The sequence below is a fragment of the Syntrophotalea acetylenica genome, assembly GCF_001888165.1.
Classification (GTDB): Bacteria; Desulfobacterota; Desulfuromonadia; order Desulfuromonadales; family Syntrophotaleaceae; genus Syntrophotalea; species Syntrophotalea acetylenica.
The window spans coordinates 3095407-3152413 of sequence record NZ_CP015455.1 but is presented as its reverse complement, the minus strand read 5'-3'; the positions used below and the strand labels follow the sequence as shown (position 1 = coordinate 3152413).

Here is a 57007-nt window from a genome sequence, read left to right as displayed (position 1 = left end):
GATTTCAGCAGGGCGCAGCAGTGTTCCGCGCGGAACGATACATTCTCCCATCTTGACATCTTCGCCACGGGGTCGGACGTGGGCGCCGGGTTTCACCTTTTCATGAACCAGGATATCCGCCCCATCCAGGGTGGTTTCCTCGACGGGAATGATAGCATCGGCTCCCTGGGGCAACGGCGCGCCGGTCATGATTTTGATGGCGGTGCCGGCTGTGACGATTTTTTCCGAAGCGCCTCCTGCGGCGACAAAGTCGATGACCTGAAGGCGGCCGGCTTGCTGGCAGTCCTGACTGCGCACGGCATAACCGTCCATGGCCGAATTGGTCCATCGCGGCATATCCCAGGTCGCGGTGAGGTCTTCGGACAGAACGCGGCCGACAGCATCGGTGATCAAGACCCTCTCCCGGCCAAGGAGGGGAACGCTGTCAAGAATAAGTTTCCTGGCTTCATAAAAGCTCGGCATGATGAATTGGTCTCCTTCGCGAGTGATATTTTGTCGTCCGTCCGGCATGGCTGCGTGAACTGGAATTTCCCGCGAGGACGGCACCGGGCACCCACCCGCACAAATTGCCGCCCATGGTTTGTCGTCATCGAAGACGGCAGGCATGGGCGGGATGTATTATGTACAAACAAGAATATGACGAATAAAACGACGTCTTTGCGAAAAAAGCGCCCACGGCGATGCGGTTCAAGAAAACTCTGCTAAACTGGCAATCGTCGTGCTTGAAAGAGCCCGGAAGCTGGAGTTCTTTGAAAACAGAAGATTCGGTGGACAATCGTTTCGGTCAGCAGGGCGCGGTGGGACAGGTTTCGCCTGTCACCGAAACGCCACAGATCTCCCGTGCGAGGCGCAGGGATTTTCTTCGCGCAAAACCTTGCCCGGGCGCCATCGGCCCCGTCGGTAATGCAGCCTGAATAACAGTGTTCGAGTTCGACACTTTTCCCGGGGCGGACAGCGCTGCGATAACAGTCATGTCCGTCCGCGAAAAGCAGGCCGTCCTTCACCAGGCCCCTGAACGGCCTCCCAAGTTAGAATAATGTCGGGAATTTTTCAACCACAAACAAAAGCGGCAACAGTTTGCCCGGGTTGGCGGAGGGGCGGCGATGGGGGCGGCGATGGGGGCGGCGATGCGGTTCGATTTCTCCCAGGTGTTCCAAAACGATACGGAACGCAACGCGATTGATACAATGGATAACTTATGGAACATGGGCGATTCACGCTGGCTTCACCGTATTCCGGTTTGGTTTCAGGCTGGTTTCGGTAAAAAGCGAACCGTGTTTTGTTTTCTTTGAAGAGAGTTTTGCCCAAGGCGACAGGGGTTGCCCAGTTCACCCAGTGGCGAGGCGATGAAAAGTTCCACCGTTTTGTTTTTGAATGAAACATCAAAAGAGTTGCTGGCACCCTAATTGCTATTGTCAATAAGCCGCGACCCGGAAATTCAAAAACGGTGTTTTGACAAAAAGTAAACATATGCTTTATTTGAGTCGAGGAATCGCTACATCGTGCGGAAGGAGGTGACTCACCAGAGACGCGGTATTGTGATTTGAGCTGTCTTTGAATTTGTGTCGGCATTACGTAGTAAGATTTTCAAGCGGATGTTCCACTTAGTGTGTGAGAGCTTGGTGCTTTCACAAAAACTCATCTTATGAGGAGGATTCATCATGCCCGTTGTAAATCTCGCAGAAACTACTTTCGGCTTCTTCATTCCTAGCGTTACCCTGATGGGCCCTGGTTGTGCCAAGGAAGTCGGCCCCAAGGCGAAAGAGCTGGGCGCTAAAAAAGCGTTGATCATCACCGACGCCGGTCTCCATAAAATGGGCGTGTCCGAAAAAATCGCCGGTTATCTGAAAGAAGCTGGCGTCGATGTAGCTATTTTCCCTGGTGCCGAACCCAACCCGACCGACCAAAACGTCGCCGCTGGCTTGAAGGCATTCAAGGACAACGGTTGTGACTTCCTCGTTTCTCTGGGTGGCGGTTCTTCCCATGACTGCGCCAAAGGCGTCGGCCTGGTTGCCGCTGGCGGCGGCAACATCCGCGATTACGAGGGCGTAAACAAGAGCTCCGTGCCTCTGACTCCCCTGATCTCCATCAACACCACCGCGGGTACCGCTTCTGAAATGACCCGCTTCTGCATCATCACCAATACCGATACCCATGTCAAAATGGCTATCGTTGACTGGCGTGTAACCCCGATCGTGGCGATCGACGATCCCATCCTGATGCTGGGCAAGCCCCCCGCACTGACCGCCGCTACCGGTATGGACGCCCTGACCCACGCCGTGGAAGCCTATGTCTCCACCATCGCCACCCCGATCACCGACGCCGTTGCTGAAAAAGCCATCCGTCTGATCGCCCAGTGGCTGCGTCCCGCCGTTGCACTCGGCTCCAACATCGCTGCTCGCGACGCCATGTGCTATGCACAATACATGGCCGGCATGGCCTTCAACAACGCTTCTCTGGGTCACGTACATGCCATGGCTCACCAGCTGGGCGGCTTCTACAATCTGCCCCACGGCGTCTGCAACGCCATCCTGCTGCCGGCCGTCTGCGACTTCAACCTGATCGCCTGCCCGGATCGCTACGCTGACATCGCCCGTTTCATGGGCGTGCCGACCGAAGGCCTGAGCATTACCGAAGCAGCCGCTGCCGGTATCGAAGCCATCCGCGAACTGTCCGCTTCCATCGGCATCCCGTCCGGCTTGGCCGAACTGAATGTTAAAGAAGCAGACCTCAAGACCATGGCCGAAAACGCCATGAAAGACGCTTGCGGACTTACCAACCCCCGTAAAGCTACCCTGGATCAAATCATCGGCATCTACAAAGCTGCCATGTAATCATCCGGTTTTACCACTATCGCGCCCGCGTTTTCGCGGGCGCGATCTCAAAATTTTTTGTGTTCAATATTGCGGAGCAATGGAAAAGTTTTCTGTTGCTCCTTTTTTGCGTTGAAACATCCTGCGGGATATAATCACAGTATATGTTCCACGGAGAAATCCTTCGGCGTGTCAGTTTTCGCCATTTGAAATGTGGTTGCCAGTGTCTGGCATGAGGGGGGGCGTGTGTCGGAGAGACACCTTGCGTTCCCGCGAATCAAACCCACAAATGGAAGGAAGCCGAAATGAACAAGGTTATTCGTGTCGACATGTCGCAGTTGACGGTCAGTGTTGAGCCGGTCCCGACACGATGGGCGGGTCTTGGAGGCCGTGGCCTGACCTCGACCATCGTTGCCGAGGAAGTCCCTCCCGGGTGTCATCCTCTCGGGCCCAACAATAAACTGGTGTTTGCGCCGGGGCTGTTGTCCGGGACTCCGGCAGCCCAGTCCGGCCGGCTTTCGGCGGGCGCCAAAAGCCCCCTTACCGGTACCATCAAGGAAAGTAATGCCGGTGGAACAGCGGCACAGCAGTTGGCTCGCCTCGGGATCAAGGCCCTTATTGTCGAAGGCTTGCCAGCCGGGGACACATGGTATCGCCTGCATGTGACGCAGCAGGGCGTCTCCATTGAATCCGCCGCCGAACTGACGGGCAAGCAGAATTTTGCCGTTATCGATAAGATGATCGATACTTACGGCCCCAAGATAGGGGTGATGTCCATCGGTGTGCCCGGGGAGTTGCGTATGTGTGCCGCCAATATTTCCGTGAAGGATCCCGATCAGAAAATCCGCAGCCATGGCCGCGGGGGGCTGGGCGCGGTGATGGGGGCCAAAAGGATCAAATGCATTACGATCGATGATGCCGGGGCCGGCAAGGTGCCCATCGCGAATCCCGACAAGTTCCGCGAGGCGGCCAAGATTTTCGCCAAGTCACTGCTCGATCATCCGGTCAGTGGCGAGGGGTTGCCCACTTACGGCACCAATATCCTCATCAATATTCTCAACGAAGCCGGTGGCTTGCCCACCAAAAATTTTCGCTACGGACAATGCGCTCACCACGAAAAGATCTGCGGTGAAACCATGCACGACACCATTGTTGCCCGGGGTGGCAAGCATAAGCATGGTTGTCATGCAGGCTGCATTATTCAATGCTCTCAGGTTTATGTGGACAAGGCGGGAGGGTACATCACCTCCGGGTTTGAATATGAAACGATCTGGGGACTTGGCGCCAATGCCATGATCGAGGATCTTGACGATATCGCGATCTGCGATCATCTTATGGACGATATCGGCATTGATTCCATCGAAGGAGCCGTGCTGCTGTCCGCTGCCATGGAGGCGGGCATCATTGCCTGGGGGGATGGCAAGGAGTGCCAGCGTGTGTTGCGGGAAGAGATAGGCAAGGGGACACCCTTGGGGCGGATTCTTGGCAACGGGACCGCATCGGTGGGCAAGGTCTATGGTCTGGTGCGGGTACCCGTGGTAAAAAATCAGGGTATTCCGGCCTACGATCCGCGAGCCGTCAAAGGTATCGGCGTAACCTATGCCACCTCCACCATGGGGGCCGATCATACCGCAGGCTATACCATCGCCACCAACATCCTCAAGGTTGGCGGCTATGTCGATCCGCTGAAGAAGGACGGACAGGTCGATCTGTCCCGCAACCTGCAGATTGCAACCGCTGCCGTGGACAGTACCGGCATGTGCGTGTTTATTGCTTTCCCGGCTCTGGATATCCCCGAGTCTTTTACCGCGCTCATCGATCTCATCAATGCCGCCTATGATCTGAGCCTGACGGCCGATGACGTCACCGAGTTGGGAAAAAACATTCTCAAGCTGGAACACGACTTCAACATTGCCGCCGGGTTTGGTCCCGCCGATGACCGCCTGCCGGAATTTTTTTCCTATGAAGCGATTCCTCCGCACAACGCTGTTTGGGATTTTTCCGATGAGGAGCTCGACGCATTCTGGGATTTCTGATAATCCCGGATTTCTGACCAAAAGGGCATCCCGAGGGTGCCCTTTTTTCAGGTTACAAGACTTTCAAAAGCCATGAACAGAGTTTTCGGGCGGGTCACGGCGAACAGCCTAAGACGACGGTTTTGCTTGCATAATCCTTGATGGAAAGGTAGATTCTTCGCGTAGGTTTGGCGCGGAGGCCATGATCGGGATGGATGGCGTGCCACCATTTGTTCCGGGAGACAGGGGGAAAATTACAATGAAGGTAACGGTAAAGCTGTTTGCGGGTTTTCGAGTAAACCGTTTCAAGGTTGCCGAACGGGACGTCCCTGAAGGTTGCACTGTAGCGGATGTGCTCGCCGAACTGGCGATCGAACTCCCTGAATTGGGCGTAGCACTGATCAACGGACGGCATGTTTTGCCGGAGCAGGTTTTGCAGGACGGGGAAACCGTTTCCCTGTTTCCCAAAGTTGGCGGAGGGTGACATGGCAGAACTGCTGAGCTGGCTGAAAGAAAGAGCCAAGGACGACCTGCTGCTTTGGGCAGATCAGCTGTCAGCCGCCAATCGGTTTAAAATAAGTGTCCGCGAGGTCGAGGGCGTCGCTCTTGAAAACGGCTTGTTGCCAGCTCGCTATCAGCGTAACCGCAATATGTTTTGCCTTGACGATCAGCTGAAGTTTTATAGAAGCAAGGTAACGGTTATCGGTTGCGGAGGGCTTGGCGGCTACATTATCGAAGAGCTTGCGCGCCTTGGGGTCGGCACCATCGTTGCGGTGGATCCCGATGTTTTCGAAGAACACAACATGAATCGCCAGCTGTTGGCCACTCCGGATTTTCTGGGAATCAAAAAGGTCGCGGCTGCGGCGCGTCGGGTCGACAGGGTCAACCCCGCCGTGGAGCTTCTTCCCGTGGGTCTGGCTTTTAGCCGGGACAATGGCAAGCAGATACTGGAAGGCAGCCAGGTTGCGGTCGATGCGCTCGATAGCATTGCGGTGCGTCTGGAGTTGGCGGAGGTCTGCCAGGACCTGGGCATTCCCCTGGTGCACGGTGCGATAGCGGGCTGGTACGGATATCTGATGACCCAGTTTCCCGGCGAGCGGACCTTGCAGAAATTCTTTTCCCATAATTCGCAGGAAGGGGGGCTGGAAAAGCAACTTGGAAACCCCTCCTTTACGCCCGCCGTTGTTGCCAGCCTTGAGGTAGCCGAAGCCTGCAAGATCTTGCTGAATCGGGGGACTCTTGCCCGCCGCCGCTGCCTGTCCATCGATCTCTACGATATGGAATTTGTCGAGATTGAATGCTGATGGCATCTCGAAAATTCCATTCCGTGGACCTGTCCCGTATTTCCAGGACCCCGCAATGCTTCGTGGCTGTATTATTTCCATAAAGGTGGCAGGGTAATTTGTTCCGAATCGAAGCCGGCCATGAGCCGGCTTTTTTTGCCCCTTTCCCATCTGAAAACTCCGGTTGAACATTAGTTGATTTCGAGACTATCGCTTTGGATGTACACGATTGGGGTGCGTCCTGTGCGGTCTCTCCTGCCGTAGTTTGGGGCTGCAATGCTCCATTGATTTTCCCCGCAAACGTTCATGGTTTCATGCTCTTCCCAGAGTTCCCTTGGCGGCGCATTTGTTTGAAACGATGTTTGTATGCCTTTTGAAGAAAATTGTTAAGTAATTATATGGGTTTTAGGTCCTTGATTGTTGATTTTTTTACAAATCGCCATTGAATAGGTGTTTTTCCGTTATTAAAAAAATTCCGCAACCTGTAGACCAGACAAAAAATCAACAAAATACTGTTTTAAAATTGAAGTATTTTGTTTCAATGAAATCGATCATAAGTGCTACTGAAAAAGTTTTCTGGTGATAATTTCTAAAAAATTCTTTCAAAACAACCAACTTTTTATTAGTTATAAAAGTATCGTATACCTTATAAATTCTTTTTGTATTTGCATTTGAAAAAACCGATAACTTATCAAGTTATAGTCGTTATTTTCTGGTTGCAGCATTTTCGTATACAAAAAATATTTTTTAATACCTTTTGGGATATTTTGAACGTAACGTATACGGAAACAATAGTTTAAAAAAATGGTTTGATTTGTATTTTTCATTGTAGTAAGTAATTCGGGCAGTTTTGGTTGTGTGGGTTATTTCCATCAACGCTCAATCTAGGAGGATTAATCATGCCAATTGTCAACCTCGCAGAAACCACCTACGGCTTTTTCATCCCCAGCGTTACCCTGATGGGTCCTGGTTGCGCCAAAGAAGTTGGTCCCAAGGCCAAGGAACTCGGCGCTAAAAAGCCCTTCTCGTTACCGACGCCGGTTTGATGAAAATGGGTGTTGCCGATACCATCGCCGGCTATGTTAAAGCCGCTGGTGTTGACGTCGTCATCTACCCCGGTGCCGAGCCCAACCCGACCGACAAGAACGTGCATGACGGCGTTAAGGTTTTCACCGACAACGGCTGTGACTTTATCGTCTCTCTGGGTGGCGGTTCTTCCCATGACTGCGCCAAAGGCATCGGCCTGGTTACCGCTGGCGGCGGCAACATCCGCGATTACGAGGGCGTGAACAAGAGCACCGTGCCCATGACTCCCCTCATCGCCATCAACACCACCGCGGGTACCGCTTCCGAAATGACCCGCTTCTGCATCATCACCAACTTGGATACCCATGTCAAAATGGCTATCGTTGACTGGCGTGTAACGCCGTTGATCGCTGTTGACGATCCCGTTCTGATGCTGGGCAAGCCCCCCGCACTGACCGCCGCCACCGGCATGGACGCTCTGACCCACGCTATCGAAGCTTATGTTTCCACCATCGCTACTCCGATCACCGACGCCTGCGCTGAAAAAGCCATCCGTCTGATCGCCCAGTGGCTGCGTCCCGCCGTTGCCATGGGCGCCAACATCGAAGCCCGCGACGCTATGTGCTACGCTCAGTACCTGGCCGGCATGGCGTTCAACAACGCCTCCCTCGGCTACGTACACGCCATGGCTCATCAGCTGGGCGGCTTCTACAACCTGCCCCACGGTGTCTGCAACGCTATCCTGCTGCCGTCCGTTTGCGATTTCAACCTGATCGCCTGCCCGGACCGCTTTGCTGACATCGCCGACTTCATGGGCGTCAACACCGAGGGCCTGAGCGTGATCGAAGCTGCCGCCGCCGGTATCGAAGCCATCCGCGAACTGTCCGCTTCCATCGGCATTCCTGCCGGTCTGACCGAGCTGAATGTTAAAGAAGCAGACCTCAAGACCATGGCTGAAAATGCTCAGAAGGACGCCTGCATGCTGACCAATCCCCGCAAAGCTACTCTGGATCAGGTCATCGCTATCTACAAGGCAGCCATGTAATCATCGCCCGTATCGACTTGCCGAATGGTCACTGGGTGACATCCGGACGGTCAACGAGCAAGGTACGATCAGGAGCGGCCGGGAGCAATCCCGGCCGCTCTTTTTAGTTTGCCTCCGCAAAGCCTGATCCGATTGACTCCCGGCGAAAGCCTGTGGTTAAATGCTCCCCTATGAACGGTTGCCGCCGATCCATTACCGCCTATCTGGCCCTGGGGTCCAACCTCGGGAATCGCCTCGCCTGTCTGCGCGGGGCGAGACGGGCGTTGCATCGGCCACCGCTGATTCGGGTCGTGGCCGCATCCCCCATCTATGAGACCGCGCCGGTCGGCGGTCCGGCAGGCCAATCCCCCTACCTTAACGCCGTTCTCCGAGTGGAAACCCTGCTTTCAGCGGCCGAACTGCTGGCTGAGGCCCTTGCCGTCGAGAAACTTTTCGGCCGACGTCGCACGGAACTCTGGGGGCCTCGCACTCTCGACGTCGATCTGTTGCTTTTCGGCGACGAAATCCACCGTCAGGCGGATCTGACGATTCCCCATCCCCGTTTGCATCAACGCGCCTTTGTGCTTGTTCCTCTCAGGGATCTGTCACCCGGCCTCCTCCACCCGCTGCTGGGGCAGACCGTGGAGGAAATGATGGCCAGATTATCTTCTCCTGCGGGCATTCGCTGTCTGCGCGATCAATGGTGAGCCGACTATGCTTCGTTTGCTGTGGCTGTTTTTTCTTTTTCTGCTATGTTATTACCTTGTTACGGCGGTATCCGGACTGTTTAAAAGCAGTACCCACCGACCCCCGCCCGCGAAAAGCCCGGAGGGAGAGGTCATGGTGCGCGATCCGCATTGCGGCACCTTTGTGCCTCGAAGCCTGGCTCTTAAAAAGGTGATCAAAGGACAAACCTACTATTTCTGCTCGCAACGGTGTCTGGAAAGTTTCGATCCTGCCGATGCTTCCGACACGTCTCAGGGATAAAAAATTACCCTTTTCCCGAATCCATCCTTGTCACCGCTAATCGCGGAAGGAGGTCCACATGAAATTTTTTATCGATACCGCCGATATCGAACAGATTAAAGCCGCCCACGACATGGGGTTGGTCGATGGCGTCACCACCAACCCTTCGTTGGTCGCCAAAACCGGCCGCAAATTTACCGATGTACTGAAGGACATAGTCGCCCTTATCGACGGCCCGATTTCCGCGGAAGTGGTTGCGACCGACGCGGAAGGCATGGTCGCCGAGGCCCGGGAATTGATCCAGTATCATCCAACCAATATCGTCATCAAGATTCCCATGACCGGAGAAGGACTCAAAGCCACCCGCGCGCTGGCCGCCGAGGGCATCCGTGTCAATATGACCCTGGTCTTCTCTCCACTGCAGGCGTTGCTGGCGGCCAAGGCCGGAGCTGCCTATGTCTCCCCCTTTGTCGGCCGCTTGGACGATGTCGGGCATGACGGCATGAGCGGGGTTGGGGAAATTCTGACCATTTTCAAAAACTACGGTTTTGAGACCGAAGTGATTGTTGCATCGGTGCGCAGTCCGCTGCATGTGCTCAGGGCCGGACTGATGGGTGCTCACATCTGCACCATCCCCTACGGGGTCATCATGCAACTCACCAAACACCCCTTGACGGATGTCGGGATTGAAAAATTCCTGGCGGACTGGAATAAATCCCAACAGTGAGGGGGCGGGTTCGTCGACCGCTTCTTCAGAGGCACCGGTTATCGTCATGAAAATGCATGAGTATCAGGCCAAGGAGCTTCTCCAGGGCTACGGCATCCCGGTGCCCCGCGCCCGTCTGGTCGATTCCGCCGATGCGGCGGCATTGGCTGCAAAAGCGCTGGGCGGGGCCTGTGTGGTCAAGGCGCAGATTTATGCCGGTGGGCGGGGCAAGGCCGGCGGGGTGGTTCGGGTGGATAGCGCCGATGCGGCGCGCGTTCTGGCTGGCCGTCTGCTGGACAGCCATCTGGTGACGTCGCAGACCGGAGAGGCGGGGTTGCCGGTCAACAGCCTGCTGGTGGAAGAGCTTGTTGCCGTGCGCCGCGAAATGTATCTCTCTGTGACCCTTGATCGCGGTGCCGGGCGTTATTGTCTTATCGCTTCCGCTGAAGGTGGCGTCGATATCGAACAACTCGCGCGCCAGTCTCCGCGGCTTGTCCGGCGCGTGGTTGTTGACCCGCTGATCGGGCTGCGCGCCTTTCATGCCCGGGATATTGCCCGGTTTCTTGGTCTGGAGGGCCGGGTGGCGGAAACCGCTACCAGCATGATCCTGTCGCTGTATCAATGTTTTCAGGACAAGGACGCTTCTTTGATAGAGATCAATCCGCTGGTGGTGACTGAAGATGAGCGCCTGCTGGCGATGGATGCCAAATTTACGGTTGACGACAGTGCCCTGTTCCGGCAGCCGGCTCTTTCCGCGCTGCGTGATGACCGGCAATTCGAGCCGCTGGAGGTGCGGGCTGCGGCTTCGGATATTGCCTACATCAAAATGGATGGCCGTATCGGATGCCTGGTAAACGGCGCGGGACTGGCCATGGCGACTCTCGATATGCTTGCCGAGTGCGGCGGGCAACCGGCCAATTTCCTCGATGTCGGGGGAGGGGCCGACCAGGGCAAGGTTGTGGAGGCCTTTCGCATATTGCTCGAAGATCCGATGGTGGCGGGTATCCTGGTCAATATTTTCGGTGGCATCATGCGTTGCGATCTGATTGCCGAAAGTCTGGTCGCCGCCGCGCAAGAGAAGGATTGTCGCCTGCCCATCGTGGTTCGCATGGCCGGGGCGCGACGGGAAGAGGGGCGTAAATTGCTCGAAGGTTCCGCATTAAACATCGTCTGGCAGGATTGTCTGGAATCGGCAGCCAGAACCATCGTCGGACGTATTGCCGCGTCTGCCTGAAGGATCGACAGCATGGCCATTCTTATCGACCGCAATGCACGTATTCTGGTCCAGGGGCTGACCGGCAGCGCCGGACGCCACCATGGTTTGTCATGTCGTGATTACGGCAGCCGGATCGTGGCTGGCGTCACGCCTGGCAAGGGAGGTTCGCAGGTGGAAGGCATTCCCGTCTTCGATACGGTTCTGGAGGCGGTGGAGCATACCGCGGCCGATGTATCGATGGTTTTTGTGCCGCCTCCGGCAGCGGCGGAGGCAATTCTGGAAGCCGCGGATGCCGGCATCCGGCTGGGGGTCTGCATAACTGAAGGGGTACCGGTTCAGGATATGGTGCTGGTCAACAGGGCACTGGCCGGTCGCCCCATGCGCCTGCTCGGTCCAAACTGCCCGGGTCTCATTACCCCCGGCCAGTGCAAGGTAGGTATTTTGCCCGCCGACATTCATCGTCCCGGGCATATCGGCGTGGTGTCTCGTAGCGGGACTCTGACCTATGAAGCGGTTCTGCAATTGAGCGAGGCGGGATTGGGTCAGTCGACCTGTGTCGGGATTGGCGGCGATCCGATTATCGGGACGTCCTTTATCGATGTTCTGGCGCTGTTCAACGATGATCCTGAAACCGCCGGCGTATTTCTCATCGGCGAAATCGGAGGGTCCGCGGAAGAAGAGGCCGCGCATTGGATCCGTTGCCACATGCAAAAGCCGGTGGCGGCTTATATTGCCGGAGTCACGGCGCCACCTGGAAAACGCATGGGTCACGCCGGTGCCATTGTTCATGGCGGATCGGGCCTGGCCCGGGACAAAATCGCGGCATTGCGTGGGGCCGGCGTGGTGGTCGCCGAGAGTCCGGCCCGCATGGCCGATGCCATGCGGCAGGCGCTGGAACCCAATGGGGGCCATCCGCGACAAGCCCCATGATGGTTGACTTTGCGTATTGCCTGCACGTATCATGAAAAGTCAACAGTGGCTCTTTTTGGCCTGGGTCCTGCCCAGGTTTATTTCATAACAGGTTGATTAAATGGCAATTTTACCTATCCGACATTATCCCGATCCGGTCTTGAAGCAAACATCGGCGCCAATCCAGAGCATCACCGAGGAAATTCGAACCCTGGTGGCGGATATGGCCGATACCATGTATGCCGCCCCCGGTGTCGGTCTTGCGGCGCCCCAGGTGGGTATCAACAAAAATCTGATCATTATCGATTGCTCTCCACAGGAAGAAAAGGATCTCATTGTCGCGATAAACCCTGAGATCATTGCGCGCGACGGCGAGAGCTTTGAAGAGGAAGGCTGTCTGTCGGTGCCCGGTTACTACGCCCGCATCGAGCGTAGTGCCAGGGTCAAGGTCCGTTATCTTGATCTCGCGGGGCAGGAGGTGGTCCGGGAAGCCTCCGGGTTGCTTGCGATCGCCTTTCAGCATGAAATCGATCACTTGCACGGCCTGCTGTTTGTGGATCACCTTTCGTCCCTGAAAAAGGGCATGTTTCGCAAAAAATACGAAAAACTCCGCCGGCAACAGGAGCACGAATTGTGATGATCGCGCCAGCGGCTATCCGTACTGTTTTCATGGGGACACCGGAGTTTGCTTTGCCGACTCTGCAGGGTCTGCTCTCCGCCGGGGTTGATCTTTGCGCCGTGTTTACCCAACCCGACCGGCCCCGGGGGCGGGGCAAACTGCTTGCTCCGCCGCCTGTCAAGGAGATGGCCGTGGCCCACGGCCTGCCGATATTCCAGCCGCAAAAGCTGCGCGATCCGGCGGTGGTCGAGACCCTTCGGTCGCTGCGCCCCGACCTGATCGTGGTGGTGGCCTATGGTCAGATCCTCCCCGCGAGCATTCTTGACATTCCGCGCTACGGCTGCATCAACGTGCATGCCTCTCTGCTGCCGCGATATCGGGGCGCCGCGCCCATCAACAAGGCGATTGTCGATGGAGAGCAGGTCACCGGCGTCACCACCATGCTTATGGATGTGGGTCTGGATACCGGCGATATGCTGGTGAAGCGTGCCACGGAAATCGGCATCGAAGAAACGGCCGGACAGTTGCATGATCGACTGGCGCTGCTGGGCCGGGAAGCCATGGCTGAGACGCTGCGGCGATTGTGCGAAGGTACCCTGCGGCCGGAGCCGCAGGATGATGCACAGAGCAGTTACGCGCCCATGATGAAAAAAGAGGATGGACGCATTGACTGGCGACATCCAGCCCGGGACATTCACAATCTGGTGCGGGGATTGAGCCCCTGGCCGGGAGCGTTTACCTCCTGGAACGGCCAGATGCTGAAGCTTGGGCGCACCCTGGCGGAAGAAGGGCCTGACGCCGAGCCGGGTACCGTGGTCGCGGCGGATGGTTGCGGGGTCTGCATAGCTTGCGGGCAGGGCGTGTTGCGGGTGCGCGAACTGCAATTAGCCGGCAAAAAAAAGTTGCCGGCAGGTGATTTTCTGCGGGGGGCCAGCCTGTCGGTCGGTACCCGCCTGGAGACCGGACATGGCTTGCCCGAAGGAAGCTGACAAGGCTTGCGGTCATGCCTGCTCGGCGGCATGCGGAAAAACCGGAGCCCCGGAAAGCGCACTGTCCCAGCAACGACCGTTTCTGATTCTTCTGGCGCTGGTCGGAGGCTTGTTCGCCTGCGGCGGATTCCTGGTCTGGTGGTTGCCAAGTATCGGGTTGTCCGCCATCCATCCCCGACTGCCTTACTGGTTTGGCCTGGCCGTCCTGACGCTGGTTGCCGTGATTGTCGGGGGATTGCTTCTTCTGGCCCTGAGCATGGTGACCGGCCGTGACCTGTTTGTTTTTCCGCAATTGCGCGGCATCGTGATTCGTTACCTGATGCCGGCGGTTATCGCTATCGGTGCGGTCATGCGGCTCGATCGCGATGCTTTGCAGCGTTGCTTCATCCACCTGAACAACCAGCTGGTGTGTTCCCGCAATCCCCGTGTGCCGGCCGACAGGGTCATGATCCTGTTGCCCCATTGCCTGCAACTTTTCGATTGCTCCATCAAGGTCACCGGCGATGTGGATAAATGCGCGCGTTGTGGCCGTTGCGACATTGGCGATCTGGCTACTCTTGCGAAGGAGCGTGGCGTAGGGCTGGCCGTGGCGACCGGCGGAACCCTGGCGCGCAAGCTGCTTATGGAAAAACGTCCCCGGCTTGTCATTGCGGTGGCCTGTGAACGCGATCTCGCTTCCGGGATTCGTGATGCCTATCCTCTGCCGGTCATCGGCGTTTTCAATACCCGCCCCGAAGGACCCTGCTTCAACACTCGCATCGATATCGAGGCTGTCCGGCAGGCGCTGGATGCGCATGTCGTCAGTGCGTAGAGATATCCGCGATGCAAGTGCTTCAGCGAATCAGGAACGCGCCTGCCTGCTTTGGTCAGGCCTTCCGGCCCTTTCGGGGGTGGTCGCGACAGGATGCAACCCAAAGAACGCCACAAAAGAGAGGTGAACCATGAATATTTTGAGGACGGTACTGCTGATGACCGTGCTCACCCTGTTGCTGGTGTGGGCAGGCGGCATGATGGGCGGCCGTGGCGGCGCATTGATCGCGCTGGTACTGGCGGCGGTCATGAACCTTGGTTCCTACTGGTTTTCCGACAAGATTGTCATTGCCATGTATCGCGGGCGCGAGGTGAACAGCGGCCCCTTGTACCATGTGGTGCAGGAGCTCTGCGTGCGCAATGGCCTGCCCATGCCGAAGGTGTACATTTTGCCCCAGGCGACGCCCAATGCGTTTGCCACCGGACGCAATCCGCAACACGCCGCCGTGGCGGCGACCGAAGGGATTCTGCAGATCCTCTCCCGGGAAGAACTGATGGGGGTCATGGCCCATGAAATGAGCCACGTGCGCCATCGGGATATTCTGATCGGATCCATTGCCGCCACCATTGCCGGGGCTATTTCCTACCTGGCCCACATGGCCCAGTGGGCTGCCCTGTTTGGGGGCTTCGGCGGGCGGGATGACGATAACGGCAATCCGCTGGGCCTGTTGCTGCTGATTATTTTTGCGCCACTGGCCGCCATGCTGGTGCAGATGGCCATTTCCCGTTCCCGTGAATACGCCGCTGATCGGGGTGGTGCGGCTTTGTGCGGTACGCCCCATTATCTTGCCAGCGCCCTGCTAAAACTGGAGATGGCCAACAGTCGCGCGCCCATGCCCAGGGTCAATGAGGCCACGGCGCATATGTTTATCGTCAATCCGCTGCGGGGTGACGGTCTGAAGTCTTTGTTCTCGACCCATCCGCCGGTGGAAGAGCGTATCCGGCGTCTTGAGAACATGGTCATGCCCTGATAAGGGCATTCTGGCGGAATTTTTATTCGGGGGCATGGCACAACATGCCCCCGCCTTGCGTCCATGTCCGGAAAGGAATACTCCTGGTGGTTCGGAAAGATCCGCGTGACATTGCCTTTGACGTGCTCGAGAGAGTACAGCATGGGGCCTTTGCCGATCTGGCGCTGGACGGTGCGCTGGAAAAGCTGCCCGACATGGACCCCCGGGACCGGGCTCTTGCAACGGAACTTGTCTACGGCGTGCTTCGCTATCAGGGGCGCCTCGATTTTGTCCTGCAGCAGGTTTGCCAAAAACCCCTGGCCAAGGTCGAAGCCGCGATACTGATTTTGCTGCGACTGGGGTGTTATCAGCTCCTTTTGCTGGAGCGGATCCCGCACCATGCGGCGGTTTTTGAAACCGTGGAAATGGCCCGACGCCTGAAACTGCACAGGGCTACCGGATTTATCAATGGCATGTTGCGGTCCGTGGTGCGTCAGGCCGGCATGTTGCCCTGGCCTGACCGACAGGCACAACCGCTGGCCTACCTGGAGTGCGTGCTTGGCCTGCCCCGTTGGCTGGCTGCTTGCTGGCTGGACAGTTACGGTGTCGAAGAGGCCTGTGCGCTGGCCGAAGCCATGCTGCAGCCCGCTCCCTGCTGCGTGCGCGCCAATACTCTGAAAATAACCCGCGATGATCTGCTCAAGGCGCTGGCGGAGGACTCATGCGAGGTGCGCCCGACCTGTTTTGCTCCGGAAGGGGTGCGTATTCTGCACGGTAACATCCGGCATCTGCCGGGGCACCGTGAAGGATTGTTCCAGTTGCAGGATGAGGCCAGCATGCTGATCAGCCACCTGCTGGATCCCCGGCCGGGGCAGCGCATTCTCGATGCCTGCGCGGCGCCGGGCGGCAAGACCACGCACATCGCCGCTTTGACGGGCAACCGCGCCACCATCGTGGCCCTCGATCTGCACGCCCGGCGGATAGAGCTGCTCATGCGCGGCGCCAGGCGTCTCGGCTGCCTGGGGATTGAAGGCCGAAGCTGGGATTTGACCCGCCCCGCCCCGTTCCTCGAACCGGAAAGTTTCGACCGGGTGCTGGTCGACGCACCCTGTAGCGGCCTCGGCGTTTTGCGCCGCAACCCCGAGATTCGCTGGCGTCGCACCGCTTCCGATATCAGAGAACTGGCTGGCCAACAAGCCGTTATCCTGGAGAATACGGCATCGCTGTTGCGGCCGGGAGGCCGACTGATTTACTCCCTCTGCACGTTCACTCCGGAGGAAACGGAAGGGGTGGTGCGGACGTTTCTTGCAAAACATCCTGATTTTGTGCGCTGCGATCTGCGCGCCACGACCCCCGCCGAATGGCATGAACTCTTCGATGACGCGGGCAGCCTGCGCACCATGCCTCATCGGCATGACGGCATGGATGCCTTCTATGCGACAGCTTTCGAAAAACGCGCCTGATCCGGCGGCGCCCTTTGTTTCCAAAACACGGAGTACATCATGATCAAAATCGCTCCTTCCATTCTGTCCGCGGATTTTTCCCGTCTGGGAGAGGAAATTGGCGCCATTGAATCCGGCGGCGCCGACTATGTGCATGTCGATGTCATGGACGGACATTTCGTCCCCAACATCACCATCGGGCCTTTGGTGGTCGAAGCGGCACGCCGGGTTACCGATTTGCCCCTGGATGTGCACCTGATGATTGAAAATCCCGACAGTTACATTCCCGCCTTTGCAAAGGCCGGCGCCGATATCATCACCGTGCATTACGAGGCCTCCACGCATCTGCACCGCACCGTGCAGCTGATTCACAGCCTCGGCAAAAAGGCCGGCGTCTCCATCAATCCCGCCACGCCGGTCAGCTGTCTTGATATTATCCTGGAGGAACTGGAACTGGTGCTGATCATGTCCGTCAATCCCGGTTTTGGCGGCCAGCAGTTCATTCCCGTATGCCTTTCAAAAATCGAGGCTTTGCGCAAGGAGATCGATCGCCGTGGCCTGCCGGTCGAGCTGGAGGTGGACGGCGGCGTCAAGCTGGACAACATCGCCCGCATCGCCGCGGCCGGTGCGGATGTGATGGTGGCGGGCAGTGCCGTGTACGGTACCGAAGACTACGCGGCCACTATTGCCGCTTTAAAGGCTGCCTGCGGGGTTGGACGGTGAAGCTGGAGCCGGAACAGGTCCGGCAAGACCTGTCACGGCATACCTGCCGCCGCGTCGATCGGGGCGTGCTGAAACCGGCGGCCGTGCTGCTCCTGTTTTATCCAAGGCAAGGCATCGATACCATTCTGTTTACCCGTCGTACCGAGCATCTGCCGCATCATGCCGGAGAAATTGCTTTTCCGGGCGGCCGCGCCCAGCCCGAGGATGCAGATCTGTGCGCCACGGCGTTGCGTGAGACGGAAGAAGAAATGGGCGTGCGCCAGGAAGATGTGACGATCCTTGGGCGTCTGGATGACTTTATTTCGGTGTACGGTTTTCATGTGGTGCCCTATGTCGGGAGCATCGCTGCCGGCTACCCTTTTACCGTCAACCATCAGGAGATTGCCGAAGTGATTGAAGTTCCTGTTGACAGGTTGTGCGATCCGCGCATTTATCACACCGAAAGCTGGGAACATCTCGGACGTCTTTACCCTGTCTGTTTCTTCAATGTGGATGGCAATCGGATCTGGGGATTGACCGGGGCGATTCTGCGTCAGTTTCTGCAGCGCACCGGGCTGTTGCCACAGGACCATCCTTGCGGAGCCCGGCCATGAAACGCGCCGCTTGCGGTTTTCTGGAGCGTCTGGAGCAGGGTGTCATTGTTGGCGATGGCGCCATGGGAACCCTGCTCTATCAGCGGGGGATTCCCCTGTCCTTTTGTTTCGAATGCCTCAATCTGCGGCAGCCGGATGTGGTGCGCCGTATTCACCGGGATTATCTGGCGGCCGGGGCCGAATTGGTGGAGACCAATACCTTCGCGGCCAACCGGCTGCGATTGGCTGCCGCCGGTCTGGAGGAGCAGACGCGACAAATCAATGCCCTTGGTGCACGACTGGCGCGGCAGGAGGCTGGTCGCCGGTTTCTGGTTGCCGGCGCCGTAGGGCCGTTGGGCAGGGCGCCGGGCGAGACCGCGGAGTTGTCACGGGAGCAGCGGGCCGCCCTGTTCCGCGAGCAGATGGAAGGGCTGGCGGAAGGTGGCGTGGATCTTCTGCTGCTGGAAACCTTTGCCAGCCTCGAAGAACTGGAACTGGCAGTTGCCGAAGCTGGCGGCACGGGTCTGCCGGTGGTGGCCCAGATGGCGTTTTTTGAGGGGGGCAAAACCCGCGAAGGGGTGACGGCCGCCGAAGTCGCCAGACGTCTGGTCGGAGCGGGTGCATCGGTGGTCGGGGCCAATTGCGGGTCGGGGCCCCGCGATGTGCTGGCGGTGCTGCGCACCATGGCGACACAGGTAAACATTCCTCTTTCCGGTTTTGCCAACAGCGGCTTTCCCGAATATGTCGACGGCCGTTACATCTATCTGGCAACCCCCGGGTATTTTGCGGCGCGAGGCCGCGAAATGGTGGAAGCCGGCGCCTGTCTGGTTGGTGGCTGCTGCGGCACGACCCCCGAGCACATACGCGCTCTGGCCGCCGCCGTGGCCGGGTTCAAACCCTCAATACGCAGGATAAAGCCGCAGGTTGCAGCAGTCGCTCCCGCAACCGTTGCAAGGGACACTCCACGGCAGGGTTTTCTGTCCGATTGGGGCAAACGCCCTCTGATCACGGTCGAGCTCGATCCCCCGCGCGGCATGGATTGCCGAAAAATTCTGGAAGGAGCCCGGCGCCTGGCGGTAGCCGGCGCCGATGCCATCAGTCTGGCGGAAAACCCTTTGGCGCGTATCCGCATGGGAAACATTGCCCTGGCCAAACGGATTCAGGATGAAATCGGCATTGAAACCATCATCCATGTGACCGGCCGGGATCGCAATCTGATCGGTCTGCACTCGGAACTCATGGGTGCGCATCTGCTTGGGCTGCGCAATGTGCTGGCGGTCACCGGAGACCCTGTGGCCGTCGGTGGAGAATCCGGCGCCAGCAATGTCTTTGACCTGAACAGTATCGGTTTGCTGGAGCTTGTGAGGGCGCTTAACAACGGGCACACTTTGGTGGGCGGGGAATTGGGGGAGCCGACCCGATTCAAAGCCGGTGCCGCTTTCAACCCCAATGTGTCGGACATGGACGCCCAGTTGCGCCGATTGGGGAAGAAAATCGCCGCCGGGGCCTGTTTTGTTCAGACGCAGCCGATCTATTCGATCCCGGTGCTTGATGCCATGCTCGATGGGATGGCGGATGTCGACATACCCGTGCTGGTAGGGATTTTGCCCCTGGTGAGTGAGCGCAATGCGGAGTTTTTGCACAACGAGGTGCCTGGCATCCGGCTGCCGGAAGAGGTTCGCCGGCGCATGCATGGCGCCAGCGGAGAAGAGGGTGTGCGCCGGGGCCTGGCCATTTCCCGGGAACTTGTCGAGGCGGGTCGCGGCCGGGTGGACGGGTTTTATCTCATGCCGCCGTTTGGCAAGGTCGACATGGCTCTGAGCCTGATCGAGGCTATCCGGGTCTGATATCAGTCTTCGAGCATCCGGTCCAGGGTTCCGCTTTGCTCAAGGGCATGAAGGCTGTCGCAGCCGCCTACCCAGGCATCTTCGATGAAGATTTCCGGAACCGTCGCATGTCCCGAGCGTTTTCGCATTTCCTGCTCCAGGAGAGGGTCGTCGGTGACATCGTATTCGATGAAGGTGATCCCTTTGCGGCGCAGCAGCTCTTTGGCTCGCTGGCAGTGGGGGCAATAGTTTTTTGTGTAGACTTCGATTTTTTTCATGGCGGCAAATTTGATCACTTGATATCCGGGTTGTCATATGCCATGCCCGCACACAGGAGAGAGCATGAAAACAGTATACCTTCTTCTGCTGTTTTTTGGGATAGCCGCTTGTGCCCCCGTCCTGCAACCACGGCCAGCCGACAGTTTCGGTGAAAACTATCAGGAATTTGCCAAGCGTCTGGTCTGGCAGGATTATGATAGTGCGGCGGGTTTCATGGCGCAGGACTACCGGCATGATTTTCAGGAAAAATTTCCTCAGCGCGGGGATATACGCATCCTGGAAATACGCCCCGAAGAGGTGCTGTTTGAAGACCCTGAGCAGCAGCGAGCCGTTTGCCTGTTGCGTATTGACTATTACCGTCTGCCATCCAACACCCTGAAAAACCTGAAAATCCGGCTGGAGTGGGAATTCCGGGAGAAGGGCTGGAAAATTGTCAGCCCCTTCCCTGACCTTCCCTGACCCGGTTCCGTTTTTACTTGTCGAGCACGGCTTGATATGGCTTGCCTTGCAGGGGGGTAAAACCGTGACGGGCAAAGATCGCAGCAGCTTCGCCTCCTTTCAGGAAGGTCATGAATACCTGCAGTGCGGCGCTGCGGGGACTGCCGAGCATTCCGGCCATGGCAAACACGATAGGCTGATGACTGGACTCGGGGGCCAGAGCTGCCACCGTGGCGTTGTTGGCCAATGGCGCATCCGAGGCAAATACCAGACCGGCATCCACATTTCCCGAGTCGACATAAGCGAGCACCTGACGGACGCTTTTACCATAGATCATCCGCGGTTCCAGGTTTTTCCAAAGTTGCTGGTGTTCGAGGGCCTGCCGGGCGTAACTGCCGGCCGGCACCATCTCCGGGAGACCGATGCTGATGCTGTGCGCATGCCTGGAAAGATCAGCGAAGCCTTTAATGACGTGTCGTTTTTCCTTGGAAACAATAAGCACCAGACGATTGCCCAGCAGGGCGCAGGAATGCCTGGCGTCGGTGTGCCCGGCATCGATAAGGGCCTGCAGATGTTGTATGCCCGGTGCCAGGAACAGATCGACCGGGGCTCCCTGTTCGATCTGCTTGCGCAAAAATCCGGAAGCGGCGAAATTGAGTTCCAGGACAACGCCCGGTTGTTTTCGCGCATAGGCTTTTTGAATGTCGAAAAGAGCATCCTTCAGGCCGACTCCGGCCGATATGTGAAGAACGGTCGGTTTGTCTTCCCGGGCAAAGCCCGGTGTGGGGATCAGGGCTGTGGCCATGATGAAAAAGGCAAGCATCCATCGCACGATTGCGCAGCGCATCAAACCTCTCCTTTAAAATTTGATCGACCAGTCGGCATGCTCGGGCATTGCCGGCTTGGCCCGGTAGCAGGCCCTTACGAACCGAGGCCTTCACGTTTGCGGACGATATTCTCCAAAGCAGCCAGCAACGCATCGATATCGCTTTCTGTATTGAACAGTCCCGGGCTGACACGGATCGTGCCACTGGGCAGCGTGCCGATGCTGCGGTGAGCATCCGGTGCGCAATGCAGGCCGGTGCGCACGCAGATAGCGTATTGTTCGTCCAGAAAAAAACCGATTTCGGCCGGGTCGCGACCGGTGATATTGAAGGACAGCACGCCGCCCGCCTGGGCGGCGGACCCGGTACCGTAAAGACAGCAACCGGGCAGGGAACGCAACCCATAGCACAGCCGCTCCAGCAAGGCCGTTTTATGCCGCAGAATTCGATCCGGACCGGTTTGTGTGACGAACGTGATGCCGGCATGCAGGCCGGCCAGTCCCGGCGTATTGATGGTACCGCTCTCCAGACGTTCGGGCAGTTCGTCCGGCATGTGCCGAGACATGGAGTTCCCTCCGGTGCCGCCGAAAATCAGCGGCTGTGGCGCAAGCTGCGGCGCTACGTAGAGGATGGCGGTGCCGGGCGGCCCTAAAAGGCCCTTATGCCCCGGAACGGCCAGCAGGTCGATGCCCATCTCATGGACATCGACAGGCAGTATTCCCGCGCTCTGTGCCGCATCGACCATGAACAGTATCCCCTCGCGACGGCACCAGGTGCCGATTTCCTCGACGGGCTGTACGGTGCCGGTGACGTTGGAACAGTGGCTCATCACGACCATGCGGGTTGGTCCTGTGCCACGGCGCGCCGCCTCGCGGATGGCGCCCGGCTCTATGCGTCCCTTCGCATCGGCCGTCACCCGCACAACCTCGATCCCGTGGGAAGCAAGGGCGTGCAGGGGGCGACTCACCGCATTGTGTTCCATGGTTGAGGTGATAACCCGGTCTCCGGGTCGCAGCGTGCCAAACAGGCCGATATTGATGGCTTCCGTGGCGTTGGCGCAAAATACCACGCGCAGGGGATCGGCGATGCCGAAAAACCGGGCGACGGTCTCCCGGGTTTCCAGCACCAGCCGCCCCGCATCCAGCGAAAGCTGGTAACTGCCGCGGCCCGGGCTGACTCCGAGATTCCGAAAGGTTGCATCGACGGCGCGGTAAACACTGTCAGGCTTGGGAAAGCTGGTTGCGGCGTTATCGAGATAAATGGCCACGTTTGTCTCCGGACAATATCAACAAGATGGTACTCTCAGGTTTCCTGCAAGGGGAAAACCTTCTGAAAAAGCCTTTTTTTCTTTCGATAGATGCGCTGCGGGGGCAGTTCCTGCCGGGCAAGCTCCGACAGGACCAAATTCTTGTCGGACATCGCAAACCGCAATGCCAGCGCGCAGCCTTCGGCCACCTCGCGCGGTGCCGGAACCAGCCGACAGGACAGCGCGGACTTGCGCAATATCTGCTCCGCTTTCAGCACCCTGGCCGGGGAATTGAACAGGGCCAGCAGTTGATCGTCATTTATCATCGGTTTGCGTCGTCCAGGTTCACACAGGCTTTTTATGTTAGTGGGCGAAAGGGCAAATGCGGTCCAGGTTCATAAGTGAAGCCACCCCGGCGATGGTGTTGCCGAAGAAAACCAGTGGCTTGCCGGCTTCCTGAAACTTTTCTATCAGATCGTTGATGCTGCCGTTCACGACGGTGGAACCGGTGGCGACACCCACGTCACAGAATTCGATCAATTTTTCCAGATCTTTTTCCCCATCCCAGACCATGACATCACAAATCTTTTTGTTGATGTTGTCCTCGTTCAGATCCACCACCCGCATCCTGACGGCGCCGAAGCCCTCCACCATGGCGTCCAGAATGGCCGGTTGCAATCCGATCATGCCGAAACGCTTGACGCCAAAACGCGCATGCAGCCGTCGGGTAAATTCCTCTCCGCAGCGAGCCGGTTCCTCATCCTTGCAGTGGATGGTGCCCTCCGCCTGCTTCAATCCGCACAGCACGGCGTTCAGGCCGGCGGTGAATACCGCCCTGCGATCGACCTGGTGCAGATCCATGGTCAGTAATTCGTCGAGGCTGCCTTGCCAGTCGCAGGGGCGATCCGTAAAGGCTTGCCCGCGAGATTCATTCCAGCAGGCTTCAATGACCCGCTCTTTGCCCTTTTTAATGACAAAATTCGGATCGGCCTTGGCGCCAATGGCCTCGTCGGGGGTCAGTACCCGAACGGTTACGGTGCTGTCGCGTTCCAGTCGCGCGGCATCGCACAGGCTTGTCAATTTGGTCTGCGCTTGTTGCAAAAGACTCATTCTGCTGTTCCTTTCCGATATCAGGTGACGATCAATGACGATCTGTTGGAGATAGCTGGTTTCCATCCGGAAACAGCCCTTTTCCGCTGTGGCGGCGTCAATCGGCAGGCTTGCTTGTGCGGCGTACCGATGTACGCCTCCGCGCAACCCCTTGATTTCCTTGCCACAACGAAAAATTGCTCGTTTCCCATATGAAAACTACGCTGTATCCATCCGGAGTTTCCGGATGGATAGCGGCGAAAAACCGGCGTCATTTTGTCGGGACGCCGAAACACCCGGGACTCAGGCCCATTGACCCGTGGCCCAGCCCAGGGGGATTTTTTGGGCGGCCGGGGTGGCGACCTTTCCATTGTTCAGGAAGACCACCGTGTCGGCAAGGGCATCCAGCTCCTTTTTGCTATGGGTAACCAGCACAAAAGGAATGTTCCGGATGCGCTGGATTTTTTTCAATTCCTGCTGCAGGGCGCATCGGGTATCGGCATCAAGCGCCGAGAGGGGTTCGTCCAGCAGCAACAGGTCCGGCTCCATCATCAGGGCGCGTGCCAGTGCCACGCGCTGCTTTTCTCCCCCGACAGTTGTGCCGGGTAGCGGTCCCGCAGATGGGAAATGCGCAACATGGCGAGTATTTCCGCCAGGGCATTGGCGTTGCCGGCATTTTTTTTGGCAAGCATGGCACTGGACGGCATTCCATAAAGCGTATTGTTTTTGACCGTCATGTGCGGAAACAGCGCATAGTCCTGGAAGACATAACCGATGCGTCGTAGCCGGGCTGGAATATTCACGTTGCGGGCCGAGTCGAAAAACAGCCTGTCACCGAGGGAGATCTGTCCCGATGTCGGTTTTTGCAGACCGGCAAGACAGTTCAGAATCGTGGTTTTGCCAGAGCCCGAGGGGCCGAACAGTACCAGAATTCCCTGGTCGATGGCCAGTTCGGCTTCGACGGCAAAATTCGGAAGTTTTTTGAAAATGGCAGCCTTAAGCACGCGCATCGCCTCCTTTTTGCAGGGTCTGAAGTTTTTTCCTCGACCAGCTGTTAAGCCAGAAAAGGGCTCCGACCGCCATGGCCGTGATGACCAGAACCAGGTTTCTTGCCAGCAGGTTGTCGCCAGTCTCGACGGCAAAGTAGATCGCCAGGGGGATCGTCTGGGTTTTACCGGGGATGTTGCCGGCGATCATCAAAGTGGCACCGAATTCGCCGAGGGCCCGGGCCAGTGACAGTACCACGCCGGCCAGCAGGCCGGGGTAGGCCAGGGGCAAAGTGATACGCATGAAAACCCTGGCTTCACCGCTGCCGAGGGTTCTGGCAGCTTGTTCCAGGGATACGTCGACGCTGCAGAATGCGGCTTTGGCGCTCTGATACATAAGGGGAAAGGATACAACGGCGGCGGCGATGATGGCCGCCCACCAGGTAAACACGATCTGCACTCCCAGGATTTCCTGCAATAATCTTCCAAGCGGTCCGCGTTTGCCCAGAAGCATGAGCAGTCCATAGCCGAGCACGGTAGGAGGTAGAACCATCGGCAGCATGATGCACGATTCAATCAGATTTTTGCCGGAAAAATCCCTGCGGGCCATGGTGCGGGCCAGAAGGGTGCCGAGTACGGCATCGACGCCGGCGGCGATCAGGGCGACTTTGAGCGAAAGGACAATGGGTGTGATCATGGCGGCAACGGCTTCCCCCCGGAAATAAGCACCTCGGCATCAAGGCGGTTTTTATTATATGGGCAAGATTTGTGCCGGTCGCTGTGCAGGCTGCGCTGATCGGAATTTGGAATTGTCAGATCCGGCCTGGAAGGCGTGCAGCGCGATATCCGGTTTTTCGCACCCTTCAGGAGCCGTTTCTGCGATAAGCGTATCGATGCAATATTTGCCTGTATTTTAAGCAGCAATGGAGACATGTCTTGCAGGCAGACCTTCAGGTTTATGAAGAAACAGCCGGTTTCGATAACGGCTTCACGGTCGATTGTCCCGTGCCATATTTGCGTACCTGCTCCGCTGCAAAGGGTGAGGTTTGCGCGCTTCGGACCGGCGAAATTTCCAGCGCCTCCCAGGCCGTGCTTCGCGGGGCAATATCCATGGCTTTCACATTTAATGTGTCGTCGCGGCGTTCGATGATGTTCAGGCGTGCATAGTTTTGTGGAATCTCGAATAACTCCTCCAGTGCACGCCGCATGACATGACACAGGATGACACGGTTGACGCCGGCATGGCCGACCAGCAGAACCGGACCTCTCGCCTCGCGGATCACTTCGAGGAACGCCGGAACCACCCGCGCCTGAAGATCGGCAAAGCTTTCCCCCGAGGGGGGTCTGTAGTTGACCATGTCCTTGCCGCGTTTTTCATATTCACCGGGAAAACGATGGCAAACTTCCGCCACGGTCAGACCATCCCAGTCACCCAGGGCAATCTCGCGCAGGGCTGGCACGGGACGAATTCTCAGCCCCCGGTGCCCGCCAACAATGCGGGCGGTTTCCCGACAGCGGCGCAAATCGCTGCAATACACACTCTTCAGGTCGGTATGCGCCAGCATCTGTTGCAGAGATTTGGCCTGGGCGCGTCCTTGCGGATTGAGGGGCGGATCGCACTGTCCGATATAGCGCCGGTTAGCGTCCTGACGTGAATCTCCGTGTCGCACCAGGTAGAGGGTGCAGGAATTATCACTGTTATGTGGCATGGTTGCGACCTTTTACCCTTCCAGTTCGTCCAGATGATCGCGCCTGAGTACCTCGGTCAGCGATCTCTTGAAAATCGTCTCGCATTTTTTTCCGATCCGGCAGGCGGCCTGCCGGCGACGTTCTATCGCGTCAACAATGGCCGGTTGGCCGGAGAAACGTTCCAGCTTTTCCGCAAACCTCTCATTCAGGTCGGTCAACCGAGAACCCATCACCAGCTTATCCGCCAAAAACAGCACTTCGTGCAAAGTGGGAACTGCCTCCGGGGAACGTCAATATCCATATGTGAAGCGACCGGCCCGGCGATGGTTTCGTAACCGAGTTCCCGCAGCGCCCTGGCCCCCGTCCGGGCGTGATCCGTCTGGCTGCGACAGCAATCGTGCAGCAATGCTGCCGCCCGGACAAGCTCGCGATCCATCACGATGCCCGCCTGGTTCAGGTGCGACGTCAGGGTCAGGGCCACCCGAGCAACCTGGCGACTGTGTGCCGCAACCTTCTCGGATACCGAAAAATGATGCGTCAGAAGATGTTCGCATTCCCGATGGGAAGGCACGGCAAAGTGTTCCTGGCGATAGAGCAGATAAGCGTAATCCGCAGGGGTGTCCATATCCAGGGTACAATGTTCATCCGGGACCTCGATTTCGAGGATATTATCGGCAAATGGCAGCAGCAGAGCCTTGAGTCCGCCTTCTCCGTCGCTTTGCAGAATCAGGTCCCGATATGTGGTGCTGATCAGGGGCGGGTGTCCGCGTTTGCCCCAAAATACCGGATGAATGATCCCCTTGCCGGTTGCCTGGCGGGCCCGAATCAGGGCATCCAGAGTCCGGTTTCTGGTCAGCGGTATGTCCACCGGTTGCATAAAGAAAGCATCTATCCCCTCCGGCAAGCGGGCCATGGCGCATTGCACCGAAGTGAACATGCCCTCCTGGTAGCGGGGGTTGATGGTGCAGCAGACGTTCAAATCCTCGATTAGGGGTATCAGCGCCTCGGACTGGTGTCCGACAACCACCTGCAGATGCGCGATGCCGGTTCGGCGGAACAGCTTTATCGATTTTTCCAGGGCGGTTTCCGCGCCCAATCGCAAAAGGGGCTTGAAAGCCCCCATGCGGGATGAAAAGCCGGCAGCCAGAATGATGGCGGCAAACGATTCATTCATGACCCTGCCCCAGGGTGGCACGGACCTTGATCAGTTCCGCAACAATGCTGACGGCGATTTCTTGCGGCGTTTCGGCATTGATGGCGATACCTACGGGCGAGAAGACGTTGTCCAGGGTTTGTTTGGGGATGCCTTCGGCCTGCAGGTTCTGGTAGATTTTGTCGCGTTTGCCCAGACTGCCGATCATACCGATATATCCGGCCGAAGTCTGTACCGCCTGGCGCAACAGGTTCTGATCGTGCAGATGGCCGCGGCTGAGGATTACCAGGAAACTGTGGCGATCGATACCCAGCGGTGTCATGCAGTCGTCAAAGGAGGGAACCACCAAGATTTCCTGTGCCTCGGGAAACCGTTGCCGGTTGGCAAATTCAGCGCGATCGTCGAGAACCACTGTGCGAAATCCGACCATTGACGCCAATGCCGCCGTGGGCCGGGAGACATGCCCCGCCCCGAACAGATAAAGCGTTGTGGGAGCATGGCTGGGTTCGACAAAGAAGAGGGAACCCATTACGTCGATCAGCATCGGGTAACGACTGCCATCGGCGGCCGTCAGTAAATTCTGGCGGAGCTGCTGAGGCAGAAGGGTCGGTCCGAAACAGGAGGCGTCCGCGTACAGCAGGCAGCGTTTCAACGTCGGTGCCTGTTTTTCCGCCGGCAAAGGTGTGATCAGCAGGCAATCCCTGCCGGTCTGCAGCGCGGCAAGCCAAGCCTCGAAAACGGTTCGCGTTTCATCGGTGGCATCCACGTATTCCAGCAGAATTTCGACAACGCCGCCACAGATCATATCCATGGTATCGGCCGCGGCTCCGGTCATATCAAAAGCGTAGGTTCGGGATTGGCGCGTGGTAAAAATTTCCCGGGCCGCTTCCTGGGTTCGCGCTTCCACGAGCCCGCCGCCGATCGTCCCTGAGATATCGCCATTGGCGCGAATGATCATTTTGGTTCCGGCCGTGCGCGGTGCCGAGCCACTGCGTGTAAGGATGGTCGCCACGGCCAGAGATTCTCCGGCGCCGAGGTATTTACAAATTTCAGTGATGAGCTGTTTCAAGGCAGGGATGCTCCTTTTCTGATATTTCAATCATACGTTTAGTCCTCGCCGACGCGGAAAAGGGTGCTTCGGCCAGCTGTGCGGGGAGCAGAACAAGGGCTCCGGTGGCAGCCGCCTCGTGCAGTGCAGGGATGGCTGGCAGGCGTCGGTTGATGGTGTCGCGGGTTTGGCCTTCCCTGCCGGGCAGGGTTTCCAGGGTCAGCTGCAAGGCCTTTTTGCCGGACGCCGGGGTATACAGCCTGACGCGGTAGTTGAGCAGACCGGAAATGGTGAACAATGCTTCATCCAGGTCTGACATGGAGAGTTTCAGGGGGCCGCCGATATCGATCTGCCCAGCAAGGCGTCCCTGAAGTTTGCTCAGGCGCGGCAGGCTGCTCCCACAGGGGCAGGGGGTGTCAATAAAGCGGGCGAGGTCCCCGGTACGGTAGCGGATCAGAGGCATGCCGGTGCGCTGCAGACTGGTGACCACGACCTCGCCAGTTTCACCGGCGGGCAATCCCTTACCGGAGTCGGGATCGATCACCTCGAAATAAAAGTCGGTTTCGCGCAGGTGATAGCCGCTCAATGCCTGGCATTCCACGCCCCCCGTCAAACCAAGTTCGGTCATGCCGTAATGGTTGAAGGCCGGGCACCCCCAGATGCGACTGATATCCTGCACCAGCGCCGAGGGGACATAGTCCGAGGTCAGAAAAACGCCGCCGATGCGACCGCGCGGTACGTCGGCCGCCATGGGGTGCCTTACCAACGCCAGCACTTGCGTCGGTATGCCCACTACGCAGTCGAAGGGTTCTTTGACCAGCAATGAGGCGGCGTGGCCTGGCTTGTTCAGCAGGCCATAAATCTCGCATTCCACATCGACGGTTTCAAGGGCCTCCGCCAGCAGGCGTCCCTGGCTGTCCGGCAGGTCGCCGGGCAGCAGGACCAGCACCCGGCTGCCGGGTTGCAGTACCTGGGACATGCCACAACGGAAAAAATCCTGGGTCCGCCGCAGATCCGCGCGTGTGAAGTAAAGCCGCTTGGCTTGCCCGGTGGTTCCGGAACTGCGCAAAGTTACAATGCGATCGATTTTGCTTTGAGAGACGGCCAGCATCTGCAGGCCCTGCCCGGAAAGGTGCGCCGCTGTCGTGAAGGGCAGCCGGTTCAGTTCTTCCAGCTTTCGCAAAGGTCCACAGCTTTGCAGCCGGTGCCCATAAAACGGGCTGTTAACGACAGCGTGCGCAAGGGTTGCATTCAGGCGGTCAAGCTGATAAGCGCGCAGCGCCTGCAGGGACAGATTTTCTCCGCCTGGCAGGCCAATCTGTCGGGCGGTCCAGTTTTCAATGGGCGACATCTGCACGATTGTGACCACGATAAAGAGTTTTGCCCTCGGCTGAAGTCAGGTTATACAGGCAGAAAGGGACGAGGCGACCATCGGGCGCGACCACATGAATACAGCAATTGCGGGTGCGCTCAAGGTCAACGTTCCAGGCGTCCTGAAAAGCCATTGCCGAAACGGCGAAGGTATGGGTTTTGACCCTTTGCAGAAAATCGTCCAGGTCGGATGCTGCCGGCTCGCAACCGCAGGCTTCTGTTCCGGTTTTTTTCTTCTGCTCTGTGGCGGATTCGGGCGCGGCCCACTGTCGGGTAAGAAAAGCCGTTGATTTCCTGGCACCTTCTGCCGCCACGATTGGCTTGCAGCAGCAGCTTGAAGATGGGTCTGTAAGCGCGTGCAGTCGGCCGTCCGGCAATGACACGAAGTTGCCGTGAAAAGAACACAGGGAATGCTCACAGCCGGGCGGGGCAAAATGATCGACGCGCATGTCGCCGCCTGACTGGCGCTCAATGGCCTGCAGAATTTCCGGCAGCGTAATGCGGTCTTCATCCGAGGGGGGTAGGGGAACCGGCCGAAATAGCTGATTGGCTGAAAATGCACGCCGCGCACTCCCGGACTGCGCTCCAGGCCAAAACGAAGGATGTCGCCAATGTTTTGCGTGTTGACCCGGGGCACGATGGTCGGCACCAGCACCACACCCAACCGCGCGGCCACGGCATGATCAATGGCACGCAACTTTATTTCCAGCAGATCGCGGCCTCGCAGTTTCCGATAGATGGTATCATCGGTGCCGTCGAATTGCAGAAACATGGTGGCGAGCCCTGCTTCCTTGAGTTGCCGTGCATAATTCGGGTCTTTTGCCACCCGCAGGCCGTTAGTATTGAGTTGAAGGAAGCTGAAGCCATGGCGACGCCCCGCGGCGATGATTTCCGGCAGATCCTGACGCACGGTCGGTTCCCCCCCGGAGAGCTGAACGGCAATGTGATCACCGCAGGCATGCCGCACTGAACGGTACCATGATTCGATTGTTTCAAGATCCGGATCAGCAGTCCCGGTGTCACCACTGTCGGCAAAGCAGACCGGGCAGTGCAGGTTGCAGCGCTGGGTTATTTCCAGAAGGGCGGAGCAACTGTGCTGGCCATGGTCGGGACAAAGTCCGCAGTCGAAGGGGCAACCGTGTTTGCTTTCTGTAAAACAGACCGGCGGCCGGGAGGGTGTTTTGGGGCGTCGCCAGGTCGGCATGGACGGCGTTCCGCGCCAGATAACGGTACTTGTCCGGCCGTGCTCGGGGCACTCTTTTACCAGCTGCACGTCATTTCCGCTAAAAATCCGGCGGGCGGGTACCCGGCGCAGGCAGTAAGGGCACAGGCTGGCGGTTTCCAGTGGCATCGACATAATGGTGTCAGTCCTGTTTGCAAATCGACATGTCAAAACCGTTACGGGTCAGGATATCCCGTGCCTTGGCATAAACCGCCCCGACAATCTGTCCGCAGCGAATCTGTTTGTCCGCGCCGTCTCCGACGATGGTTTCACAGTCGACGCCACCATACTGCTCGCCGACGGATTCAATGAACCATTCGGTCAGTTGCTGGCGCATGCCCATGAAAAGCTCGGTCTCTTCTTCCGTATCGCTGCCCTTGGCGGAATAGAAAGCGAGCAGACAACAGCCGCCAGTCAGAGCGCCGCAGGTGCCGGCACCGAAACCCGCACCGTGCGCAAGCCCGGCCATGGTTCTGATCAGGTCGGGATTGGTTCGGCCACAGCTGTCCAGGGCAAGAGACAACAGTATCTGGCTGCAGTAATAACCTTTTTCGGCCAGTTCAAACATACGCATTGTATTTTCAAGCATCATCCCGTCTCCTTCAAATCCGTTTTTGCGCAATCATCAGAAAATATCCAGGGCGGGAGGCCGCCACGGCGTGCGCTATCTCCTGGCCCGCCGTCTCGCCGAAAACCTTTACCCAAAACGCTTGCAGGGAACCATGATCCAGTATCAGTCGAGCCGCCAGATTGCCAAGCAGATAAGAGTGGTCTTCCCAAAGCTGCAACTCGAAACCTGCCGAAAGCACCTGCTTCCGAATGAACGAATGGCTTCGGGCGCTTGCGACGCAGCAGGGTACGGATACCTCAGCCTGCCCGTTTTCATCCGGCGCGCGCCGGTATAGATCGCTGACAATCAGCCTGGCGCTAGGTTTCAGAACCCGGTTGAATTCGCACAGGGTCGCATGGCTGTCGGGTAGCAGGGATAGAACGCACTCACATACCAGTCCGTCGAGACATGCGTTTCGGCAGGGGAGGTATTCCGCTCTCCCCCGGATCAGTGGCAGACCCGGAACTGTCACTGATCCTTCCAAGAGGAGTTTGGCGGAAAGATCCACCCCTGCCGCTCGCAACTGATATCGATGTCTCAGGTATGTTGTGCTGGCGCCCGTACCGCAGCCGACGTCCAGCACCCGCGCCCCGCTGGCCATGGCGCAGAGTTCCATGGCGCGCTGCAAGAGGGTCAGGCCTCCGGGACGAATCGTATTTCCGGTGGCCTGGCGCACAAGAGCCGATTCGTAGAGCCGCGGCGGTTCTGCCATGCAACACGGGTCGACGCTATTTGTCCTCAAGAATGCGTTCCACCTCGGCCATTTTCCCGAGAGCAAGATCTTCCGTGACCAGAACCATTCCGCATCCGGCACAGGCCGGCAGGTCAACGGTGAAATTTCCCTTCATGTAACTGAACTCCACCTTGAGAATTTTCAGTGGCGCTCCGCATTTGGCGCAGATCCAGGCTTCTGCTTCTTCAGGCGGTATCATGCTTGACTCCCTTGATTTTCATCCGATGACTGTAGGCATTGTAGACCGTGAAGCCCTGATCTTCGGGAGCGTACTCCACCCAGAAGGTAACATTTTCCAGTGCCTGGCAGGCCCGGAAGTTCCCGTTGCGCTTGTCGATCAGACGCTGACCTGTTTTCTCGGCATGGGCGATAACGCGCTGGATGTCATCTTCCAGTATGCGGCGCTCATCAATGCGCCTTTGGATCTCGGGTGACATGTGCAGGATCATTTTGTTTTCCGAATCCGTCCGGGTAGCGTTTTCGTTCCACCGGGTCTGGAGCAGGTGTGTTTTTATCTTGCTGCGATTGGCCCGTCGCTCTGACCAGGAAATCCAGCCGCGTGCCGCCGGATCGCCTTTTCCCGGACCGGAAAAAAGCAGCTCGATGAGGTGCGCCGTACGTTTGCCGGTCGCGGCGAAGTTGTCCCGGCACATGCCGCAATAGGCCAGGTAGTCGCACGGGCTGTCCTGGGCGCGACGGTTCACGATCTCCCTTGCCAGTCGCGGGTTGGTGTTGAACATCAACCCGCCATAACCGCAACATTCTGCTTCTTCCCCGTGCAATGGCAACTCCTCGATGCGGAAGCCCAGATCCCGCACCAGTTTCCTGACTGTCTGCTGGCCGGCATGGTTGTGACGGCTGCTGCAGGGATCGACGATTGCCAGTGTTCGAGGCGTGGCGGTGTGGTTAGTTGTCTGGCCGCGTGATGCCAACGTGTCGGTATCGACCAGGGACCATAATGAAATGGTTTCGATGTCGGGTAAATGTTTTTCCAGAAGCTGTTGACAACTGCTGCAGGCGACAATAATTTTGGGCAGGCCCATTTCGCACCACTGGTCCCGCATGGCCGTCAGGGCTTGTTTGAAAAGCTCTTCCTGGCCGGCCCACAGCGCCGGCGCACCGCAGCAGCCCAGCCAGATACCGACGCCACCGGTCAGGTGATCGCACAGGTATGCATAGGAGTCCAGCACTTCACCAGGACAGGTGGAGCACAGCTGACAACTGGGAAAGTACAGGTATCTGCTGCTGTTGTGCCGTGGTTGATGGCGGCACAGGGCGAATTTGTCGCTGTTGCTGAAGGCCATGTCCTGCAGGGCGAACTCGTGAAACGAGGCCGGCATGGAGTTCTGCTCCACCATGGTGCGACGCGCTTGCAGGGACAACTCGCCCATGGAAAAGTTGGTCGGACAGACAGCCGCGCACAGCCCACAAAGACTGCAGGAATTTACAAACTGGTTTTTGGTATGGGCACTGCCAAAAATCACCCGCTCGTTGTTGTAGATCTGGCGGGCGTATTTTTTGGGATAACTTTTGGCCTGGCGCAGATAATCGCAGACCTTTACGCATTCAAGACACTCGCACTGTATGCAGCGCCGCGCCTCTTTTACGGCATCGTCGTCGGTGGCAGGTTCGGTTTCGTCGGATGACAATAGCGGCGCTTGTGCTTCGATGCCCGTCAGGTTGGTGAACAAACGCGTATCATGGGGCCCTTCACCATCTCGGCCATAGGTAAGAGCGACTTTTGCCAGGTAGCGGTCTATGGAAGTCGCGCCGCGGCGACCGTCAAGTACCTGCATGATGTTGGAGCAGGCTTCCCCATCGGGCGCGATGCCGCCGGCAAAAACATTCTGACACACCGTGGTCATCAGGGGCAGGTTTGAAATAAAACGGCCCGAATCATCGCGCAGCTCGGGAAAGGCCTTGCCCAGATCGTGGTCGAAGCCGATATACACGGCGTCAAATTCAGCCTGCAGTCGCTCCAGACATCGTTCGCCGTCGCATTTCGCAGCCAGTTCCACCGTTGCTCTCAGGGCGTTCAGAGCCTGCAGGTCCTGGTCAAGGATAGCCCGGGGAAGCAGTTCCTCCGGCAACTCCCACAGGCGTCCGCCAAGGCGCTGTTGCGGCTCGATTATGGTGACGGCATAGCCTTTTGTGAGCAGATCCCAGGCTGCGGTCAGGCTGCTGAGCGAACTGCCAACCACGGCGACATGTGCGCGTTTCTGCGCCATGACGGCTTTGGGTCGCCAGTTTTGCGCATGCTGGATGCAGGCCCGTTCCAGAGCGCCAATGGCAATGGCGCCGCCGGCCTGGCGACGCTTGCAGTGCTCTTCACAGGGGTGATCGCATATGTGCGCCAGAATCCGCGGAAAGGGCATGGTGCGGGCCAGGGTGTCCAGGGCGCCCTTCCAGTTTTCCTGCCCTATCTGCTGAACAAACTGCCGTACATCGACGTGGATAGGACAGGCACTGGTACAAGCTGGCGCCTCGTCCTGAATGCATCTCTGTTCCCAGGCTGTAAGTTCTTGTTTTTCCATCCGTCGCTCTCGCGGGGTTTGGCGGTCGACCAAACCTAGAGGTTAAACTGTCAGGATCAAAGAAAAGACGATGGAGGGGCTCCATGGGACATCCCCTCCATCGAATACTAAACTTTTCATGTTTGCCGCAAAGTCATCGCAACCCATGCGGGCCCGGCTCAAGCCGGGCCCGCCGTGGCAGGTGTTACTCGGTGAAGAATCCGCCGGCAAATGCGTCCTCGACATCGAAGGATTTTTTCTCCGACTTGAGGGCGGCCAGCACTTTTTCAGGATACACGGGGAGATGGCGGATACGCACCCCACAGGCGTTGTCGATGGCATTGACGATCGACACGTGCGGCGAGGTGAGCGGACCTTCTCCGACGCCGGCCTGGCCGAAGGCTCCGTCCTTGCGCGGTGTTTCGATATAGATCAGCTCCATATCGTCGGTGATATCCTTGATGTAGGGGAAGCCGGCTCCGACCATATTCGAGTGCTTCTTGATAAACTCGAAATCTTCGGTCAGGGCCAGGCCGATACCCTGGGCAAGGCCACCATAGACCTGCCCGTCAACCACCAGACGGTTGGTAATGGTGCCGTTGTCGCCGACATAGGTCATCTTGAGCACGTCAACCTTGCCGGTGGTAACGTCCACTTCGACCTCGGCCATAAACAGCGCGTACATGTAGATGCAGAAAGGCTTGCCCTGCTGGGTATCGAGGTCCATGTGCGTGCAGGGCGTTGTCCAGGTGCCTTCGTATTTGAGCTCCTTGCCATCCGCGACCATTTCGTCGTAGGTGCGGAAGCTGCCGTCGCTCTTGCGCATGGCGTTCAGCAGGTTGGTACAGGCCGAGTGGATGGCGTTGCCGGTAACCACGTTCTGGCGGCTGCCGCCGGAAGGGCCGCTGTTGGGGGTCAGGCTGGTATCGTTCATGCACAGATTAATCTGATCGGCCGACAGGCCGAGGGGACGCAGGGTATGATGCGCGAAGGCCACTGTACCCATGTCCGCGCCCTGACCGTGGCATTCCCAGGCATTGCCGATGGTTACGCTGCCGTCTTTTTCCAGCTGCGCCCAGGCACCGGAGGTATCCGGTCCGTCGAGACCGCAGCCATAGATACCGAGGGAGATGCCGACGCCACGTTTCTTGGTGTCGGTGGATTCACGCTTGGCACGTTCCACGGCTGCCTTGTACTTGGGCCGCAGGATGTCGAACATCTCCGGGAAGCACAGCACTTCGGGTTCCTGGCCGGTCGGCGTGGTGGCGCCTTCGCGATACAGGTTTTTGTAGCGCAATTCGAAGGGGTCCACGCCCATCTGCTTGGCCAGTTCGTCGACCAGCGACTCGGAAGCCATGAACGCCTGGGGGGAACCGTAAGCGCGGAAGGCCGAGCCCCAGCCGTGGTTGGTGCAGACGGTGCGGCCGTGGCCGCGGATATTTCTGATGTCATAACCGGCGCCGCAGAACTGGGCCTGTCGCACGGTTACCAGGTCGCCGAATTCGGAATAGGGGCCATGGTCCAGATCCCAGTCGCTTTCCAAGCCCAGGAAATTGCCTTCCTCGTCAGCGGCAAGGCGTACATTCAGGAATGCCGGCGAACGCTTGCCGGTGTAGAACTGCTGCTGGGCCCAGTCGTAACCGAGGAAGCAGGGGCGGCCGGTAGCCATGGTGGCCACGGCGACCAAGGCTTCCATGGTCGGGCTGAATTTGTAGCCGAAGGTGGCGCCGGTGGGGTTCTGGATGAGCACCAGTTGTTCGGGCTCGAGGCCCAGCCCCGGGCAGATCATTGCGTGGTGCAAATGGATGCCGATGGACTTGGAATGCACAATCACTCGCTTGTCGTCGTCGATGTAGGCGAAGCCGACGTCGGGCTCGATGGGCATATGCGGCTGGCGCTGCAGGTAGTAATAGCCCTCGGCCACGTGGGCGGCTTTTTCAAAGATCGGCTTGGTTTCTTCGCCTTTTTTGATGATGCAGTCATAATATACGTTGGGAGTGCCGGGGTGAATCTCGATAGCGTCCTCGGCCTTGGCCGCGATGGCGTTCATATAGGAGGGCAGCACTTCCAGATCAACCTTGACCTTGGCCGCCGCCGCTTTGGCGTTCTCCCGCGTATCGGCGCAGACGATGGCAACAACGTCACCATACTGGAAGATTTTTTCATCGTTCAGAATCGGACGATCCCAGCCGTCGCCTTTGTTGGTGGGGAAGGTGATCAGGCCGGTAATGCGGTTCTTGCCCTTGACGTCCTTGTGGGTGACGACTTTGACTACGCCGGGCATTTTTTCGGCCTCGGAGGTATCGATGCCCTTAATGATGGCATGGGAAACTTCCGGCTGTACCAGGGCGCATTCCAGGGTGTTCTCAGGCAGCTGCTGGCGCATGTCCTCGCCGAAGTCCCACAGGCCGCAGGCCTTGGCCACCGATGTCGGCCGCGGCATGCAGGTGCCATAGACCTTGCCATCGGCGGGAGTTTTGTACTCGATGGCGGACACGGGCATTTCTCCGCGCAGCACCTTGGCCGCATCCATGACTGCGTTGACGATCATGATGTAGCCGGTGCAGCGGCAGGCGTTGCGATGCTTCTGGAACCAGTCGCGGACTTGTTCGCGGGTCGGGTTGGGATTCTGGTCGAGCAGAACCTTGGTCGACACAACGAAGCCGGGGGTGCAGAAGCCGCACTGGATGGCGCCATGAAAGATGAAAGCCTTCTGGATGGGATGCAGATTCAGGGGCGATCCGATACCCTCGATGGTGGTGATTTTTGCGAGGTTCGGAATCCGCTTCATCTTGGTCACGCAAGAACGCACCAGTTTGCCGTCAACAATGACGTTGCAGGCGCCACACACGCCGGTTCCGCACCCGACCTTGGTGCCGGTCAGCTGCAACTGTTTGCGCAGTACGTCGCACAGCAACGCTTCCTGATCGACGATCAGGGTACGGTCGATGCCGTTGACATTCAGTACCTTTTTGATCATTCCTGTTTTCCTCCTTGTTGTCGTTTTCAGTTAGTGTCCTTCCGGAAGCCCCGGGGAACCCCGAACAAAAACCGGTTAGAAGCGAATGCTCCCGTTTTTGCGAACTCTCAGCTCTTTCCGAATCCGCAGTTGGGGTAGTGGCAATTCTGGCAGCCAGCGCAAAGACCTCCATGGCCCAAAGCGATAATGTCGGAGCGTGTGACTCTTTCGCCCGCCAGCAGGCGGGTGACTACCAGCTCGAAGATGGTGGCTTTGTGGTACATGGTGCAACCCGGGAGGCCCAGGATCGGGACCCCGTTCAGTTCCGCCAGCATGAACATGGCACCGGGATATGTAGGAGCACCGTAGGAGATGACAGAGGCGCCCGTGGCGCGTATGGAGGCAGGCGTGAGGTCATCCGGATCGACCGACATCCCCCCGGTAAGAACCACCAGTTGCGCACCCTCGGAGACTTGTCTGCTAATGGCTTCCGCAATAATGGGAATTTCATCAGGAACAATATCCTGCCGATAGATTTCGCTCCCCATCGCTTTAAACTTGCTGCGAACGATAGGCCCGAAACCGTCCGGGATGCGGCCGTGAAATACCTCGGTTCCTGTTGTGATCAGGCCCACGCGAAAAGGCAGGAAGGGTTTGACCGTAATCAGGGGGGCGTGCTGTCGGCAGACATCTTCCAATCGAAGCAGGTTTTCTTCCCGGGTAAACAGCGGGATAATACGTGTGCCGGCAACCGTTGTTCCAACGCACACCGGCTGATTGGTCAGCAGGGTCGCTATGGTTACGTCCGGGATCTCATTGAGCTTTTGCAACAGTGAAACATCGATTTTAAGCAACCCGCTCAATTGCGACGTCAGCTCGATTTTCCCCTGATTCGGCTCTCCGAACTTCAGGCAAGGACCACAAATCGCTTTGGCGATGCGCTCTGCAGCGAGGTTTTCGTGTACCAACCCCTCACAGAGGTTGAGTACATAGATGTGGTCCTTGCCGAGCTGTTTGAGCTTTGGTACATCCTCATCCGTGATCATATGACCCTTTTTGAAGGCACGACCCTTGAACTCACCTGGCACAATACGGGTGATATCGTGGGATAAAATCTTGCCTACAGCCTCTTCAACCGGAATGATCTGTACCATGTTCTTTTCCCCAGGTTTTGATGAATAAAAAACCCGCATTAAATTCCGGGACTACTCGGAATCAATGCGGGTTTCGGTGTGTCTGCCAAAGCAGAGGACGAAATAAGCGCGTAGTTTCTGGTTTTGTCGATGGCGGTTACTTGATCTGTTCTACCTTCTCGATGTAGCTCACGCCACCTTCCTTGAAAGAGATAATCAACTTGCCGGAAAAATCCGTTGCAATCAATTCAGTGCTTGCAAGAAATTTTGCAATGGCCTTTTTGCACGCAGCGATGTTTTTGGGTCCGTTGCCCAGCCGTTTCTTCTCTGCCCGAAGGCGGGCTTTTTGTTCCAGCACCTGGTCCTGATAACAGAGTTCAGGGATATGCATGATTTCCACCTGGAGGCTTTTGCCCACGTCTCTGGCGTTGAATGCCGTAAAGGGAGGTTTCATGTCGCCGGTGCTCCCATGTAGCATATCGTCTCCGCCAGACAGGATCGATATGCCTTCTCCAGACTTGCGCTCGATGAAATTCCGGCCTTTCTGGGACCGCAGTGCCGGTGCTAAGAGAAAAACAGTGTTTCTTTTTTGAACCAGCGATCCGGCTGCAGTGCCTTTTTAACAAAGCACCTGTTAACAGGCAAGCTAAAAATAACCACACCGGACAAAAAAAACTATACTTTACCGTAAACAACCATAAATAACAGTGTTGCCGAAAATTTGTCATTCAACCGAGCATAGCGAAGGTCCTATTCCCCAGCGGTCGGGCCTGCCCGAAGGGGCCAGACGCCTCTGGCAGAGTCAAAACGGTGCATGCCACACACACCCCGGGAAAGCCTGCCCGGGTTAATGCTCGTGGGCATCGCCGCAGGATCCGGACCCGCTGTCGGCAGTATCGTCGCCATCGGAGCATCTTCCCTGGGCGGCGCTGTCCTGCACGAGGCTTTCCGGGAGCTCTTTGCGTTTGAACATCTCCATATTCTCAAGGAGGTTTTCCGATTGGGCCTCGTATGCCCGAAATCCGCACAGATGCATGGCCTGCAGCGCGGAATCCCCCATGCCGGCGGTAATCAGGCCGTCAATTTGGTGCCCTTTGAGGGCCGCGAAGGGGTTGCAGCTGGTTGCCGGATTGTCAGGGTCGATGTTGGCCACCGTCTCGGTTTCCAGGCTATCCGCATCCACGATGAGGAAAAAAGGCGCGGAATTGAAATGCCCGTAAATTTTACTGTTGATGCCGCGATCCTCGGCAACCGGGAAGCATAGTTTCATCAGACAGGCTCCTTGATGGATTGTAATTATTTTTTTGGGTGATCGAAGTTGGTGAAATTTGCCATGGAAAGGTTCGTCCTGACTATCTGCCGTATTTGTTTTTAAGCGCATATTCCTTACATACAATGCATTGGGACTTATATTGCCCCAGGTGTTTATAACAGAACCATAATCCACAATTAGAGCATTGCTTGACGCCATAAAATTCGCTATCGACTTCTTCGCCGCAAATCGCACATTTGACAATAGCCATGGAACTCTCCTTTTTAACCATCCATTTCAGGATGGAAGTCCTTGTAAAAACAGAAAAACAGGTGTTTATGTGCTGTTTTTCGAATAAAGAAAAAACCCGCACCAATACCATCGAGAGTGGCATTCAGTGCGGGTTTCGTTGAGTCTGTACTGGAAGACAGAGGTCGAAATTAGCGCGGGTTATTTGTATGTCTGGGTTTTTTCAATGTAACTGATGCCCCCGTCTTTAAATGAGATCACCAGCTTTCCTGAAAAACCTTCAGGGATGATGAGTAAATCGACAAACGTATCACATACTCGCTTTTTCCAGACAGAGTTAGGAACCCGGATGTTGGTGACGACTTGTCTTCTACGTTGACGCTCTTCACTATCGTGCATTTCTGAATACTTTGATTTTCTTTGGTTAAAGTGTAAGCAACTCGTTTCCGAGAGAAAAACAAAATCCATTTTCTGTTAAATTGCAACCTGAAACAGGTTTCGGTTATATAACATGCGGTATAACGCAAAAGCAACAAAAAACCTTTAAAAAAAATAGGTTAGCAGATGTTGTGTATACGCTTGAGCAAAACGCCAGGGGGGCTGGCAGGGTTTTTTGGGACCCTGCGCCTGGCGCAGCGATTCGGCTGGTCTGGTGGAATAAAAACGCGGTTTTGCCAGATATCAGGATTCGTGATAGCCCATCACCACCAGTACGCAACTGCCGTCGGCAATAAGATTCAACCCGGCGTCCTCGCAGCGTTGTATTGACTGGGGACTTTGTGCGCCAGGCTGCATCCAGATATTCCGGATGCCCTTGGCAATGGCCTCTTCGACGACCTTGTCCGTGATTTGCGGCGGCGTGATGATGGACAGGCTCTGAATGCCGTCGGGCAGTTCGGAAACACTTGTTACGCTGGGCAGTCCTTCGACCTGCACGGCATGGGGATTGACGGGCACGACGTGCTTGCCGTGCTGCATGTAACAGCGAAGCACCTTGTTGCCGTATTTTTCACGATTGGTGGAAGCCCCCGCAACGGCGAAACCGTCGGCGGCAAGGAACTGGGCAATACGTTCGGTGATGTCCATGGCAACTCCTGTCGGGGGTCAGGGCACGAGAGATGCGATCCAGAGAAAAATCGGCTCCGGGTAGAAACCGCCTGTCAGCATGATAATCGACCAGAGGCCAAGCACCACGCCCTCGGTCAGACTGGGCGGTAATAAACACCCTTGTATCGGGCTGCGGCGGAACATGGCCAGTATCGGACGCATGTAATAATAACAGGAAACCAGCGAAGATAGCAAAGCCAGGATAACAAGCTCCCTGAAGCCGGCGCTCAGGCTGCTGGTGAAAAGCACCATTTTGGCCATGAAGCCCGCCATGGGGGGGAAGCCGGCCAGCGACAGCAGCGCGCCGCCAAGTATGGCGGCGCGCCATGGGGACCTGCGGGCAAGCCCTTCCAGCGCGGCGTATTGCTGCGGCTCCTCCCCATCTTCGGACAGAGAAGCGAGCAGGCCAAAGGCTGCCAGAGTGGCGGCTGCGTACGAGATCAGATAAAACAGCCCTGTTTTGAGACCGGAGTCCCCTCCGACAAGCACGGCGAGGACAAGGTAGCCCATATGCACTATGGATGAATAAGCCAGCATACGCTTGAGGTTGGTCTGAGGCAGGGCGGCGAAGCTGCCGACGATCATGGACAAGGCTGCCAGCCCGGTCAGCAGGGGCCGCATTGGCAACAACAGCGCTATCGGGGCGGATGACAGCAGCACCGCAAATACCGCGCCCTTGGATCCGCTGGCAAGCAGTGCGGTTACCGGTGCCGGAGCCCCCTGGTACACATCGGGGGTCCACAGATGAAACGGCGCCAGAGAAGCTTTGAAAGCAACGGCACATAAAATCAAGGTCCACCCCAGAAGCGCAATGCCGTGCATGGAAGCGCCGGCCATCGACAAAGTGACGGCATCGGGCAGGGCAAAAGTTCCTGTCGCTGTAAAAACAAGAGCCGTTCCAAAAGCAAGCAGCGCGCTCGCCACGAGCCCGGGGAGAAGATATTTGAGACCGGCCTCGGCACCGGTTGGATTTTGCCGGTCGAAAGCAATCAGGATATAGAATCCCAGGGTCATGGTTTCCAGCCCGAGAAACAGGCTGACCAAGGATGTCGCGGCTGAAAGAATTGCCATGCCGAGAACGGTAAACAGCGTTAACGCGGCGAATTCGGGACCCGGCAGGCGACTGCCGCGGCGGTAACGCCCGGCCAGCAGGCAGGCGGAAGCTCCGAACAGTGACCACAGAATGGTGCATCCCCTGGCGAACAGGTGAGTTGCGATCAACGGCGTCTCGGCAGCGCCGGGCGGTTCCGGCCAACAGGCCGTGGCCGCGGCCAGCAAGGCACAGCAGGCACCGAAGACCAGGGAGCGCCGCGCCGGAAGGAACAGAGCCGCTACGGAACCGAGGAACAGTACCAGCATCGGCATCAATCCCAGGATGTTGCCGATCATGGCAGTCCTCCCGTGGACGTGAGTTGCAGCACAATCTGCCGTACCGGATTGTCCAGCAGTTTCATGAACGGCGCCGGATAAAGTCCTGTCCACAGTACCAGGATCGCAAGCGGGATAAGCAGCGCCGCTTCACCGTGGCGAAGATCCGCGGGTTGCTCCCCCCCTTGCAAGCTCCCCACAGTACCCCCTGCACCATGCGCAGCGTGTAGCAGGCTGCCAGCAGGACACCGACCATGCCGACGGCGCCCCACCAGGGACGCACCAGGAAGGCGCCCATCAGAATGAGAATTTCCCCGACGAAAAGGTTGAGACCCGGCAGCCCGAGCGAAGCCAGGGAAAACAGCAGAAACAGGGCGCCAAGACGGGGAGCCCGGGACCAGAGGCCCCCAGTTCGGGCAACTGACGTACAGTGGTGCGTCGCTCCACGAAGGCGACCAGCACGAACAGGGCGCTTATGGTGATGCCATGGCTGAACAGCTGCAAAAGGCTTCCCTGGAGGGCCAGTTCGTTGCCTGCCGCAATACCCAGAAGGACGAAACCGAGGTGCGCAACGGACATGTAGGCAATCAGGCGCTTGAGGTCATCCTGTACGAAGGCCAGCCAGGCGCCATAAATCGTGCCTGCCAGGCCGATGCCTGCCAGAAACGGTGCAAAGCCGACCCAGCAGTCAGGAAACAGGGGCAGCACGATGCGTATCAGGCCAAAGATGCCGGTTTTGGCAAGCGCTCCGGCCAGCAGCAGAGCGACCGCCAGCGGGGCCTGCTGGTAGGCATCCGGCAGCCATCCCTGCAGGGGGATTGCCGGCACCTTGATCAGAAAAGCCACCATCAGGCAGCCAAAAAGCCAGGGTACGAGCTCGGGGGCGACAGGGGTTGCCAGAATCGCCTGCATGGCGAAGGTATAATCCCCCGTGGTCCGACCGTGCAGGATATAGAGTGTCAAAAAGGCAAACAGCATCAAAAGACTGCCGGTCAGGGTGAAGAGCAGCAGTTTCAGGCCGGCCTCGACTCTCCGGGCTTCTCCCCACAGCGCAATGCACAGCACCAGCGGCAGCAACATGATCTCCCAGCACAGATAAAACAGCAACAGATCCCGTGCCAGAAACACCCCGAGGGTGCCGCTGCAGCTGGTCAGCAGCAGGGCATAATATCCGCCCTGGCGGTACCGCGGCCAGGAAATGCCGAGCGCCACGGCCATCAGGATCACTGTAAGCCAGATCAGCAGCAGCGCCAGGCCATCCATGCCGAGGGAAAAACGGGCTCCGTAGGTTTTAATCCAGGGCCAGGACTCAAAGCGGATCCAGGCTTCGACGGCCGGCTTCTGCCCGAGTGACAGCCGCAGCGCGATGGCGATTTCCGTCATTGCCGCGATGACGGCGGCGCGCCGCCCCCATGCCATGCAGGCCAGGGCGCCGCCCAAGGGAGCAAGCACCAGCAGGGTCAGCCAGGGTAATTGGATAAAACCATTCATTCTCGGCTCGCAATCGGATGGATGGAAACGATCAATATCAAAGCGCCAGCAAAGCGGTCAGCATAATCAGCAGCCAGGCCGTGCCCCAGAGCATGGCCGACAGGTAGTCACTGACATGACCAGATGTGACATGGCGAAAGGCCTGGCCCGCGTTCTGGCTCCATCGGCCAAGCCTGCCGGGCAAAACAAGTGTCAACCATTTTTCGGGACATCTCTGCAGCCATCGCCCGGTGTTCCGAAACGGTACGGTCAGCACGGCCCGGATCATTTTGTCCAGCCGCCAGCCCGAGGCAAAAAACCGCGTACAGCCGCCAACGGTGAAAACCGGCGCGGACCGGCGCCAATTACGGATCAGCTGCCAGGCTGCCATGACCAACAGGCAGGTTGCTACCGCCAGCCCCCATTCCATGCGCCGGGCAGGCGCGATGCCTGTCGGTGCGGACAGCCATTGGTCAAGAAGGGCTGTCCCGCCCAGCGTATGCGGCACGTTGAGCAGGCCGGCCGTCAAAGCCAGCAGGCTCAGCGGCAGCAATGGCCAGGTCTTGCCCAGCGGTGCTTGGCCGTGTGACGGGAGGTCCATGGGGGCGGCGATCAGCAGATAGACCAGACGCAACGCGTAAAGGGCAGTCAAAAAGGCGGCCAGCAGGCCCAGGCCGCCCAGCCCGGTCCAGTAAGGTGTGGCCCGGGCGAAACAGGCTGCAAGGATGGCATCCTTGGAGAAGAAGCCGCTGCTCGGGGGGACTCCGGCCAGAGCCACGGCGCCGGCCAGCATCAGCCAGAACAGCACCGGGGCGCGTTTTGGCAATTGGCCGAGCCGGTACAGGTCCTGTTCGCCGCCGGCCAGATGTATAACGAGCCCCGCTGCCATGAACATGAGGGATTTGAAAAACGCATGGGTCAGAAGGTGAAACATGGCGCCCGTTACGGTTCCGGCACCGACGGCAAGAAACATATAGCCAACCTGGCTGATCGTGGAGTAGGCCAGCAGCCGCTTGATGTCCCGTTGCACCAAGGCACTGGCGGCAGCGTAGAAAGCGGTGGCTGCGCCGGTCAGGCCGATGGCCGCGAGCGCCGTGGGTGACAGGGATATCAGCGGGAACAGGCGGCAGAGCAGATAAACGCCGGCAGTTACCATGGTGGCAGCATGAATCAGGGCGGACACCGGGGTCGGGCCGGCCATGGCATCGGGCAGCCAGGAACTGAAGGGCAACTGTGCCGATTTTCCGCAGGCGCCTGCCGCCAGCAACAGCGCCACCGCCGTCACCGAGCCTGATGGGAGCATGACGGCTTGCTGGTTGATGGCGGTGATGGACAGACTGCCGGTCAACTGGAAAAGCCACAGCAGGGCGATGCCAAACAGCACATCGGCGGCGCGCGTGGTCAAAAACGCTTTGCGGCCGGCATCGGCGAACTCCGGATTGCGGTACCAGTAGCCGATCAAGGCGTAGGAGCAGAAACCTACGCCTTCCCATCCAAGAAACAGCAGCAGCAGATTGTCGGCCAGCACGATGACCAGCATGGCCCCGACGAACAGATTGAAAAGGCTGAAAAAACGACGGAGATCCCTTTCCTGGTGCAGATAGGAGACCGCGTAGACGTGGATCAGAAATGAAACGCCGGTCACCATCAGGGTCATGGTCGCTGAAAGACGCGAAAAAAGAATCTGTACCGGTATCTGCAGCGGGCCCGATTCGATCCAGGTGTAAAGGGTCGCACGGGCGCCGTCGGCCGCCAGGGGCCACATCCAGATGGTCAGCGCGGCGGCGATGCCGACCGCGCCGGCAGCCATGGTTGTCAGTACCCGCCGCGGCACGGCATCGCCGGCAACCATGATGAACAAGGCGCTGGCCAGGGGCAGCAACGGTATAAGAAACAGCAATTCGACCATCATCCCTTCATCCCGTCAAAGCGGTTCACATCGAGGGTGCCGCGACTGCGCTTCAGGTAGATGACCAGAGCCAGGGCCACGGTCACTTCGGCGGCGGCCACGGCCATCAGAAGCAGGGCGAACAATTGGCCGGCCGGATGCCGCCAGTAGGCGGAGGCGCCGACCAGGACGATCCCGGCAGCATTCAGCATGATTTCCACGCCAATCAGAATCATGATCAGATTGCGTCGCAGCAAAACGCCCAAAAGCCCTGCCGTAAACAGCAGGCCGGCCAAAGTCACAACATGTCCGAGTGGCACCATCATGAGGCATCCTCCCGGTTGGCACTGTGACGACGGGCCAGGTGAAATGCGCCCACCGCGGCAAACAGCAGGATCAGGGATACGATTTCCACCGCCAGGCCGAAATGTTCGAACAGGGCCTGGCCGAAGCCTCGTGGGGACAACCAGAATCCGGCAATCTCGCCGCTTTTTAAAGGATCCATGCCGACCAGAATCCCGCCGCATGCCAGTAAAAGGCTACCGATCATGGCCGGGGGAATCCATCGAAATCGTTTTGCAGCGGCATTTTTTGCTGCGGATGCAGGTTCAAGCAGCATGATCACGAACAAAAACAGCACCATGATGGCTCCGGCATACAGAATGACCTGCCACGCCGCCAGCAGAGGCGCTCCGAGCAGGTAATACAGCAGAGCTACGGCAAACAGGGCCTGCATCAGGTAGAGCAACGCATGCACGGGATTCGGGCGTGTCAGGCACAGGAGCGTGGCCAGCAGTGCCAGGGCGGACAATATGTAAAACAACAAAGCCGTCATGATGATTCCTTCCGGGTTCCGCGCCGGGGCGGCGCAGCCTCAGGGCAGGTTGCTCCGGATATCTTCCGGTGGCGTTTCGCCAGGATTGCCACCGCGTGGCGCGACGACCCCGATGCCGGTGTGCCGATAGAAATGGTATTCGGTGTTTTTACCGCAGCCGTCAATCAGAAGGTCTTCCTTTTCATAAACCACCTGCAGCAGTTCGCGAGTGGCCAATTCGTATTCAGGGGTCATCTGCAACGCCAGGGTAGGGCAGGCCTCGGCGCACAGGCCGCAAAAAATGCAGCGGGAGAAATTGATGCGGAACCAGGCCGCATAGCGGCGCCCGTCTTCCCTTTCGGCAGCCTGCAGGGAAATACAGTCCACGGGACAGGCGGCACTGCACAGGTAGCAGGCCACGCAACGCTCCTCGCCGTCGGGATCACGGGTTAGTACCAGCCGGCCCCGGTAGCGCGGCGCCGGTGTTTGTTTGCGCTCGGGATAACAAACAGTCACTGGCCGTTTGAACAGATAGCGCAATGTGACCCAGAAGGGCAGGATCGCCCCTTTGATGTGCTTCCAGAAACGCATGTCAACCTCTCCAGGTCAGCCAGGACGCCGTGGCCAGAATGTTCAGCAGGCCCAGTGGCACGAGGACCTTCCAGCCGAGGGCCATGAGCTGATCGTAGCGCAGACGCGGCAGGGTGCCGCGCACCCAGATGAAGAAAAAGGCCACGGCCAGCACCTTGAGAATAAACCAGCAGGCTGCGGGAAGCAGCGGACCGTGCCAGCCGCCGAGAAACAACAGGGTGAGCATGGCGCCGAGCACGATCAGGTTGAGGTATTCGCCGACGAAGAACATGCCGAAACGCATGCCGGAATATTCCGTGTGGAAACCCGCCACCAGTTCGTTTTCCGCCTCTGGCATATCGAAGGGCGTGCGTTTCGATTCAGCCATGATGGCGATCAGGAAAATAAGAAAAGCCAGGGGATGAACCAGCAGATTCGGCAGGGGGCGCTGTGCCTCGACGATGGCGGTGAGGGAAAAGGAGCGCGCCGTCATAACGACCGGCACGATGGCCAGCCCCATGGCGAGTTCGTAGGAGATCATTTGCGCCATGGCCCGCAGGCCGCCCAGCAGGGCGTATTTGCTGGCCGATGCCCATCCGGCGAGGGCGACGCCGTACACCGCCAGGGAGGACAGGGCGAACAGGTACAGCACGCCGATATCCGAACCGCAGATGACCAGGGGAATTTCGCGGCCGAAAAACACCGCGGGCGGACCGAAGGGGATGACGGCGAAGGCCAGCAGTGCCGTTATGACGGGGATGGCTGGGGCCAGCATGAAAATTGGGCGATCGGCCTTGTCGGGGATCAGGTCTTCCTTGCAAAGCAGTTTGATAAGATCCGCCAACGGCTGCAGCAGGCCGAAGGGGCCGACGCGGTTGGGTCCGTGGCGCATCTGCATGCGGCCGAGGATCTTGCGTTCGGCCAAAACCAGATACGCGGCCAGGGTGAGGGCGAATCCCAGCACCAGCGCCAGTTTGGCCAGGATCAGAATGATGTTCGGCAGCACCTCATGCATGGTTCAGACTTTCTCGATGCGACAGATCATCGGTTCGCCGCCCGACACCAGCGGTTCGGTCACCGTGTTGCGCAAGCGCGGCACGATGGCAAGCCCTCGGGCCATTTCCTCGCTGAGCCGAAGCGTCAACGGGAAGTCGCCAAGCGGTGTGAAGAGGGTGACCTGCGCGCCTTCCGTGATCTTAAAACGAGCTGCATCCTGGGGGTGCAGCATAACGAATGGACGGGGTAGCAGGGGCTCGATGTGTGGTGAAAGACTGCTGAGTGCTTCCGATCCGTACAAGGCCTGGGTGATCAGCAGCCGCAGGTCATCGATAAAAACAGTCTCCCCATGGCTGGTTTCAGCAAGTTCCGGAACCGGGCCGGGGATGGCGATGCGGCATCCCTCCCCATCGGCGATCAGGGTTGAAATGCCCGCAAAATGTCGGCCGGCATGATCGATTTCGCCCCGCAACACATCAAGGTTGGCGTCCCGTCCCATCAGCCCGGCCATCAAGGCCCACGCCGGCTGCGGTTCGGCTCCGGGAATCTCGCGGGTAAAGATGCGGGGCGGGTGGCTGTCCCCGGCCGTTTCGGCAACAGGTGCCCCGGCGGTGAACACCCGGTCGAAGGACTGCATGCGACCTTCGTTGTTGATCAGGGTGCCAAAGCTTTCTTCCAGTGCGGTGGTGGGCAGGAAATAATCCGCCTCCTGCAAGGTCGCGGTGGCGGCGTAGTCGAAGACCGCCAGCCATTCGAGCCGGGCCAGGGCGGCACGGCTGCGCTTGCGATCCGGGAAATCGGCCAACGGATCCGCCTCTATGCACAACAGGGCTTTGATGCGGCCTTGTTCCATGCCTTCGATCACGTCATCGAAGCCGGGATTGTCGCCACCTAGCAGGGCTCCGCCAAAGCTGTTGGCGCCGCCCAGCAGCAGCATGCTGCGGCAGGGAGCCTGGTGGCCAGAACAGGCGGCCGCTGCCTGTAGCAGGGCAAGGGACCCTTGCGGACCGAGAATATCGGTACCCCCGATCAGCACCGGGTTCTGCGCCTTGCGCAAGGCGCGGCCCAGGGGCCGGCCCAGCCTTCCGGTTCTGGTTTCGTCTTCCTGGTCGGGATGTCTTATTGCCTGCAGCACCCGCGAAAGGCTTTCCGGCGGTATGGCATGCCGCTCGAAAGTCAGGGGCAGGTCCACCGGCCGTGGATCGATCACCACGATGCGTGCGCCACGGCGCGCTGCCTGGCGCAGGGCCAAAGCCAGCACCGGTGCCTCGGACAGGGGATCGGCGCCAACCAGGACGGCCACATCGCATTGCCGTATGTCGGCAAGGCTTGCACAATAATCCGAGGATTGCGAGGCGGCGACGCGGGCCGCAAGATCCCGGCGAGGATGAGGCTCAAAGCACACATGGGGGCTTCCCAGCGCCGCGGCCCAGCGTTTCGCCAGGAACTGGGTTTCGAGGCAGGCCCGGGAGGAGGTCAGCAGTGCGATGCTGGCGGCGCCGAAAACTTCAATCATCTCCTGCAACCTGTTTTCGAGGGTGGCCAATGCTTCCTGCCAGGTCGCTCGCCGGTGGCCGATCATCGGATGGCGGGGGCGGTCGGCGCGGTTAACGTACCCATAACCGAAACGTCCCCGGTCGCAGATGAAATAACCATTGGTTTGCAGGTTGGTGCGCGCCCGACGGCGTTGCAGTTCCCGGTAGCGGGCGCCGCCGGTCACGGCACAGCCCAGCGAGCAGTGCAGGCAGACGGACGGCGCTTCCTGAAGATCCCAGCCGCGGCTTTTGAATCGGCAGGTTTTATCCGTCAGTACTCCGGTAGGGCATACATCCACCAGATTTCCGGCAAAGGGGCTCTCCAGCGGGCCGTCGGCAAAGCGCCCGAAATAAAGACGCTGGCGGGAGCCGAGCACGCCGAAATCGGTACCGCCGCAGTAGTCCTGGTAGGTGCGCACGCAGCGGTAACATTGGATGCAGCGGTTCATTTCATGGGCGATAAACGGCCCCAGATCCTGGTTGCGATAGGTCCGCTTCGGTCCGGTGTAACGCCGGATACCGTGGCCCCCGGCCACGGTCATGTCCTGCAGCTGGCACTCACCGCCCGCATCGCATACCGGACAATCGTGCGGGTGGTTGGTCATCAGCCACTCGATGACCTGGGCGCGATAGGCCAGCACAGCCTCGCTGCCGGTGGCAACCACCATGTCGTTTTTTGCGGCAAGCATGCAGGACATCTGGATGCCCCTGGCCGGTCCTTCGATGATATCCACGGCACACATGCGGCAGGCCCCGATGGCCCCCAGCGCTTCGTGGTGGCAGAAATGGGGGATTTCAATGCCGAGCTTGAGGGCGGCTTCAAGGACGCTGGTCCCCTCTGGCACGGTGACGGTTTGGTTGTCGATTATAAGCGTCGGCATTCTGGGCTTTCCGCGGGTTCGAGAAAAATGAATTTCAGTTCTTCAGCGGGCAGCAACCGCGCCGGATATGGTCCACTACTTCTTCGGAGAAATGCCGCAAAAGCCCCTCGACCGGCCCCATCGCTCCGAGGGCAAGGGCGCAGAAGGAACGCCCGTTGATGTGGCGCAGCTGTTCCTGCAGCATGGCCAGGTGTTCATGGCTGCCCTGCCCTGATTCGATGCGTTCCAGCAGCCAGCAGACCAGAGGCAGCCCGTCGCGGCACGGCGTGCACCATCCGCAGCTTTCCCGCGCAAAAAACCGCAGTAAATTGAGAGTGGCGGCGACCATGCAGGTGCGGTCGTCGAACACCACCACGCCGCCGGTGCCGAGGCGGGTGCCAAGCTGCTCCAGGGGGTCGTAATCGAGTGCCACATCCAGATGTGCGGCTGTCAGGTAAGGCGTCGAGGCTCCGCCGGGCAGGCATGCCTTGAAAGAGCGTTGTTGCCATACGCCTCCGCCGAAATCGCGGATCAGTTCCCCCAGCGGCATGCCGATGGGCAGTTCCACGCAACCCGGGGTTTCGATATGTCCCGCCAGCCCGTAGAGTTTGGTGCCGGCGCCTTGTTCGGTCAGTGCCAGGCCCCGGTACCAGTCGGCGCCGCCGGTGATGATATGCGGCACGTTGGCGAGGGTTTCGATGTTGTTCAGCGCCGTCGGTTTGCCGAACAGCCCCTTGACGGCCGGAAACGGCGGTTTTGCGCGGGGATTAGGACGCCGGCCCTCGAGGCTGTTGAGCAGTGCGGTCTCTTCGCCGCAGACATAGCGTCCGGCGCTGCGATGAAGATGGATTTCACAGTTGAATCCGCTGCCAAGGATGTTGTCCCCCAGCAGCCCGGCGTCGCGAGCTTCGGCCATCGCCCGTTCCAGGTTGGCCGCGCAGTCGCGATAGGCGTCGCGCAAAAAAATGTAGGCCGTGGCGATGCCCAGGGCATAGCAGGCAATGAGGATACCTTCGAGCAGGTGATGGGGGTCGGCCAGCAGCAGCTGGCGATCCTTGAAGGTGCCGGGCTCCATTTCGTCGCCGTTGCACACCAGATATTTATCACCGGGTTCGTCCGCCGGGAAGAACGACCATTTCAGGCCGGTGGAAAAACCGGCGCCACCGCGTCCGCGCAGGGCGGACGCCTTGACCTCCTGGCGTACCGCCGCCGGCGTCATGTCGCGCAGGGCCTTTTTCAGACCCTGGTAGCCGCCGGTTTTGCGGTAACCCTCCAGAAAGACCGTCATTGAGGGTTGGCGGTTTTTGAACAGCAGCGGCGCGCAGATCCTCATGGGCCCGCCTCCGTTCGCTCGCCTTCCAGAATCCCGGCCAGGTCTTCCGGCGTGACCCGCCCGTACAGGTTTTTGCCGATCCGTATCGCCGGTGCGTCGCCGCAGGCGCCCAGACAGCAGGTCGGCAGCAGGGTGAACATGCCGTCCGCGGTGGTTTCCCCGGGCGCGATGCCGAGCAGTTGCTGAAGCCGCAGCATGATGGCCTCGCTGCCGCGGCTCCAGCAGCATATGGAATCGCACACGTGAATGACCTTGCGTCCCACCGGGCGGCGATAGATCTTGTCATAAAAGGTGGCAATTTCCTCGACCTGCAGCGGCGTCAGGCCGAGGATGGCCGCTGCCAGCTCGATACCTTCATCGGACACCCAGCCCTTGGCTTCCTGGATGGCATGCAGTACGTCCAGTACCATTTCCCGGGGATGAGGTGTTTCCGTAACGCGCCGTTTAAGTTGCGCGATCTGTTTTTCCGAAAGCAACATTGCCATGTCAGCGGTCCAGGTCGGCCAGCACGTAATCGAGTGAGCCGAGGATAGTGATGACATCGGCCACCAGCAGGCCGCGGCAGAGCTCGGGCAGCGCCTGCAGGTGAGGGAAGCTCGGGGTGCGAATGCGCATTCGGTAGGCGCCGCTGCCGCCGTCGCTGACGGCGTAGTACCCGCACTCGCCCTTGCTCGATTCGATGGCGCGGTAGCATTCGCCGCGCGGCGCCGCCGGCCCGCGGCTGACATGCAGGAAATGATGGATCAGACTTTCGATGTCCTGCAGGCCGTCTTCGCGTTTGGGATAGGCATACCGGTAGTCGTCGCTGATCCAGCGGCCCTGCGGCATGCGCTGGGCGGCCTGTTGCACAATGGACAGACTCTGGCGCAATTCCCCGAGCCGCACCAGGTAGCGCGCAAAGCAGTCTCCCTGATGGGCTGTCACCACCTCGAAGTCAAAGTCATCGTAGCCGGCGTAGGGCATGGTCTTGCGCAGATCCCAGGAAAGTCCGGTGGCGCGCAGGTTGGGTCCGCTGAACCCCAGATCGATGGCCTGTTGCCGGCTGATGGCGCCAATGCCTTCGGTGCGGGCCCGAAAGATCGGGCCATCGGTCAACAGGCGATCGAACTCGTCGATGCGGGTGGCAAAATCCTTGCAGAAGGCGTCCACGGCCGCCCACCAGCCGTCGGGCAGGTCATCCGGCACGCCGCCGATGCGGAACCACGCCGGATGCATGCGCCCGCCGGTGATCAACTCGACGATGTCGAAAATCTTTTCGCGGCTGTCAAAGGCGTAGAACACCGGGGTCATGGCTCCTACATCGTGGGCGAAGGTGCCGAGCCAGACCAGATGGCTGGCGATGCGGAACAGTTCGCTGAGCAGGATGCGGATGGTGCGGGCGCGGGCTGGCACTTCCACGCCGCAGAGGGCTTCCACCGTCTGCAGGTAGGCCAGATTGTTCAGGGATCCGGCAAGATAATCGATGCGGTCGGTGTAGGGGATGAACTGATTCCAGTGCTGGCGTTCGCCGATTTTTTCGGCGCCGCGATGGTGATAGCCGATTTCCAGATCGAGATCGACCACCTCTTCTCCCGCCAGCATCATTATGACCCGCAAAATGCCGTGCGTCCCCGGATGCTGGGGGCCGAGATTAAGGATTGAAAGACGCTGGCCATCGGTTTTTTCGCGGCCCCGGAAAAAGTGCGATCCTTCCGGTGGCACCATGGTGGTTGCGGTGTCGCGGGTAAACGGCGGCATTTCCGTGGCGCGGCTGGGATGATCCTTGCGCAGCGGATGTCCCTGCCAGCCTTCCGGCATCAGGATACGGCGCAGGTCCGGGTGCCCGGCAAATTTCACGCCGAACATGTCGAACACCTCTCGCTCGTACCACCCGGCAGCCGGCCACAAACCGGTGATGGATGGCGCCTCGGCCCGTTCCGCGGGCAGTGGTGTCTTGACCCGCAGGTAAGCAGCCCGATCAAAGGACAGCAGGTGATAGATCAGGGTCAATTCGTGGTCCGGGCGGTGCCGGCGGGCCGTTTCGTCAACCGCGGTCAGGTCTTCGAGACGCAGGTAGGGCTGTTCGATGTCCTGTTTTAAAAAACCCAGCAACGCAGGGACCCGGGCAGGGTCGGTGATGAGGGTCGGCATGTCGGCAGAGGCATCTTCCCTGACGCTGTCGCCGAAACGCTGCCGGATCTGCTCCAGCATTGGCATGGTTGCGGGAGAAAAAGCGATGCGCGGCTGCTGTGGCCGCCACATGCCATCCACGCGGCTGCCGCGAAATTCGGGGGGCTGCTGGGAGGTCCCGCGAATCGGACAGCTTCCGTATCCGGGACCGCGGGTATCCCGGGTTTTACTGTGGCCGTCAATCAGAATGGGCACCGTGGTGCCTTCGCAGCCGCCGGCCAGGTTCAATACAGGCCGCGCCGGGCGCTCCTCACAGGCGATTTTGTCCTGCAGCATCATCAGCCCCTGCATAAAGGCTTCAGGGCGCGGCGGACAGCCGGGAATGTAAACATCCACGGGCAGAATCTGGTTGACGCCCTGCATGACGCTGTAGACATCGTACATGCCGCCGGAGTTGGCACAGCTGCCCATAGCGATCACCCATTTGGGATTGGCCATTTCTTCGTAGATACGCAGCATGCTGGCCGCCATTTTTTTGAATGGCGTGCCGGCAATCACCATCAGGTCCGCTTCGCGCGGCGTGCCTCGCAGTACTTCCGCACCGAATCGCGCCAGGTCAAAGCGCGGCGTCATGCTGCCCATCATCTCGACAAAACAGCAGGACAGGCCGAAAAACATGGGCCACAGGCTGTTTTTCCTGCCCCAGTTGATGGCATCGTCCAGGGTGGTCAGGATAATATTTTTGGGCAAGGCTTGGTTCATTCCCGGGGAGATCCTTTAACGGCGCTGGCGGCTCCAGTCGAGAGCCCCCCGGCGCCAAAGGTAGAGCAGCGCCATCAGCAAAGTGACGATGAAAAAGGCAATCTGCGCCAGGCCGCGCCAACCCAGCAGGTCGTAAGCCGTAGCCCAGGAGGCGATAAAAGCCACCTCCACATCAAATACCACGAAAAAGATCGCCGTCAGGTAAAAGGGTACGGGATAGCCTGCCCGGGCGGCTCCGGTCGGTTCCACGCCACATTCGTAAGGCTGATTTTTAAGGGGAGTGCGGGAGCGATGCCCGAGAAATCGTGCCGCCAGCAGCAGGCCGATGACGATGCTGAGTGCCACCCCGGCATACATGAAGAACGCCACAAAATCCCAACCGGGAGCCGGCGGCAATACGCCGGAGTCGGCCAGATGCAAGGCTCTGTCAGCAGACATGTGGTCTTCCCCCCTTCTGTCCCAGGAAAAAGCCCGGCGGCAGTGAATCTGGCCAAGGATAACACAGTTTTAAAGGATATCCAAGGTACCTGTAGCGCGGCCCGTTGGCGAAAAAGGGCAATGGGCCGCTGTTTGCCGCATCGGCCGGCGCGGTCGCCTTTCCGGCAGGGGGGTCAGGAACTTTTCTGGCCGCTGGCGATGGCCTGGCGCGCCAGTTCGTCACAGCGTTCGTTTTCCGGGTGGCCGGCATGCCCCCGCACCCAGTGCCATTCCACCTGGTGTCTGGCCGTCAGTTTCAGCAGGCGTTCCCACAGGTCGCGGTTGGCGACCTCTTCCTTTTTAGAGTTTTTCCAGCCTTTTTTGCGCCAGCTGTGAATCCACTCGGTGATGCCTTTGCAGACATACTGGGAGTCGGTGGTCAGATGCACCAGGCAAGGGCGTTTGAGGGCTTCGAGGCCGGCAATGGCACCGAGCAGTTCCATGCGGTTGTTGGTGGTCTGCGGATCGAAACCTGACAGTTCACGCACATGGCCTCCGCAGCGCAGCAGCGTACCCCACCCGCCGGGGCCGGGGTTGCCTGAGCAGGCACCGTCACTGAAAATTTCAACTACGGGGCGGGATTCGGACATGCTGACCTTTCATCGGACGGCCGCCGGAGGCCGGAACGAAAACAGCCCCACCGCCTTATGGCAGTGGGGCTGTTGACTCTGGCGTCCCCAGGGGGATTCGAACCCCCGTCGCCGGCGTGAAAGGCCGGTGTCCTAGGCCGGGCTAGACGATAGGGACTTAAATGGTGAGCCGCGTAGGATTCGAACCTACGACCATCTGATTAAAAGTCAGATGCTCTACCAACTGAGCTAGCGGCTCCTTGCTACGGAGGCCACTTTATACTTGAAAGCTTTTTGCGAGTCAACCCTTTTTTTCAGGTTTGTCATTTTTTCTCCCGTGCCCCGGATGTTTGCCCCAAGGCGGGAAAGCGACTCGCATACTGCCGCCGAATGGATGGATTTTTACTCTATTTTTCCCTGTTTGTCAAAGGGATTTTTGAGCTGGATGGTCTGATCCCGCCGCGGT

55 protein-coding genes, 2 tRNA genes and 3 pseudogenes (2 of these 60 running past the window's edge) are annotated in these 57007 nt (G+C 58.6%); 20 read left to right on the top strand and 40 right to left on the bottom strand.

The window, feature by feature from the left end; translation table 11 throughout:
- On the bottom strand, positions 1-462 hold the 5' portion of the coding sequence (locus A6070_RS14750) for a molybdopterin molybdotransferase MoeA (RefSeq protein WP_072502116.1). The gene continues 756 nt to the left of window position 1, outside the view; 462 of the gene's 1218 nt are visible here — the first part of the coding sequence; its start codon is at positions 460-462; its stop codon lies off the left edge, out of view.
- A 641-nt stretch (positions 463-1103) separates the two neighbouring features.
- Here A6070_RS14750 and A6070_RS14745 point away from each other — a divergent pair.
- From A6070_RS14745 to A6070_RS14655, 19 genes and pseudogenes are all read left to right on the top strand, one after another.
- On the top strand, positions 1104-1292 hold the full coding sequence (locus A6070_RS14745; RefSeq protein ID WP_072286464.1) for a hypothetical protein: 189 nt from the start codon (positions 1104-1106) through the stop codon (positions 1290-1292).
- 369 nt (positions 1293-1661) lie between these two features.
- Positions 1662-2834 (top strand): iron-dependent methanol dehydrogenase, encoded by a 1173-nt coding sequence (gene mdh, locus A6070_RS14740; protein WP_072286463.1) that lies wholly within the window; start codon positions 1662-1664, stop codon positions 2832-2834.
- A gap of 284 nt (positions 2835-3118) precedes the next feature.
- Positions 3119-4849, top strand: a complete 1731-nt coding sequence (locus tag A6070_RS14735; RefSeq protein WP_072286462.1) for an aldehyde ferredoxin oxidoreductase family protein — start codon at positions 3119-3121, stop codon at positions 4847-4849.
- A gap of 238 nt (positions 4850-5087) precedes the next feature.
- Positions 5088-5312 carry a MoaD/ThiS family protein gene (locus tag A6070_RS14730; protein ID WP_072286461.1) on the top strand — a complete coding sequence of 75 codons (225 nt, stop codon included), beginning with the start codon at positions 5088-5090 and terminating at the stop codon, positions 5310-5312.
- Between the two features lies 1 nt (position 5313).
- Positions 5314-6132: a HesA/MoeB/ThiF family protein gene (locus A6070_RS14725; protein WP_072286460.1), complete on the top strand. Its 819-nt coding sequence runs from the start codon at positions 5314-5316 to the stop codon at positions 6130-6132.
- 878 nt (positions 6133-7010) lie between these two features.
- Positions 7011-8182: pseudogene (gene mdh, locus A6070_RS14720) on the top strand (iron-dependent methanol dehydrogenase).
- Positions 8183-8373: 191 nt separating this feature from the next.
- Positions 8374-8868: a 2-amino-4-hydroxy-6-hydroxymethyldihydropteridine diphosphokinase gene (gene folK / locus A6070_RS14715; RefSeq protein ID WP_072288044.1), complete on the top strand. Its 495-nt coding sequence runs from the start codon at positions 8374-8376 to the stop codon at positions 8866-8868.
- A gap of 133 nt (positions 8869-9001) precedes the next feature.
- On the top strand, positions 9002-9148 hold the full coding sequence (locus A6070_RS15670; protein ID WP_158513988.1) for a YHS domain-containing protein: 147 nt from the start codon (positions 9002-9004) through the stop codon (positions 9146-9148).
- 58 nt (positions 9149-9206) lie between these two features.
- Positions 9207-9854, top strand: a complete 648-nt coding sequence (gene fsa, locus A6070_RS14705) for a fructose-6-phosphate aldolase (RefSeq protein WP_072286457.1) — start codon at positions 9207-9209, stop codon at positions 9852-9854.
- 46 nt (positions 9855-9900) lie between these two features.
- Entirely contained in the window at positions 9901-11067 is a 1167-nt protein-coding gene (gene sucC, locus A6070_RS14700; protein ID WP_072286456.1) for an ADP-forming succinate--CoA ligase subunit beta, read from the top strand.
- A gap of 12 nt (positions 11068-11079) precedes the next feature.
- Complete coding sequence (gene sucD, locus A6070_RS14695; protein WP_072286455.1) at positions 11080-11979, top strand: succinate--CoA ligase subunit alpha; 900 nt, start codon at positions 11080-11082, stop codon at positions 11977-11979.
- Between the two features lie 100 nt (positions 11980-12079).
- Entirely contained in the window at positions 12080-12595 is a 516-nt protein-coding gene (gene def / locus A6070_RS14690; protein WP_072286454.1) for a peptide deformylase, read from the top strand.
- Positions 12595-13566 (top strand): methionyl-tRNA formyltransferase, encoded by a 972-nt coding sequence (fmt, locus tag A6070_RS14685; RefSeq protein ID WP_072286453.1) that lies wholly within the window; start codon positions 12595-12597, stop codon positions 13564-13566. Before def ends, fmt begins: the two co-directional genes overlap by 1 nt.
- Entirely contained in the window at positions 13544-14377 is an 834-nt protein-coding gene (locus A6070_RS14680; RefSeq protein WP_083558556.1) for a DUF116 domain-containing protein, read from the top strand. The genes fmt and A6070_RS14680 overlap by 23 nt, the downstream gene beginning before the upstream one ends.
- A gap of 130 nt (positions 14378-14507) precedes the next feature.
- Complete coding sequence (htpX, locus tag A6070_RS14675; protein WP_072286452.1) at positions 14508-15347, top strand: zinc metalloprotease HtpX; 840 nt, start codon at positions 14508-14510, stop codon at positions 15345-15347.
- Between the two features lie 86 nt (positions 15348-15433).
- Positions 15434-16789, top strand: coding sequence for a 16S rRNA (cytosine(967)-C(5))-methyltransferase RsmB (gene rsmB / locus A6070_RS14670; protein WP_072286451.1), 1356 nt, complete (start codon positions 15434-15436; stop codon positions 16787-16789).
- 39 nt (positions 16790-16828) lie between these two features.
- Positions 16829-17491: a ribulose-phosphate 3-epimerase gene (gene rpe, locus A6070_RS14665; RefSeq protein WP_072286450.1), complete on the top strand. Its 663-nt coding sequence runs from the start codon at positions 16829-16831 to the stop codon at positions 17489-17491.
- On the top strand, positions 17488-18084 hold the full coding sequence (locus A6070_RS14660) for an NUDIX hydrolase (protein WP_235605477.1): 597 nt from the start codon (positions 17488-17490) through the stop codon (positions 18082-18084). Before rpe ends, A6070_RS14660 begins: the two co-directional genes overlap by 4 nt.
- Entirely contained in the window at positions 18081-19910 is a 1830-nt protein-coding gene (locus A6070_RS14655) for a bifunctional homocysteine S-methyltransferase/methylenetetrahydrofolate reductase (RefSeq protein WP_072286449.1), read from the top strand. The genes A6070_RS14660 and A6070_RS14655 overlap by 4 nt, the downstream gene beginning before the upstream one ends.
- A gap of 2 nt (positions 19911-19912) precedes the next feature.
- On the opposite strand, the gene grxC is transcribed toward A6070_RS14655, so the two are convergent.
- Entirely contained in the window at positions 19913-20185 is a 273-nt protein-coding gene (gene grxC, locus A6070_RS14650; protein WP_327191998.1) for a glutaredoxin 3, read from the bottom strand.
- 46 nt (positions 20186-20231) lie between these two features.
- Between grxC and A6070_RS14645 the strand changes: the two genes are divergently transcribed.
- The gene (locus tag A6070_RS14645; protein ID WP_072286448.1) at positions 20232-20627 is read left to right on the top strand and encodes a hypothetical protein; all 396 of its coding nucleotides are present in this window, start codon (positions 20232-20234) and stop codon (positions 20625-20627) included.
- Between the two features lie 13 nt (positions 20628-20640).
- Here A6070_RS14645 and modA read toward each other — a convergent pair whose 3' ends face one another.
- The 38 genes and pseudogenes from modA to A6070_RS14465 all read right to left on the bottom strand — a co-directional run.
- On the bottom strand, positions 20641-21453 hold the full coding sequence (modA, locus tag A6070_RS14640) for a molybdate ABC transporter substrate-binding protein (protein ID WP_072286447.1): 813 nt from the start codon (positions 21451-21453) through the stop codon (positions 20641-20643).
- A gap of 74 nt (positions 21454-21527) precedes the next feature.
- Entirely contained in the window at positions 21528-22697 is a 1170-nt protein-coding gene (locus tag A6070_RS14635) for an aminotransferase class V-fold PLP-dependent enzyme (protein ID WP_072286446.1), read from the bottom strand.
- 35 nt (positions 22698-22732) lie between these two features.
- The gene (locus A6070_RS14630; protein ID WP_072286445.1) at positions 22733-23002 is read right to left on the bottom strand and encodes a DUF3343 domain-containing protein; all 270 of its coding nucleotides are present in this window, start codon (positions 23000-23002) and stop codon (positions 22733-22735) included.
- 37 nt (positions 23003-23039) lie between these two features.
- Positions 23040-23786, bottom strand: a complete 747-nt coding sequence (locus tag A6070_RS14625) for a Rossmann-like domain-containing protein (RefSeq protein ID WP_072288040.1) — start codon at positions 23784-23786, stop codon at positions 23040-23042.
- Positions 23787-24068: 282 nt separating this feature from the next.
- Positions 24069-24769, bottom strand: a pseudogene (locus A6070_RS16790) (ATP-binding cassette domain-containing protein).
- Positions 24762-25448 (bottom strand): molybdate ABC transporter permease subunit, encoded by a 687-nt coding sequence (gene modB, locus A6070_RS14615; protein WP_072286444.1) that lies wholly within the window; start codon positions 25446-25448, stop codon positions 24762-24764. Before modB ends, A6070_RS16790 begins: the two are co-directional and overlap by 8 nt.
- A gap of 259 nt (positions 25449-25707) precedes the next feature.
- Positions 25708-26460: an alpha-ribazole phosphatase gene (cobC, locus tag A6070_RS14610; RefSeq protein WP_072286443.1), complete on the bottom strand. Its 753-nt coding sequence runs from the start codon at positions 26458-26460 to the stop codon at positions 25708-25710.
- 12 nt (positions 26461-26472) lie between these two features.
- Positions 26473-26670: a hypothetical protein gene (locus A6070_RS15235; RefSeq protein ID WP_083568976.1), complete on the bottom strand. Its 198-nt coding sequence runs from the start codon at positions 26668-26670 to the stop codon at positions 26473-26475.
- Complete coding sequence (locus A6070_RS14605) at positions 26670-27614, bottom strand: DVU_1551 family NTP transferase (RefSeq protein WP_083568975.1); 945 nt, start codon at positions 27612-27614, stop codon at positions 26670-26672. Before A6070_RS14605 ends, A6070_RS15235 begins: the two co-directional genes overlap by 1 nt.
- Positions 27607-28662, bottom strand: a complete 1056-nt coding sequence (locus A6070_RS14600) for an XdhC family aldehyde oxidoreductase maturation factor (protein WP_072286441.1) — start codon at positions 28660-28662, stop codon at positions 27607-27609. The genes A6070_RS14605 and A6070_RS14600 overlap by 8 nt, the downstream gene beginning before the upstream one ends.
- Positions 28643-30010 carry a DVU_1553 family AMP-dependent CoA ligase gene (locus A6070_RS14595; protein WP_145926381.1) on the bottom strand — a complete coding sequence of 456 codons (1368 nt, stop codon included), beginning with the start codon at positions 30008-30010 and terminating at the stop codon, positions 28643-28645. The genes A6070_RS14600 and A6070_RS14595 overlap by 20 nt, the downstream gene beginning before the upstream one ends.
- Positions 29979-31369: pseudogene (gene trsS / locus A6070_RS14590) on the bottom strand (radical SAM (seleno)protein TrsS). Before trsS ends, A6070_RS14595 begins: the two are co-directional and overlap by 32 nt.
- Positions 31370-31376: 7 nt before the next feature.
- Positions 31377-31826 carry a DVU_1555 family C-GCAxxG-C-C protein gene (locus A6070_RS14585; protein WP_235605476.1) on the bottom strand — a complete coding sequence of 150 codons (450 nt, stop codon included), beginning with the start codon at positions 31824-31826 and terminating at the stop codon, positions 31377-31379.
- 10 nt (positions 31827-31836) lie between these two features.
- Positions 31837-32556, bottom strand: coding sequence for a DVU_1556 family methyltransferase (gene trsM / locus A6070_RS14580; RefSeq protein WP_072286438.1), 720 nt, complete (start codon positions 32554-32556; stop codon positions 31837-31839).
- 16 nt (positions 32557-32572) lie between these two features.
- Entirely contained in the window at positions 32573-32776 is a 204-nt protein-coding gene (locus A6070_RS14575; protein WP_072286437.1) for a DVU_1557 family redox protein, read from the bottom strand.
- Positions 32763-35111: a pyridine nucleotide-disulfide oxidoreductase/dicluster-binding protein gene (locus tag A6070_RS14570; RefSeq protein ID WP_072286436.1), complete on the bottom strand. Its 2349-nt coding sequence runs from the start codon at positions 35109-35111 to the stop codon at positions 32763-32765. The genes A6070_RS14575 and A6070_RS14570 overlap by 14 nt, the downstream gene beginning before the upstream one ends.
- A 184-nt stretch (positions 35112-35295) precedes the next feature.
- Positions 35296-38070 (bottom strand): molybdopterin-dependent aldehyde oxidoreductase, encoded by a 2775-nt coding sequence (locus A6070_RS14565; protein ID WP_072286435.1) that lies wholly within the window; start codon positions 38068-38070, stop codon positions 35296-35298.
- A 107-nt stretch (positions 38071-38177) separates the two neighbouring features.
- On the bottom strand, positions 38178-39203 hold the full coding sequence (locus tag A6070_RS14560) for a molybdopterin-binding protein (protein ID WP_072288037.1): 1026 nt from the start codon (positions 39201-39203) through the stop codon (positions 38178-38180).
- Between the two features lie 136 nt (positions 39204-39339).
- On the bottom strand, positions 39340-39660 hold the full coding sequence (locus tag A6070_RS14555; RefSeq protein ID WP_072286434.1) for a hypothetical protein: 321 nt from the start codon (positions 39658-39660) through the stop codon (positions 39340-39342).
- 369 nt (positions 39661-40029) lie between these two features.
- Positions 40030-40452 carry a NifB/NifX family molybdenum-iron cluster-binding protein gene (locus tag A6070_RS14550; RefSeq protein ID WP_072286433.1) on the bottom strand — a complete coding sequence of 141 codons (423 nt, stop codon included), beginning with the start codon at positions 40450-40452 and terminating at the stop codon, positions 40030-40032.
- Between the two features lie 912 nt (positions 40453-41364).
- Positions 41365-41769 (bottom strand): CoA-binding protein, encoded by a 405-nt coding sequence (locus A6070_RS14545; protein WP_072286432.1) that lies wholly within the window; start codon positions 41767-41769, stop codon positions 41365-41367.
- 18 nt (positions 41770-41787) lie between these two features.
- Positions 41788-43179, bottom strand: coding sequence for an NADH-quinone oxidoreductase subunit N (locus tag A6070_RS14540; RefSeq protein ID WP_072502115.1), 1392 nt, complete (start codon positions 43177-43179; stop codon positions 41788-41790).
- A 61-nt stretch (positions 43180-43240) separates the two neighbouring features.
- Entirely contained in the window at positions 43241-43456 is a 216-nt protein-coding gene (locus tag A6070_RS15230; protein WP_083568974.1) for a hypothetical protein, read from the bottom strand.
- Positions 43456-44649, bottom strand: a complete 1194-nt coding sequence (locus A6070_RS14535; protein WP_083568973.1) for a complex I subunit 4 family protein — start codon at positions 44647-44649, stop codon at positions 43456-43458. The genes A6070_RS15230 and A6070_RS14535 overlap by 1 nt, the downstream gene beginning before the upstream one ends.
- A gap of 37 nt (positions 44650-44686) precedes the next feature.
- Positions 44687-46540, bottom strand: coding sequence for an NADH-quinone oxidoreductase subunit L (gene nuoL, locus A6070_RS14530; protein ID WP_072286429.1), 1854 nt, complete (start codon positions 46538-46540; stop codon positions 44687-44689).
- Entirely contained in the window at positions 46537-46842 is a 306-nt protein-coding gene (gene nuoK / locus A6070_RS14525) for an NADH-quinone oxidoreductase subunit NuoK (protein ID WP_072286428.1), read from the bottom strand. Before nuoK ends, nuoL begins: the two co-directional genes overlap by 4 nt.
- Complete coding sequence (locus tag A6070_RS14520) at positions 46839-47351, bottom strand: NADH-quinone oxidoreductase subunit J family protein (protein ID WP_072286427.1); 513 nt, start codon at positions 47349-47351, stop codon at positions 46839-46841. The genes nuoK and A6070_RS14520 overlap by 4 nt, the downstream gene beginning before the upstream one ends.
- Positions 47352-47390: 39 nt before the next feature.
- Entirely contained in the window at positions 47391-47921 is a 531-nt protein-coding gene (nuoI, locus tag A6070_RS14515; RefSeq protein ID WP_072286426.1) for an NADH-quinone oxidoreductase subunit NuoI, read from the bottom strand.
- 1 nt (position 47922) lies between these two features.
- Positions 47923-48915: an NADH-quinone oxidoreductase subunit NuoH gene (gene nuoH / locus A6070_RS14510; RefSeq protein ID WP_072286425.1), complete on the bottom strand. Its 993-nt coding sequence runs from the start codon at positions 48913-48915 to the stop codon at positions 47923-47925.
- A gap of 3 nt (positions 48916-48918) precedes the next feature.
- Positions 48919-51312, bottom strand: a complete 2394-nt coding sequence (gene nuoG, locus A6070_RS14505; protein WP_072286424.1) for an NADH-quinone oxidoreductase subunit NuoG — start codon at positions 51310-51312, stop codon at positions 48919-48921.
- A 34-nt stretch (positions 51313-51346) separates the two neighbouring features.
- The gene (nuoF, locus tag A6070_RS14500) at positions 51347-52624 is read right to left on the bottom strand and encodes an NADH-quinone oxidoreductase subunit NuoF (protein WP_072286423.1); all 1278 of its coding nucleotides are present in this window, start codon (positions 52622-52624) and stop codon (positions 51347-51349) included.
- Positions 52621-53109 carry an NADH-quinone oxidoreductase subunit NuoE gene (gene nuoE, locus A6070_RS14495; protein WP_072286422.1) on the bottom strand — a complete coding sequence of 163 codons (489 nt, stop codon included), beginning with the start codon at positions 53107-53109 and terminating at the stop codon, positions 52621-52623. The genes nuoF and nuoE overlap by 4 nt, the downstream gene beginning before the upstream one ends.
- Before the next feature lies 1 nt (position 53110).
- Positions 53111-55495, bottom strand: coding sequence for an NADH-quinone oxidoreductase subunit B/C/D (locus A6070_RS14490; protein WP_072286421.1), 2385 nt, complete (start codon positions 55493-55495; stop codon positions 53111-53113).
- A gap of 15 nt (positions 55496-55510) precedes the next feature.
- Complete coding sequence (locus tag A6070_RS14485) at positions 55511-55933, bottom strand: NADH-quinone oxidoreductase subunit A (RefSeq protein WP_072286420.1); 423 nt, start codon at positions 55931-55933, stop codon at positions 55511-55513.
- A 173-nt stretch (positions 55934-56106) separates the two neighbouring features.
- Positions 56107-56562 carry a ribonuclease HI gene (gene rnhA / locus A6070_RS14480; RefSeq protein ID WP_072286419.1) on the bottom strand — a complete coding sequence of 152 codons (456 nt, stop codon included), beginning with the start codon at positions 56560-56562 and terminating at the stop codon, positions 56107-56109.
- Between the two features lie 79 nt (positions 56563-56641).
- Positions 56642-56719, bottom strand: a tRNA-Glu gene (locus A6070_RS14475).
- Positions 56720-56724: 5 nt separating this feature from the next.
- Positions 56725-56800 (bottom strand) — tRNA-Lys (locus A6070_RS14470).
- A gap of 143 nt (positions 56801-56943) precedes the next feature.
- Positions 56944-57007, bottom strand: partial view of an adenylosuccinate synthase gene (locus A6070_RS14465; RefSeq protein ID WP_072286418.1) — the 3' end only. 1247 nt of this gene lie beyond the right edge of the window; only the last 64 of its 1311 coding nucleotides appear in the window; its start codon lies beyond the right edge, outside the window; it ends in the stop codon at positions 56944-56946.

What these genes read in the sequence shown, in the direction of transcription:
- fsa (WP_072286457.1), top strand. Translation starts at nt 9,207, where the DNA reads ATGAAATTTTTTATCGATACCGCCGATATCGAACAGATTAAAGCCGCC.
- A6070_RS14645 (WP_072286448.1), top strand. Translation starts at nt 20,232, where the DNA reads ATGAAAACAGTATACCTTCTTCTGCTGTTTTTTGGGATAGCCGCTTGT.
- trsM (WP_072286438.1), bottom strand. Translation starts at nt 32,556, where the DNA reads ATGGCAGAACCGCCGCGGCTCTACGAATCGGCTCTTGTGCGCCAGGCC.
- nuoG (WP_072286424.1), bottom strand. Translation starts at nt 51,312, where the DNA reads ATGCCGACGCTTATAATCGACAACCAAACCGTCACCGTGCCAGAGGGG.
- A6070_RS14565 (WP_072286435.1), bottom strand. Translation starts at nt 38,070, where the DNA reads ATGATCAAAAAGGTACTGAATGTCAACGGCATCGACCGTACCCTGATC.
- sucC (WP_072286456.1), top strand. Translation starts at nt 9,901, where the DNA reads ATGAAAATGCATGAGTATCAGGCCAAGGAGCTTCTCCAGGGCTACGGC.
- def (WP_072286454.1), top strand. Translation starts at nt 12,080, where the DNA reads ATGGCAATTTTACCTATCCGACATTATCCCGATCCGGTCTTGAAGCAA.
- A6070_RS14560 (WP_072288037.1), bottom strand. Translation starts at nt 39,203, where the DNA reads ATGGTACAGATCATTCCGGTTGAAGAGGCTGTAGGCAAGATTTTATCC.
- A6070_RS14550 (WP_072286433.1), bottom strand. Translation starts at nt 40,452, where the DNA reads ATGAAACTATGCTTCCCGGTTGCCGAGGATCGCGGCATCAACAGTAAA.
- A6070_RS14605 (WP_083568975.1), bottom strand. Translation starts at nt 27,614, where the DNA reads ATGAATGAATCGTTTGCCGCCATCATTCTGGCTGCCGGCTTTTCATCC.
- A6070_RS15670 (WP_158513988.1), top strand. Translation starts at nt 9,002, where the DNA reads ATGGTGCGCGATCCGCATTGCGGCACCTTTGTGCCTCGAAGCCTGGCT.
- nuoH (WP_072286425.1), bottom strand. Translation starts at nt 48,915, where the DNA reads ATGCATGAGGTGCTGCCGAACATCATTCTGATCCTGGCCAAACTGGCG.
- A6070_RS14575 (WP_072286437.1), bottom strand. Translation starts at nt 32,776, where the DNA reads ATGATACCGCCTGAAGAAGCAGAAGCCTGGATCTGCGCCAAATGCGGA.
- nuoF (WP_072286423.1), bottom strand. Translation starts at nt 52,624, where the DNA reads ATGAGGATCTGCGCGCCGCTGCTGTTCAAAAACCGCCAACCCTCAATG.
- nuoE (WP_072286422.1), bottom strand. Translation starts at nt 53,109, where the DNA reads ATGGCAATGTTGCTTTCGGAAAAACAGATCGCGCAACTTAAACGGCGC.
- mdh (WP_072286463.1), top strand. Translation starts at nt 1,662, where the DNA reads ATGCCCGTTGTAAATCTCGCAGAAACTACTTTCGGCTTCTTCATTCCT.
- nuoL (WP_072286429.1), bottom strand. Translation starts at nt 46,540, where the DNA reads ATGATGGTCGAATTGCTGTTTCTTATACCGTTGCTGCCCCTGGCCAGC.
- A6070_RS14730 (WP_072286461.1), top strand. Translation starts at nt 5,088, where the DNA reads ATGAAGGTAACGGTAAAGCTGTTTGCGGGTTTTCGAGTAAACCGTTTC.
- A6070_RS14630 (WP_072286445.1), bottom strand. Translation starts at nt 23,002, where the DNA reads ATGATAAATGACGATCAACTGCTGGCCCTGTTCAATTCCCCGGCCAGG.
- modA (WP_072286447.1), bottom strand. Translation starts at nt 21,453, where the DNA reads ATGCGCTGCGCAATCGTGCGATGGATGCTTGCCTTTTTCATCATGGCC.
- A6070_RS14490 (WP_072286421.1), bottom strand. Translation starts at nt 55,495, where the DNA reads ATGAACCAAGCCTTGCCCAAAAATATTATCCTGACCACCCTGGACGAT.
- A6070_RS15235 (WP_083568976.1), bottom strand. Translation starts at nt 26,670, where the DNA reads ATGGGTTCTCGGTTGACCGACCTGAATGAGAGGTTTGCGGAAAAGCTG.
- A6070_RS14485 (WP_072286420.1), bottom strand. Translation starts at nt 55,933, where the DNA reads ATGTCTGCTGACAGAGCCTTGCATCTGGCCGACTCCGGCGTATTGCCG.
- A6070_RS14725 (WP_072286460.1), top strand. Translation starts at nt 5,314, where the DNA reads ATGGCAGAACTGCTGAGCTGGCTGAAAGAAAGAGCCAAGGACGACCTG.
- A6070_RS14625 (WP_072288040.1), bottom strand. Translation starts at nt 23,786, where the DNA reads ATGAGTCTTTTGCAACAAGCGCAGACCAAATTGACAAGCCTGTGCGAT.
- rpe (WP_072286450.1), top strand. Translation starts at nt 16,829, where the DNA reads ATGATCAAAATCGCTCCTTCCATTCTGTCCGCGGATTTTTCCCGTCTG.
- A6070_RS14540 (WP_072502115.1), bottom strand. Translation starts at nt 43,179, where the DNA reads ATGATCGGCAACATCCTGGGATTGATGCCGATGCTGGTACTGTTCCTC.
- A6070_RS14680 (WP_083558556.1), top strand. Translation starts at nt 13,544, where the DNA reads ATGGCTTGCCCGAAGGAAGCTGACAAGGCTTGCGGTCATGCCTGCTCG.
- A6070_RS14520 (WP_072286427.1), bottom strand. Translation starts at nt 47,351, where the DNA reads ATGACGGCTTTGTTGTTTTACATATTGTCCGCCCTGGCACTGCTGGCC.
- nuoI (WP_072286426.1), bottom strand. Translation starts at nt 47,921, where the DNA reads ATGCGTTTCTGGAAGCACATCAAAGGGGCGATCCTGCCCTTCTGGGTC.
- A6070_RS14545 (WP_072286432.1), bottom strand. Translation starts at nt 41,769, where the DNA reads ATGGACATCACCGAACGTATTGCCCAGTTCCTTGCCGCCGACGGTTTC.
- A6070_RS14570 (WP_072286436.1), bottom strand. Translation starts at nt 35,111, where the DNA reads ATGGAAAAACAAGAACTTACAGCCTGGGAACAGAGATGCATTCAGGAC.
- cobC (WP_072286443.1), bottom strand. Translation starts at nt 26,460, where the DNA reads ATGCCACATAACAGTGATAATTCCTGCACCCTCTACCTGGTGCGACAC.
- A6070_RS14745 (WP_072286464.1), top strand. Translation starts at nt 1,104, where the DNA reads ATGGGGGCGGCGATGGGGGCGGCGATGCGGTTCGATTTCTCCCAGGTG.
- sucD (WP_072286455.1), top strand. Translation starts at nt 11,080, where the DNA reads ATGGCCATTCTTATCGACCGCAATGCACGTATTCTGGTCCAGGGGCTG.
- htpX (WP_072286452.1), top strand. Translation starts at nt 14,508, where the DNA reads ATGAATATTTTGAGGACGGTACTGCTGATGACCGTGCTCACCCTGTTG.
- nuoK (WP_072286428.1), bottom strand. Translation starts at nt 46,842, where the DNA reads ATGATGGTGCCACTCGGACATGTTGTGACTTTGGCCGGCCTGCTGTTT.
- A6070_RS14655 (WP_072286449.1), top strand. Translation starts at nt 18,081, where the DNA reads ATGAAACGCGCCGCTTGCGGTTTTCTGGAGCGTCTGGAGCAGGGTGTC.
- rnhA (WP_072286419.1), bottom strand. Translation starts at nt 56,562, where the DNA reads ATGTCCGAATCCCGCCCCGTAGTTGAAATTTTCAGTGACGGTGCCTGC.
- A6070_RS14735 (WP_072286462.1), top strand. Translation starts at nt 3,119, where the DNA reads ATGAACAAGGTTATTCGTGTCGACATGTCGCAGTTGACGGTCAGTGTT.
- modB (WP_072286444.1), bottom strand. Translation starts at nt 25,448, where the DNA reads ATGATCACACCCATTGTCCTTTCGCTCAAAGTCGCCCTGATCGCCGCC.
- A6070_RS14585 (WP_235605476.1), bottom strand. Translation starts at nt 31,826, where the DNA reads ATGATGCTTGAAAATACAATGCGTATGTTTGAACTGGCCGAAAAAGGT.
- A6070_RS15230 (WP_083568974.1), bottom strand. Translation starts at nt 43,456, where the DNA reads ATGGGCGCCTTCCTGGTGCGTCCCTGGTGGGGCGCCGTCGGCATGGTC.
- A6070_RS14535 (WP_083568973.1), bottom strand. Translation starts at nt 44,649, where the DNA reads ATGAATGGTTTTATCCAATTACCCTGGCTGACCCTGCTGGTGCTTGCT.
- fmt (WP_072286453.1), top strand. Translation starts at nt 12,595, where the DNA reads ATGATCGCGCCAGCGGCTATCCGTACTGTTTTCATGGGGACACCGGAG.
- A6070_RS14555 (WP_072286434.1), bottom strand. Translation starts at nt 39,660, where the DNA reads ATGCTACATGGGAGCACCGGCGACATGAAACCTCCCTTTACGGCATTC.